The 55,229-nt window shown below is 67.6% G+C and carries 57 protein-coding genes and 1 riboswitch (2 of these 58 only partly in view); of the genes, 25 read left to right on the top strand and 32 right to left on the bottom strand.

Annotation, left to right across the window (positions count from 1 at the left end; translation table 11 throughout):
• The 5 genes from ACODRV_RS00235 to ACODRV_RS00255 form a co-directional block, all read right to left on the bottom strand.
• Positions 1-448, bottom strand: partial view of a TonB family protein gene (locus ACODRV_RS00235; RefSeq protein WP_168196769.1) — the 5' portion only. The gene continues 386 nt to the left of window position 1, outside the view; 448 of the gene's 834 nt are visible here — the first part of the coding sequence; its start codon is at positions 446-448; its stop codon lies beyond the left edge, outside the window.
• Positions 449-452: 4 nt separating this feature from the next.
• Positions 453-2,030 carry a carboxylesterase/lipase family protein gene (locus ACODRV_RS00240; RefSeq protein WP_488907031.1) on the bottom strand — a complete coding sequence of 526 codons (1,578 nt, stop codon included), beginning with the start codon at positions 2,028-2,030 and terminating at the stop codon, positions 453-455.
• A 26-nt stretch (positions 2,031-2,056) separates the two neighbouring features.
• On the bottom strand, positions 2,057-2,536 hold the full coding sequence (locus tag ACODRV_RS00245) for a hypothetical protein (RefSeq protein WP_141625694.1): 480 nt from the start codon (positions 2,534-2,536) through the stop codon (positions 2,057-2,059).
• Positions 2,537-2,635: 99 nt separating this feature from the next.
• Positions 2,636-4,096, bottom strand: a complete 1,461-nt coding sequence (locus ACODRV_RS00250) for a sensor histidine kinase (protein ID WP_141625695.1) — start codon at positions 4,094-4,096, stop codon at positions 2,636-2,638.
• Positions 4,097-4,136: 40 nt separating this feature from the next.
• A complete protein-coding gene (locus ACODRV_RS00255; RefSeq protein ID WP_488907032.1) occupies positions 4,137-4,859 on the bottom strand; it encodes a TVP38/TMEM64 family protein in 723 nt (240 codons plus the stop codon).
• Between the two features lie 132 nt (positions 4,860-4,991).
• Here ACODRV_RS00255 and rpmH point away from each other — a divergent pair, with 132 nt between their 5' ends.
• Genes rpmH through ACODRV_RS00280 form a run of 5 tightly spaced genes read left to right on the top strand, consistent with a single transcriptional unit; the run spans position 4,992 to position 9,027 of the window.
• Entirely contained in the window at positions 4,992-5,126 is a 135-nt protein-coding gene (gene rpmH, locus ACODRV_RS00260) for a 50S ribosomal protein L34 (protein ID WP_123288089.1), read from the top strand.
• A gap of 24 nt (positions 5,127-5,150) precedes the next feature.
• On the top strand, positions 5,151-5,552 hold the full coding sequence (rnpA, locus tag ACODRV_RS00265; RefSeq protein ID WP_488907033.1) for a ribonuclease P protein component: 402 nt from the start codon (positions 5,151-5,153) through the stop codon (positions 5,550-5,552).
• 5 nt (positions 5,553-5,557) lie between these two features.
• Positions 5,558-7,384: a membrane protein insertase YidC gene (yidC, locus tag ACODRV_RS00270; protein WP_141625698.1), complete on the top strand. Its 1,827-nt coding sequence runs from the start codon at positions 5,558-5,560 to the stop codon at positions 7,382-7,384.
• Complete coding sequence (yihA, locus tag ACODRV_RS00275; RefSeq protein WP_488907034.1) at positions 7,385-8,026, top strand: ribosome biogenesis GTP-binding protein YihA/YsxC; 642 nt, start codon at positions 7,385-7,387, stop codon at positions 8,024-8,026.
• 41 nt (positions 8,027-8,067) lie between these two features.
• Complete coding sequence (locus ACODRV_RS00280; protein ID WP_488907035.1) at positions 8,068-9,027, top strand: alpha/beta fold hydrolase; 960 nt, start codon at positions 8,068-8,070, stop codon at positions 9,025-9,027.
• Between the two features lie 200 nt (positions 9,028-9,227).
• On the opposite strand, the gene ACODRV_RS00285 is transcribed toward ACODRV_RS00280, so the two are convergent.
• On the bottom strand, positions 9,228-10,214 hold the full coding sequence (locus ACODRV_RS00285) for an LLM class flavin-dependent oxidoreductase (protein ID WP_488907036.1): 987 nt from the start codon (positions 10,212-10,214) through the stop codon (positions 9,228-9,230).
• Positions 10,215-10,444: 230 nt separating this feature from the next.
• On the opposite strand from ACODRV_RS00285, the gene ACODRV_RS00290 reads away from it, so the two are divergent.
• The gene (locus ACODRV_RS00290) at positions 10,445-11,794 is read left to right on the top strand and encodes an alpha/beta hydrolase family protein (protein WP_488907037.1); all 1,350 of its coding nucleotides are present in this window, start codon (positions 10,445-10,447) and stop codon (positions 11,792-11,794) included.
• Positions 11,795-11,800: 6 nt separating this feature from the next.
• Here ACODRV_RS00290 and ACODRV_RS00295 read toward each other — a convergent pair whose 3' ends face one another.
• Positions 11,801-12,733: a pirin family protein gene (locus ACODRV_RS00295; protein ID WP_488907038.1), complete on the bottom strand. Its 933-nt coding sequence runs from the start codon at positions 12,731-12,733 to the stop codon at positions 11,801-11,803.
• A gap of 37 nt (positions 12,734-12,770) precedes the next feature.
• Positions 12,771-13,259 carry an Lrp/AsnC family transcriptional regulator gene (locus ACODRV_RS00300; RefSeq protein WP_141625704.1) on the bottom strand — a complete coding sequence of 163 codons (489 nt, stop codon included), beginning with the start codon at positions 13,257-13,259 and terminating at the stop codon, positions 12,771-12,773.
• Positions 13,260-13,406: 147 nt separating this feature from the next.
• Between ACODRV_RS00300 and ACODRV_RS00305 the strand changes: the two genes are divergently transcribed.
• From ACODRV_RS00305 to ACODRV_RS00330, 6 genes are all read left to right on the top strand, one after another.
• Entirely contained in the window at positions 13,407-14,642 is a 1,236-nt protein-coding gene (locus ACODRV_RS00305) for a 3-methyl-2-oxobutanoate dehydrogenase (2-methylpropanoyl-transferring) subunit alpha (protein ID WP_141625705.1), read from the top strand.
• A gap of 2 nt (positions 14,643-14,644) precedes the next feature.
• Entirely contained in the window at positions 14,645-15,769 is a 1,125-nt protein-coding gene (locus ACODRV_RS00310) for an alpha-ketoacid dehydrogenase subunit beta (protein ID WP_488907039.1), read from the top strand.
• A 1-nt stretch (position 15,770) separates the two neighbouring features.
• Positions 15,771-17,519, top strand: coding sequence for a dihydrolipoyl dehydrogenase family protein (locus ACODRV_RS00315; protein WP_488907040.1), 1,749 nt, complete (start codon positions 15,771-15,773; stop codon positions 17,517-17,519).
• A gap of 157 nt (positions 17,520-17,676) precedes the next feature.
• Positions 17,677-18,318, top strand: coding sequence for a hypothetical protein (locus ACODRV_RS00320; protein WP_488907041.1), 642 nt, complete (start codon positions 17,677-17,679; stop codon positions 18,316-18,318).
• On the top strand, positions 18,315-19,712 hold the full coding sequence (lpdA, locus tag ACODRV_RS00325; RefSeq protein ID WP_488907042.1) for a dihydrolipoyl dehydrogenase: 1,398 nt from the start codon (positions 18,315-18,317) through the stop codon (positions 19,710-19,712). The genes ACODRV_RS00320 and lpdA overlap by 4 nt, the downstream gene beginning before the upstream one ends.
• Before the next feature lie 175 nt (positions 19,713-19,887).
• Complete coding sequence (locus tag ACODRV_RS00330) at positions 19,888-20,940, top strand: substrate-binding domain-containing protein (RefSeq protein ID WP_488907043.1); 1,053 nt, start codon at positions 19,888-19,890, stop codon at positions 20,938-20,940.
• Positions 20,941-21,032: 92 nt separating this feature from the next.
• On the opposite strand, the gene ACODRV_RS00335 is transcribed toward ACODRV_RS00330, so the two are convergent.
• Positions 21,033-22,118, bottom strand: coding sequence for a glycosyltransferase family 4 protein (locus ACODRV_RS00335; protein ID WP_141625711.1), 1,086 nt, complete (start codon positions 22,116-22,118; stop codon positions 21,033-21,035).
• 85 nt (positions 22,119-22,203) lie between these two features.
• Positions 22,204-22,665: an Lrp/AsnC ligand binding domain-containing protein gene (locus ACODRV_RS00340; protein WP_141625712.1), complete on the bottom strand. Its 462-nt coding sequence runs from the start codon at positions 22,663-22,665 to the stop codon at positions 22,204-22,206.
• Positions 22,666-22,774: 109 nt separating this feature from the next.
• Between ACODRV_RS00340 and putA the strand changes: the two genes are divergently transcribed.
• On the top strand, positions 22,775-25,900 hold the full coding sequence (gene putA, locus ACODRV_RS00345) for a bifunctional proline dehydrogenase/L-glutamate gamma-semialdehyde dehydrogenase PutA (protein WP_488907044.1): 3,126 nt from the start codon (positions 22,775-22,777) through the stop codon (positions 25,898-25,900).
• Positions 25,901-26,139: 239 nt separating this feature from the next.
• Here putA and map read toward each other — a convergent pair whose 3' ends face one another.
• Both map and ACODRV_RS00355 read right to left on the bottom strand, forming a co-directional pair.
• Positions 26,140-26,907 (bottom strand): type I methionyl aminopeptidase, encoded by a 768-nt coding sequence (gene map, locus ACODRV_RS00350; protein WP_488907045.1) that lies wholly within the window; start codon positions 26,905-26,907, stop codon positions 26,140-26,142.
• Positions 26,904-27,116 carry a ParD-like family protein gene (locus ACODRV_RS00355; protein WP_420471164.1) on the bottom strand — a complete coding sequence of 71 codons (213 nt, stop codon included), beginning with the start codon at positions 27,114-27,116 and terminating at the stop codon, positions 26,904-26,906. The genes map and ACODRV_RS00355 overlap by 4 nt, the downstream gene beginning before the upstream one ends.
• A 470-nt stretch (positions 27,117-27,586) precedes the next feature.
• Here ACODRV_RS00355 and ACODRV_RS00360 point away from each other — a divergent pair, with 470 nt between their 5' ends.
• Positions 27,587-28,462, top strand: coding sequence for a lysozyme inhibitor LprI family protein (locus ACODRV_RS00360; RefSeq protein ID WP_488907046.1), 876 nt, complete (start codon positions 27,587-27,589; stop codon positions 28,460-28,462).
• An 8-nt stretch (positions 28,463-28,470) separates the two neighbouring features.
• Here ACODRV_RS00360 and ACODRV_RS00365 read toward each other — a convergent pair whose 3' ends face one another.
• The 3 genes from ACODRV_RS00365 to ACODRV_RS00375 are packed head-to-tail and all read right to left on the bottom strand — an operon-like array spanning position 28,471 to position 31,351.
• Entirely contained in the window at positions 28,471-28,713 is a 243-nt protein-coding gene (locus tag ACODRV_RS00365; protein WP_488907047.1) for a hypothetical protein, read from the bottom strand.
• A gap of 47 nt (positions 28,714-28,760) precedes the next feature.
• Positions 28,761-29,678: a hydroxymethylglutaryl-CoA lyase gene (locus ACODRV_RS00370; protein ID WP_488907048.1), complete on the bottom strand. Its 918-nt coding sequence runs from the start codon at positions 29,676-29,678 to the stop codon at positions 28,761-28,763.
• Positions 29,675-31,351 (bottom strand): ArnT family glycosyltransferase, encoded by a 1,677-nt coding sequence (locus ACODRV_RS00375; RefSeq protein ID WP_141625718.1) that lies wholly within the window; start codon positions 31,349-31,351, stop codon positions 29,675-29,677. The genes ACODRV_RS00370 and ACODRV_RS00375 overlap by 4 nt, the downstream gene beginning before the upstream one ends.
• A 91-nt stretch (positions 31,352-31,442) precedes the next feature.
• Between ACODRV_RS00375 and ACODRV_RS00380 the strand changes: the two genes are divergently transcribed.
• Together ACODRV_RS00380 and ACODRV_RS00385 are read left to right on the top strand one after the other, a co-directional pair.
• Positions 31,443-32,171: a glycosyltransferase family 2 protein gene (locus ACODRV_RS00380; RefSeq protein ID WP_141625719.1), complete on the top strand. Its 729-nt coding sequence runs from the start codon at positions 31,443-31,445 to the stop codon at positions 32,169-32,171.
• Positions 32,172-32,275: 104 nt separating this feature from the next.
• The gene (locus ACODRV_RS00385; protein WP_141625720.1) at positions 32,276-32,716 is read left to right on the top strand and encodes a hypothetical protein; all 441 of its coding nucleotides are present in this window, start codon (positions 32,276-32,278) and stop codon (positions 32,714-32,716) included.
• Positions 32,717-33,022: 306 nt separating this feature from the next.
• On the opposite strand, the gene ACODRV_RS00390 is transcribed toward ACODRV_RS00385, so the two are convergent.
• From ACODRV_RS00390 to trhA, 3 genes are all read right to left on the bottom strand, one after another.
• Positions 33,023-33,370, bottom strand: coding sequence for a hypothetical protein (locus ACODRV_RS00390; RefSeq protein ID WP_488907049.1), 348 nt, complete (start codon positions 33,368-33,370; stop codon positions 33,023-33,025).
• Entirely contained in the window at positions 33,367-33,966 is a 600-nt protein-coding gene (phaR, locus tag ACODRV_RS00395; RefSeq protein WP_488907050.1) for a polyhydroxyalkanoate synthesis repressor PhaR, read from the bottom strand. The genes ACODRV_RS00390 and phaR overlap by 4 nt, the downstream gene beginning before the upstream one ends.
• A 168-nt stretch (positions 33,967-34,134) precedes the next feature.
• Entirely contained in the window at positions 34,135-34,851 is a 717-nt protein-coding gene (trhA, locus tag ACODRV_RS00400) for a PAQR family membrane homeostasis protein TrhA (RefSeq protein WP_141625723.1), read from the bottom strand.
• A gap of 148 nt (positions 34,852-34,999) precedes the next feature.
• On the opposite strand from trhA, the gene ACODRV_RS00405 reads away from it, so the two are divergent.
• On the top strand, positions 35,000-36,175 hold the full coding sequence (locus ACODRV_RS00405) for an acetyl-CoA C-acetyltransferase (protein ID WP_488907051.1): 1,176 nt from the start codon (positions 35,000-35,002) through the stop codon (positions 36,173-36,175).
• A gap of 139 nt (positions 36,176-36,314) precedes the next feature.
• Here ACODRV_RS00405 and ACODRV_RS00410 read toward each other — a convergent pair whose 3' ends face one another.
• Together ACODRV_RS00410 and ACODRV_RS00415 are read right to left on the bottom strand one after the other, a co-directional pair.
• Positions 36,315-36,506 (bottom strand): hypothetical protein, encoded by a 192-nt coding sequence (locus ACODRV_RS00410; RefSeq protein WP_141625725.1) that lies wholly within the window; start codon positions 36,504-36,506, stop codon positions 36,315-36,317.
• Between the two features lie 155 nt (positions 36,507-36,661).
• Positions 36,662-37,468, bottom strand: a complete 807-nt coding sequence (locus ACODRV_RS00415) for a DUF2461 domain-containing protein (RefSeq protein ID WP_488907052.1) — start codon at positions 37,466-37,468, stop codon at positions 36,662-36,664.
• Between the two features lie 80 nt (positions 37,469-37,548).
• On the opposite strand from ACODRV_RS00415, the gene ACODRV_RS00420 reads away from it, so the two are divergent.
• Positions 37,549-38,220, top strand: a complete 672-nt coding sequence (locus ACODRV_RS00420) for a DsbA family oxidoreductase (protein WP_488907053.1) — start codon at positions 37,549-37,551, stop codon at positions 38,218-38,220.
• A 215-nt stretch (positions 38,221-38,435) separates the two neighbouring features.
• Here ACODRV_RS00420 and ACODRV_RS00425 read toward each other — a convergent pair whose 3' ends face one another.
• The 9 genes from ACODRV_RS00425 to ACODRV_RS00465 all read right to left on the bottom strand — a co-directional run bounded on the left by ACODRV_RS00425 (position 38,436) and on the right by ACODRV_RS00465 (position 47,575).
• Positions 38,436-38,972: a hypothetical protein gene (locus ACODRV_RS00425; RefSeq protein WP_488907054.1), complete on the bottom strand. Its 537-nt coding sequence runs from the start codon at positions 38,970-38,972 to the stop codon at positions 38,436-38,438.
• A 178-nt stretch (positions 38,973-39,150) separates the two neighbouring features.
• Positions 39,151-39,393 carry a hypothetical protein gene (locus ACODRV_RS00430; protein WP_488907055.1) on the bottom strand — a complete coding sequence of 81 codons (243 nt, stop codon included), beginning with the start codon at positions 39,391-39,393 and terminating at the stop codon, positions 39,151-39,153.
• A gap of 59 nt (positions 39,394-39,452) precedes the next feature.
• Complete coding sequence (locus ACODRV_RS00435) at positions 39,453-40,199, bottom strand: DUF4272 domain-containing protein (RefSeq protein ID WP_488907056.1); 747 nt, start codon at positions 40,197-40,199, stop codon at positions 39,453-39,455.
• 173 nt (positions 40,200-40,372) lie between these two features.
• Positions 40,373-41,080, bottom strand: a complete 708-nt coding sequence (locus ACODRV_RS00440) for an ATPase (protein ID WP_488907440.1) — start codon at positions 41,078-41,080, stop codon at positions 40,373-40,375.
• A 505-nt stretch (positions 41,081-41,585) separates the two neighbouring features.
• Positions 41,586-43,280, bottom strand: a complete 1,695-nt coding sequence (locus ACODRV_RS00445) for an RNA-directed DNA polymerase (RefSeq protein WP_488907057.1) — start codon at positions 43,278-43,280, stop codon at positions 41,586-41,588.
• Positions 43,281-43,350: 70 nt separating this feature from the next.
• Positions 43,351-45,297, bottom strand: a complete 1,947-nt coding sequence (thiC, locus tag ACODRV_RS00450) for a phosphomethylpyrimidine synthase ThiC (protein ID WP_488907058.1) — start codon at positions 45,295-45,297, stop codon at positions 43,351-43,353.
• A gap of 166 nt (positions 45,298-45,463) precedes the next feature.
• Positions 45,464-45,572: riboswitch (TPP riboswitch) on the bottom strand.
• A gap of 36 nt (positions 45,573-45,608) precedes the next feature.
• Positions 45,609-46,157, bottom strand: a complete 549-nt coding sequence (locus ACODRV_RS00455; protein WP_141625732.1) for a phage tail protein — start codon at positions 46,155-46,157, stop codon at positions 45,609-45,611.
• Positions 46,158-46,187: 30 nt separating this feature from the next.
• Positions 46,188-46,736 carry a phage tail protein gene (locus ACODRV_RS00460; protein ID WP_141625733.1) on the bottom strand — a complete coding sequence of 183 codons (549 nt, stop codon included), beginning with the start codon at positions 46,734-46,736 and terminating at the stop codon, positions 46,188-46,190.
• A gap of 227 nt (positions 46,737-46,963) precedes the next feature.
• A complete protein-coding gene (locus ACODRV_RS00465; protein ID WP_141625734.1) occupies positions 46,964-47,575 on the bottom strand; it encodes a TetR/AcrR family transcriptional regulator in 612 nt (203 codons plus the stop codon).
• A 508-nt stretch (positions 47,576-48,083) separates the two neighbouring features.
• On the opposite strand from ACODRV_RS00465, the gene ACODRV_RS00470 reads away from it, so the two are divergent.
• The 6 genes from ACODRV_RS00470 to ACODRV_RS00495 are packed head-to-tail and all read left to right on the top strand — an operon-like array spanning position 48,084 to position 52,397.
• Entirely contained in the window at positions 48,084-48,488 is a 405-nt protein-coding gene (locus ACODRV_RS00470; protein ID WP_141625735.1) for a BLUF domain-containing protein, read from the top strand.
• 60 nt (positions 48,489-48,548) lie between these two features.
• On the top strand, positions 48,549-49,547 hold the full coding sequence (gene cuyA, locus ACODRV_RS00475; RefSeq protein ID WP_488907059.1) for a D-cysteate sulfo-lyase: 999 nt from the start codon (positions 48,549-48,551) through the stop codon (positions 49,545-49,547).
• Entirely contained in the window at positions 49,544-49,906 is a 363-nt protein-coding gene (locus tag ACODRV_RS00480; protein ID WP_141625737.1) for an energy transducer TonB, read from the top strand. The genes cuyA and ACODRV_RS00480 overlap by 4 nt, the downstream gene beginning before the upstream one ends.
• Before the next feature lie 10 nt (positions 49,907-49,916).
• Entirely contained in the window at positions 49,917-50,579 is a 663-nt protein-coding gene (gene cuyB / locus ACODRV_RS00485; protein ID WP_488907060.1) for a cysteate racemase, read from the top strand.
• Positions 50,580-50,619: 40 nt separating this feature from the next.
• Entirely contained in the window at positions 50,620-51,555 is a 936-nt protein-coding gene (locus tag ACODRV_RS00490) for a nucleoside hydrolase (protein ID WP_488907061.1), read from the top strand.
• Entirely contained in the window at positions 51,552-52,397 is an 846-nt protein-coding gene (locus tag ACODRV_RS00495; protein WP_488907062.1) for a ribokinase, read from the top strand. The genes ACODRV_RS00490 and ACODRV_RS00495 overlap by 4 nt, the downstream gene beginning before the upstream one ends.
• On the opposite strand, the gene ACODRV_RS00500 is transcribed toward ACODRV_RS00495, so the two are convergent.
• The 3 genes from ACODRV_RS00500 to ACODRV_RS00510 all read right to left on the bottom strand — a co-directional run bounded on the left by ACODRV_RS00500 (position 52,394) and on the right by ACODRV_RS00510 (position 54,181).
• Positions 52,394-53,092: a Crp/Fnr family transcriptional regulator gene (locus ACODRV_RS00500; RefSeq protein ID WP_141625741.1), complete on the bottom strand. Its 699-nt coding sequence runs from the start codon at positions 53,090-53,092 to the stop codon at positions 52,394-52,396. The genes ACODRV_RS00495 and ACODRV_RS00500 overlap by 4 nt on opposite strands.
• Positions 53,093-53,169: 77 nt before the next feature.
• A complete protein-coding gene (locus ACODRV_RS00505) occupies positions 53,170-53,862 on the bottom strand; it encodes a Crp/Fnr family transcriptional regulator (RefSeq protein ID WP_141625742.1) in 693 nt (230 codons plus the stop codon).
• An 88-nt stretch (positions 53,863-53,950) separates the two neighbouring features.
• Positions 53,951-54,181: a hypothetical protein gene (locus ACODRV_RS00510; RefSeq protein ID WP_141625743.1), complete on the bottom strand. Its 231-nt coding sequence runs from the start codon at positions 54,179-54,181 to the stop codon at positions 53,951-53,953.
• A gap of 138 nt (positions 54,182-54,319) precedes the next feature.
• Here ACODRV_RS00510 and ACODRV_RS00515 point away from each other — a divergent pair, with 138 nt between their 5' ends.
• Positions 54,320-55,229: the beginning of a M16 family metallopeptidase gene (locus tag ACODRV_RS00515; protein ID WP_488907063.1), read on the top strand. The gene runs 1,928 nt beyond the window's last position; 910 of the gene's 2,838 nt are visible here — the first part of the coding sequence; it begins with the start codon at positions 54,320-54,322; the stop codon falls past the right edge of the window.

Genomic DNA, 55,229 nt, shown 5'->3' on the forward strand with positions numbered 1-55,229 from the left:
CGGCGTTGCGGATGTGCTCGGCCGCGGGCTCCGCGCCGGTCCATGGCAGGATCGGTTTGGGCTCGGGCGGCAGGAAGCGGATATTGAACTGAACCCGGGCGCCGACCTCGGCGCCGTTCACCGTGCGGGGACTGATCCGGAACTCCGGGATCAGGGACAGGGCCGCCCGGTCAAATCCCACGCCGGCGGGAGCGGCCCGAAGGACCGTGCATCCGGTCAGGTTTCCATCGGATCGGGCCAGACAGCTCAGGGTCACGATCCCGGGCAGACCGGCCATGCTCGCAAAGGCCGGGTGCGCCTCGGCCATGGTTTCGGCGTCGGGGATGGAGGCCCAGCTGGGGTTGGTGATCATCGCCGGGCGTTGCGGGGCGTTCTGGGCCGAGGCGGCCCCGGCCAGCAAAAGCGCGCAAACGGTCAGAGCCGCCGTCCGGCTATGCGTCATCGTCATCCCCTCAGCTTCCCGGCTGGATATACGGGATTCGACCAAAGAAGCGCCGCTCATCCCCGCGCGGATCGTTCTCCATCCGGGAGGCGCGGTCCAGCACCATGGTTTCGCGATGGACCAGCGAATAGGGCGTCCAGCGCGGCAGTCCGGGATGGTTCGGGTCGCCTGTGCGGGCGAACGCCAGCAGGGCGTCGGCCATCCGGTCCGACATGGCCTGTCCGTCAGGGCCGGCGGCGCCCGACCCTTCGGCCTCGACATTGTCCAGCATCAGGGGGATGTCGGAGGTGTGGTAGGCGCCCGTTCGCCCGTTGGTCCGGCGGCTGGGGAAGTCCAGCTGGTAGACCCAGGCGGGCGAACCCTGCGCCGCGCGCATCTCCGCCTCGATCACCGCCGCCCGCCAGGACCGGGCCGCGGTGGTGGCGCGGATCAGGACCTGATCGGGGGTCAGTTCCGGATGCTCGGCGCGATACCAGGCGACTACCTCGTCCGGGGCGATGTCGATGCGCATCTGCGACGGGGTCAGTTTCGCGGGCAGGGTCTCCCACGTCAGACCGGCATTGGCCGGATCGTCGCCGAGGAAGGCCAGCGTCTCCTCACGGCAGTTGCCGATCATCATCGGGATGTGGGCCGATTGCGCCGGGGCGTCGGGGAAGAAGGGGTGGCGCGTCAGGCTGCGCCCATCCAGAACCGGCCCGAAATACAGAGAGCCGCCCAGGATGGGATCGGTCGCGCCGGCGGCCTCCAGCAGGCGGGCGACGGGCAGGGCGCGGACCTCGTCGGCGCGTTCCGCCGTCAGGCCAAGCGCCTCCAGCCAGACCTGTCCGCGCCGCGTGGCGTTCAACGGGCCGGAGGCGGTGACCTGCTGGCCGCTCATCGTCACGGCGCGGTGGAACAGGCCCGCGGCGGCGGGCATGGCCATCAGGGTGGCGATCTTGGCCCCGCCGCCCGACTGGCCGACGACGGTGACGCAGGCGGGGTCGCCGCCGAAGGCCGTGATGTTGTCCCGCACCCACTCCAGCGCCAGCACCAGATCAAGCTGACCGAGATTGCCGCTGTCCTCGAAGCCCGGCGCGATCCGGGCCAGCGGCGCATAGCCCAACGGCCCCAGCCGGTGGTTCACGGTGACGACGACCGCATCCCCTCGCGCCGCCAACCGCGCGCCATGGGTCAGAGGGCTGGAGCCCGAGCCGGTCGAATAGGCGCCGCCGTGGATGTAGACGATCACCGGACGGCGGGCCTGATCCAGCGCCGGCGTCCAGAGGTTCAGGCGCAGGCAATCCTCGGACTGGTTGGGCTCACGACCCCGCTGGGGCGAGGCGGGACCGAAGCGGGTGAAGTCAGGCCGACCGGTCCACGGCGCGGGCGGCCCGGGCCGCTCGAACCGGCGCGCCCGGCCATAGGGAACGCCCTTCGCCGACAGCACCCTCCCGTCCGGGGTGGTGCGGACTGATCCGTACCGGGTTTCGGCGACGACGCGCTGTCTGTCCCGCCCGAACGCCGGAGCGGCGCCCAGGGGCGTCGTCAGGGTCAGGGCCGCGCTCGCGGCCAGCCCCAGCCCTCGACGGGTCAGTCGGTGATCGTCCAATGCGTCCCCCGGCGCTTGAACCCGCCTCAGCGCGGCGAGGGCGGGGTGCAGCGGCGGCTGGCCACACAGGCGGCGACCTCGGCCTCATGGGCGGCGCGATCACGCTCGTACTGCTCCCGCGCGGCGTTGGCGGCGGCCACGTCGGACTCCCACTGAACGCGGGCGGTGTTGGCCCGCGAGGACTCTTCCTGCCAGCGCTGGTTCTCGGTGTTGAAGCGCGCCTGATCGGCGGCCTCTGTCGCCTCGGCCTCGGCGTTCCGGGCCGCGATGCCTTCGTTCAGCTTGGCGGTGGCCGAAACCTCGGCCGGGTCCTGCGCGGACTCCGGGGCTGAGTGATAGGTTTCACCCCGCTGGCGCAGCCATTCGTCGGAACCCGGCGTGGGCGCGGCCTGCTGCAGGGAGGCGGAGGGCGCCGTGGGCGTGGCGGTCGGCTTTGCCGTCTGGGCCAGGGCGGGCGTGGCGGCCAGCGTCAGGGCGGCGAGACAGCACAGGGTCATTCGGGTCATGTCGGGTCTCCTGAACAGAAGCGTCATTGACAAGCTGGACCGTTTCGAGGCGCTCCGCGAGCCTAAACGCCGGCCGGGCGATTTGGCTCACGCCTTGGCTCAGTGAGGGAAGCGCAGCTCGAAGGTGGTGCCGGTGGGGCCGGTCTCGATCAGGGTCAGGCTGCCGCCGTTGTTGACCGCCAGTTCGCGGGAGATGGTCAGGCCCAGCCCGCTGCCGCCCGAGGCCCGTCCGCTGACGAAGGCCTCGAACAGACGCTCCGAGATGCGCGGCGGAATGCCGGGGCCGTCGTCGGTGATCAGGATCACGCAGTCGCCGTCCTCAGTGGAGCCCGACACCCGCACGGAGCCCCGCCTGTCGGGGCGGGTGGCGTCGCTCTCGATGGCCTGCCGGGCGTTGCGCAGCAGGTTGACCAGAATGCGATACAGCTGATCCGGGTCGGCGTGGACGTTAAAGCGGGCGGGCAGGGCCTTCACCAGCTTCACGCCGTCGGGCGAGAGGCCCGCGTCCTCCGCCGCCAGCGTCAGGGTGGTCGACAGGGGCGCGCGCACCTTCTGCGGCGGCGGCTCCTCGCTGCGGCCGTACTCCAGCACATTGCGTGACAGGGCGGCGGCGCGGCTCAACGCCCGCTCCAGCCGGGGCAGGGCCTTCGCGACGGCGGGGTCCGGCGAATCGGCCAGCCGCTCCGACGCCATCTGGGCCGAGGTCAGCATGTTGCGCAGGTCGTGATTGATCTTGGCCACCGCCTCGCCCAGCGCCACCAGTCGGGCGCGCGAGCGCAGGGACTGGCGCACCTCCTCCTGCATCCGGGCCAGTTCGCGCTCGACGCGGCCGATCTCGTCCTGCCGCTTGCTGGGCGGATCGCCCTCGGCCTCGGGATCATGGGCGAAGCGCTCGATGGAGCGGGTCACGCGCCGCAGGGGCTGCAGCACCAGGAAGGCCAGGCCGGCGTAGAGCAGTCCCCCCGCGACCAGCGACACGAACAGGGAGGTCAGCAGGCTGTTGCGCAGGAAGGTCTTCAGCTCCGACTTCAGCGGCTGGGCGGGCGCCAGAATCTCGATGAAGTCGCCGGAGCGGTAACGGGGTCTCGCCTGCACCCGGATCGAGCGGTCGGGGTGGCCGAACAGGGTCTGCCACGGGTCCCACAGCCGGGCCAGCGGCCGCCGCTGACGCAGGTCGATCAGGTCCGGGGTGCGGGGTAGATTGGGCGCCTGTAGCAACAGGCGGCGCACGCCCTGATCGCCGACGACCACGGCCTGCACGCCCCCGATGGCCAGCAGTTGCTCGGCGGTGTCGTCCTCGACCGCCGAATAGGGCAGGGCCTCGACGCCGACAGAGGCCAGTTCGGCCGATTGCAGGCGATCCAGCAGCCAGCGCTCATGGAAGCTGGCCGCGCTGGGTGCGACGATCAGCACCTCGACCGAGGCCGCGAACAGGAAGGTCAGGCCGAGCAGGCGCCAGGACAGGGCGTCGGGCGCATGAAAACGCACGCGCTCGCGCCAGTCGGCGGGAATGCGCAGGCCCTTGCGGACTTCGCTCAGAAAGGCGCGCAGCGGCGTCATTCTCCCCCTAACGCAAGGCTGGCCGGAAGGGCTGCTTCTCTCACGTCGCGGCCTTTCGGCCCAGAGCCGCCTGTATGCCCTTCATCGCGAAGGGAAGCACCACCGCCAGAATGAAGACGCCCGTCATCGGGGCCCAGAACTGGCCGAACAGGGCCTGGAAGTCGGGATCGGGGTTCTCGGCCAACAGGGTGTTGAGCCGCGCGCCGATCCAGCAGTAGATCGTATGGGCCGGCAGCAGGCCGATCACCGTGGCGATGGTGTAGGGCGCCAGCCGCACGGTCATCATGCCTGCGGCGATATTGATCATGTGGAACGGCACCACGACCGCAAGGCGGCTGGCCAGCACGTACCAGAAGGTATCCCTGTCGATGGCGACGCAGACTTTCTGCATCAGGCCCTGATTCCGCTCGGCCCGCTCCCGCAGGCTGCGCCCCAGCGCCGAGGTCGCCACGCCATAGACGATCAGGGCCCCGATGGTGGCGGCAATGGAGGTCGAAATCCCGCCCACCCAAGGGCCGAACAGATAGCCCGCCGTGATGGTCACGAAGAAGACGCCGGGCACCACGCTGGCCGTCAGGATGGCGAAGACGGCCATCAGGATCAGCAGGCTCACTATATAGTGCTGGGCCGTGAAGGCGCGGAACCCGGCTCCGTGGTCGCGGATGGTGTCCAGCGACAGATAGCGGTTCCAGCCCATGCCGAAGATCAGGGCGATGACGGCCGCGAGGGCGATCAGGGGCAGAAAACGCTTCAGACGGGCCATATTCTCTCCGTACAGGGGGGATCAGAAGGGCGCTACGGCGTTGACTCCGTCGGATCGTCCCCGTATACGCCCGCCCTTCCTGCGGCGGACGCGTTTCGTCGTACTCGTATTCATTTATCTCAGGAGCCGACCGTGAAGCGGACCTATCAGCCGTCGCGACTCGTGCGCAAGCGCCGTCACGGCTTCCGTTCGCGGATGGCCACCAAGAACGGTCAGAAGATTGTTCAGCGCCGCCGCGCCAAGGGCCGCAAGCGCCTGACGGCCTAAGTCGTCAGCGCTCTGCGCGAGCGCATGGGCGATAGAATGAAAATTTGTCGCCTGACTTCGCGGCCCCAGTTTCTGGCGGCCGCGAAAGGCGTTTCAGAGGCCCGTGGCGCCGTGGTCGTCCAGCGACTGGATCGCGCGGACGGCGACGCCTCGATCCGCCTGGGCTTCACGGCCACGCGAAAGGTCGGCGGGGCCGTGATCCGCAACCGCGCCAAACGCCGTCTGCGCGAGGCCGCCCGCGCGCTTGCGCCGCAGTTCGGCGTGGCCGGCAGCGACTATGTGTTCATCGCCCGCATGGGCACGGTCGATCGTGACTGGGACCGTTTGCTTGACGATGTGAAATCGGCGCTTACAAGGCTGGCGACCCCGAGGTCGGCGCCCAAGTCCGCGCCCCCGACGCCCCCGCCAGCCGGCCAGGATTCCTGACTTCCATGCCCCCTCAGAACAACAGCCGCAACACGATCATCTTCTTCGTGCTCGCGGCGATCATGGTGACCCTCTATTCGGTCTTCGTCGTCGGTCCGCAGCGCAAGGCTGAAGAGACCAGGCGCGCCGCCGCGGTCGCCGAGAAGGCCGCCAACGCCGCGACCCCGGCGGGCGCCGCTGCGGGCTCGACCCCGGGCACGGTCTTCATCGCTGATCGCCGTCAGGCGCTGGCGACCTCGGTCCGCGTGCCGATCCGCACGCCGCAGCTGACGGGCTCGCTGTCGCTGACCGGCGGCCGCATCGACGACCTGTTCCTGACCAGCTACCGCGAGACCCTCGACAAGGACTCGCCCCCGGTCGAGCTGTTCCGTCCGCAGGGCATGCGCGACGCCTATCAGGCCCTGTTCTTCTGGAACGGCGCGAACGTTCGTGGCGGCGTGCCCGGCCCGAACACCGTCTGGCGTCTGACGCAGGGTTCGGTGCTGACCCCGACCACCCCGGTCACCCTGACCTGGGACAACAGCCAGGGCCTGCGCTTCACCCGCCGCATCTCGGTTGATGACCAGTATATGTTCCAGGTGACCGACACGGTCGCCAACTTCAGCGGCCAGCCGATCGTCATCGCCCCGGTCTCGCGCGTCGAGCGTCAGGGCGTGCCGCAGGTGGCCCGCAACCACATCGTCCACGAGGGCGCCTTGGGCGTGTTCGGCGGCGGTGACCAGAAATACGCCAGCCGTCCGCTGAAGTACGCCGACTGGGTCAAGAAGCCGGTCCAGACCTATCAGTCGACCGGCGGCTGGGCCGCGATCACCGACAAATTCTGGATGGCCGCCCTGATCCCGGATCAGGCCGAGCAGATCGAGGCCGAGTACCGCGTCCGCGACGTCAACGGCCTGAAGGTCCACGAGGTGAACGTCCAGGGCGCGCCGGTGACCATCGCCGCCAACGGCAACATCACCGAGACCCGCCGCCTGTTCGCCGGCGCCAAGCGCAATGAAATCCTGTCGGGCTACGAGAAGTCGCTGAACCTGCCGCGCTTCATCTACGCCATCGACTGGGGCTTCCTGTTCTTCCTGACCCGCCCGATCTTCCTGGTGATCGAGTTCTTCTACGGTGTCATCGGCAACTTCGGCCTGGCCATCCTGGCCCTGACCCTGACCGTGCGTCTCATCATGTTCCCGCTGGCGAACAAGAGCTACGAGAGCATGTCGAAGATGCGGACCCTCCAGCCCAAGATGGAGGAGATCAAGAAGAAGCACCCGGACGACGCGCCCAAGCAGCAACAGGAGCTGATGGCCCTGTACCAGAAGGAGAAGATCAATCCTCTGGCCGGCTGTCTGCCGCTGCTGCTCCAGATCCCGGTCTTCTACGCCGTGTACAAGATGCTGTCGGTCACCATCGAGATGCGGCACGCGCCCTTCTTCGGCTGGCTGCAGGACCTGTCGGCGACCGATCACACCACCATCTGGAACCTGTTCGGCCTGATCCCCTGGGATCCGTCGACCGCGCCCTTCATCGGCAACCTGCTGGTCAGCCACGTCGGCGGCGGCTTCAGCCTGGGCCTGAGCGTGCTGGCCATCATCTACGGCGCCACCATGTGGCTGCAGATGGCCATGAGCCCGCCCGCTCCGGACCCCGTCCAGCGCCGCATCTTCCAGTTCATGCCGGTGGTGTTCACCTTCATCATGGTCAACTTCCCGGCGGGTCTGCTGCTCTACTGGGGCTGGTCGAACGTGCTCACCATCCTGCAGCAGTACATCATCATGCACCGCCTGAAGGCCGAGAACCCGATCGACACCTTCCTGGCCCGGTTCAAGAAGGCGAAGGCCTAGGTGGACGATTTCTCGCCCGAGGAACTGGAGCAGGCGCGCATCCTGTTTGCGCGTCAGGCGACCTTCGTCATGGGCTGCGCCAAGATCGAGCAACTGCCCGATCCGGACCTGCCCGAGATCGCCTTCGCGGGTCGCTCGAACGTGGGCAAGTCCAGCCTGATCAACGGGCTGGTCGGCATGCACAAGCTGGCTCGCGCCTCGAACGAGCCGGGCCGGACGCGCGAGGTCAATTTCTTCGACCTCGACGGCAAGATGCGTCTGGTCGATCTGCCCGGTTACGGCTGGGCCAAGGCGTCCAAATCGACCGTCAAGAAGTTCCAGGATCTGGGCCGCGACTACCTGCGTGGCCGGGTGACGCTGAAGCGCGTCTATCTGCTGATCGACAGCCGTCACGGCCTGAAGTCGGTCGACAAGGAGGCGCTGGATGCGCTGGATCTGGCCGCCGTCAGCTACCAGATCGTCCTGACCAAGGCCGACAAGCTGAAGAAGGGCGAGGCCGAAAAGGTTCAGGCCGAAACCCTGAAAGCCATCGCCAAACGCCCCGCCGCCTTCCCGGCGGTCATCGTGACCTCGGCCGAGAAGGGCGACGGCATGCCCGAACTGCGCGCCGAGATCATGCGCACGACGGGCGTGGTGCTCTAGAACGGGTTGCACGAGATCGCGCCCAGTGATTCGGTGCGACCATGCAAACCCGCCACATCCAGACCGACTCCCTCCGCCAACAGGTTCTGGAGGCCGGCTCAGGCCCGCTCGTGCTGTTCATCCATGGCTTCCCCGAGCTGGGGATCAGCTGGCGCGCGCAGGTCGAGGCGCTGGGGCAGGCGGGCTATCACGCCGTCGCCCCGGACATGCGGGGCTATGGCGGGACGGACAAGCCTGAGCAGCGGGAGGCCTATTCGGTCCTGCATCTGGTCGGGGACATGGTCGATCTGGTGCGGGCGCTGGGGCATTCGACCTGCACCGTCGTCGGCCATGACTGGGGCGCGCCGGTCGCATGGCATTGCGCCCTGATGCGGCCGGACGTCTTCACCGCCGTGGCCTGCCTGTCGGTGCCGCTCCAGCCGCGCCGGGCCAAGGGACCGCCGACCGTAGCCATGGCCGCCATTTCGAAGCGGGCCGGGCTGGGCGAGCTCTACATCAACCAGTTCCAGGCTCCCGACGCCCATTCCGTGTTCGAGGTCGATGTCGAGGCGGGCTTGCGCAAGGGCTTCTGGGCCTATGACGGCGCCACCCCGCCCGAGCTCCAGTCCACCGGCTTCATCCAGCCGGGTGAGAATTTCATCTCCACCGTCCCCGAAGATGCGCCCCTGCCGCCGTGGATGAGCGCCGACCATTTCGCAGAGTATGTCGCGGCGTTCGAGGCGGGCGGCTTCCGCGCTCCGCTGGACTGGTATCGCTGCATCGACCTGAACTGGTCGCTGACGGCCTTCCTGCAGGATGCGCAGGTGCGCGTGCCGGGCGCCTTCATGGTCGGCGACCGCGATCCGGTGCGGCACTACTCCGGCCAGCACGAGGCGGGGCTGAAGGCGCTGGTTCCGGACCTCCGCTCACAGGTCGTCGTCCCCGGCGCAGGTCACTGGATCCAGCAGGAACGGCCCGAGGTGGTGAACGGCTGGCTGCTGAAGTTTCTGGACGGGCTGTGAGCCAGTCGACGGACCAATTTGCGACGCCCGTGGATCGGTACGTCCAATTTTGACGTACCGGCGTGCCACACTGTGCCCCGGTTTTTGAAATCGCGATCCGAACCGTTCGCTTCCGGTTGAGTGGAGGCCTCAAGCTTTGCCAAGCGCGAAAAAGTGCACCTTTGTGCACTCAAAAAATATTTGAGTGCACCCTCGTCGGATCACAGACCGGCGATGGCTTCCGCCGTCACCTCGAGGCTGTGCAGGCGTGCATCCAGATCGTGGATCATGCCGGTGACCATCACCTCGTTCACCCCGGTCGTGGCGATAAACTCGGCCAGCTTGGTCCGCACCGTGTCCACGCCGCCGATGGCGGCATAGGTCAGGCGGCTTTCGACCGCCGCGATCTGGCGGGCGTCGAGGACCGTGGCGATGTCGTCCACCGGCGGCTTCAGCTTGCCGGGCTTGCCCGTCACGACCGCCGCGAACGACTGCTGCATCGAGGTCGACAGGCGCTTCGCCTCCGCATCGCTGTCGGCGGCGAAGACGTTGATCGCGGCCATCGAATACGGCTCGGCCAGTTGCTTCGACGGACGGAAGCCGGCGCGATAGGTCTCCAGCGCCTGCAACAGAAGCTCCGGCGCGAAATGGCTGGCGAAGGCGAAGGGCAGGCCCAGATGGGCGGCCAGTTCGGCGCTGAAAAGGCTGGAGCCCAGCAGCCAGATCGGCACCTTCGATCCGGCGCCCGGCCAGGCGGTGACGCGCTGGCCCTCCACAGGATCGCCGAGGAAGTTCTGAAGCTCGAACACATCGCGCGGGAACTGGTCGGCGGCGTCGAAATAGCGGCGCAGGGCGCGCGCGGTCTCACCGTCCGTGCCGGGCGCGCGGCCCAGCCCCAGATCGATCCGGTCGGGATAGAGGGCCGCCAGCGTCCCGAACTGCTCAGCCACCACCAGCGGCGCATGGTTGGGCAGCATGATGCCGCCGGAACCGACGCGAATGGTCTGCGTCTGGCCCGCCACGAAGCCCAGCGCCACGGCCGTCGCGGCGCTGGCGATTCCGGGCATATTGTGGTGCTCGGCCAGCCAGAAGCGGTTGAAGCCGGTCCGTTCCGCCGTCTTCGCCAGTTCGGCGGTTTCCAGAAGGGCGCGGCGGGCGTCGCCGCCCTCGACGATGGGCGACAGGTCGAGCACGGAGAAAGCGGTCATGGCCGACAGATCGGGTCTCCCGCCGGTCATTCAAGTCCTGTCCGGTTACGGATTGCGACGAAACGGGGGTGAAGAGTGAGTGGTGAGTCGTGAGTAAGGGGGCACGCAGCAGGAAGCAGGAAGCGGCGGCTCACGGCGCGGCCAGCATCGCCCGCCTTCTCGACTCACCACTCACTCTTCACTCGCCACAAACGAGAGGCGCGCATAGGCTCTCCGGAATGGAGGGCTCCATGACCATTCTTTCGCCGATCCTCGCCGTCGCCGTGGCCGTCGCGCCCGCACAGGTCTCGCCCGACATCACAGGCGCCTGGGAGGGGCGGTTGTCGGTGGGCGGGCAGTCGATCCGCATCGTCTTCAACGTCGCCGCCGACGGCGCGACCACCATGGACAGCCCCGATCAGGGCGCGCGGGGCATTCCCGCGACCTCGGCGGTCGAAGGGCGCACGGTCCGCTTCACCGTCTCCGCCATCAACGGTCGTTTCGAGGGCTTGCTGGCCGAGGACGGGCGCAGTCTGTCCGGCACGCTGGCGCAGGGCGGCGTGAGCGCGCCCATGCAGTTCCAGCGGGGCGAGATCGCTGCCGGGCCGTCGCGTCCGCAAACGCCGCGGCCGCCGTTCGCCTATCGCAGCGAAGACGTGGCTTTCGACAACCCGGCCGCGCCGGGCGTGCGGCTGGCCGGAACCCTGACCCTGCCGCAGGGATCGGGGCCGTTCCCGGCGGCGGTGCTGGTCACCGGTTCGGGCGCGCAGGATCGGGACGAGACCATTCTGGATCACAAGCCCTTCGCCGTCTGGGCCGACGTCCTGACCAGGCGGGGCGTGGCCGTGCTGCGCTACGATGATCGGGGCGTGGCCGCCTCGACCGGCAGCTTCCTGGGCTCCACCGTCGCCGACTTCGCCGGCGACGCCCGCGCCGCCGTGGACTACCTGCTGACCCGGCAGGACATCGACCATGGCCGGATCGGGGTGATCGGTCACAGCGAGGGCGGGACCATCGCCCCGATGCTGGTGCAGGACGGCGCGCCGCTGGCGTGGATCGTGACGCTGGCGGGCCCGACCGTCTCCGGCGGTGCGATCATCGAGGAACAGGCCCACCTGATCCGCGTCGCCTCCGGCGCCACACCGGAACAGGATGCCGCTCTGGGCGCCCTGCAGGCGTCCCTGATGCGCGCCGTCGCGGACAACGCCGATGATCCGGCGGCGGTCGCGCGCGAGGTCGAGGCCATTCTGGTTGCGGCGGGCCAGCCACAGGCGCAGGCCGCGTCGACGGCCGCCCAGATGAGCTCGGCCTACTATCGTCAGATGATCGCGCACGACCCGTCGGACTCCCTGCGCGCCGTCCGCGTGCCCATGCTGGCCCTGTACGGGAGCAAGGACCTTCAGGTCTCGGCTGATCAGAACGGTCCGGCCCTGCGTGCGCTCAAGCCGGATGCCGACATCGTCGTCCTGCCCGGCCTGAACCACCTGCTCCAGCCCGCGACGACCGGTCTGATGGCGGAGTACGGGCAGATCGAGACCACCCTCGCGCCAGAGGCGATCTCGACCGTGGTCGACTGGGTCGCGGCGCGCAGCGGGCTGTGAGCCGCCTCAGACCGGGTGGGTCGGTTCCGGCTTGTCCGGCGCCGGTTCCGGCGTGGCGGGCACGTCGGGCAGGGGGATGAACTCCAGGTCGTCCTCGGCGGGCAGGGCCATGCGTCCGGCCTTCCAGTCCGCCTTGGCCTGATCGATCCGCTCCTGCGAGGACGAGACGAAGTTCCACCAGATCACGCGTGGCCCCACGGGCTCGCCGCCCAGCACCATGACCGACGACGGGCGGATCGCCTTCACGGTCGGTTCGGCGGTGGGCTCCAGCACGATCATCTGGCCTTCGTGGAAGGTGCGGTCGCCGACCTCGATCTCGCCCTTCACCACATAGAGGGCGCGTTCGGAATAGCCGCCAGCGCCCTTGCCCGGAGGCGGCGCGGTCCGCACGCCCTCGGCCAGTTCCCAGTGAACGTAGAACAGCGGCGACGACACGGGCGCCAAGGCCTTGGCGCCGTAGGCCTCGCCCGCGACCAGACGGGCGAACAGACCCGCGTTCTCATAGGCGGGCTGGCCGTCCTCGCCGAAGTGGTGGAAGGCGGGGGCGGTTTCTTCCAGTTCCTTGGGCAGGGCGACCCAGGCCTGCATTCCGTGCATCGCCCCGCCCTGGCTCTTCTTCAGCGGATCGGTGCGTTCGGAGTGGACGATCCCGCTGCCCGCGGTCATCCAGTTCACCTCGCCCGGGCGGATCGCCTCGGTGGCGCCGGTGTTGTCCCGGTGCATGATCTCGCCCTCGAACAGATAGGTCAGGGTCGACAGGCCGATATGCGGGTGAGGCCGCACATTGATCGCCTCGCTGCCCGGCGCGAACTCCGCCGGCCCCATCTGGTCCAGGAAGATGAACGGCCCCACCATCCGGCGCGAATGGAAGGGCAGCACGCGGCCGACCTCGAACCCGCCCAGGTCCTTGCGGCGCGCGTCGATCACCAGTTCGATCATGTCTGTGTCCCCCGGCCCGTCCCTGGGCCGACCGTCACTATCCGACGTGCGGGGTCACTATGCCAAGGGGGAGGGTGGTCACATTCTTCACGCCCCGGGTGACGATGTGGCTCTCGCAGTCCGACACGATGTTCAGGCTGAGCAGTTTCTCACGCAGGAACTTGTCGAAGGCGTGCATGTCGGAGGTGATGATCCGCAGCACATAGTCCTCGCGGCCGGTGATGGTGGCGCACTGCACCACCTCGGGCCAGTGAGCGACGGCGGCCTCGAAGGTGTCCAGATTCTCGCTTGAGGGCAGGCTCAGCTTGACGATGGCGTAGACCTCGAAGTCCAGGCCCAGTTTGTCGGCGTCCAGCAGCGTAACGCGCTTGCGGATGAAGCCGGTATCCTCCAGCCTCTTGATCCGTCGCCAGCAGGGCGAGGCGCTCAGACCGACACGGTCAGCGACCTCGGCAACCGACAATCCGGCGTCCTGTTGAAGGATGTCCAGAATTCGGGCGTCGACGGGATCCAGCTCTTCGGCCAATGCGTTTCTCCACTTATTATTATGGCGCAATAAAATACCCGCGATGTGCACAAGGCAAGGTCAAAATCGAGCGAGCCTTGGCGCCGACCTCGTGCTAGATCGCTGATTGAGGAAAACGCGCTCGGATCAACCGGACGGCAGGACGGAATGAAGAAGCCCAATACGCCCCAATTGTCATTGCGCGTGCCCGAGCCCTCGGGCCGGCCGGGCGACGCCCCGGATTTCAGCCACCTGCGGTTCGACGCCGCCGGGGCTGTGGATCGCCCGGACGTGGCGTCCACGCCGTATGAGATGCGCGATCACGCCTTCCAGCTGGTCCGCGTGCTGGACGATGACGGCAAGGCGGTCGGGCCCTGGAATCCGAATCTGGACCCGGAGACCCTGCGTCAGGGCCTGAAGGCCATGATCCTGACCCGCGCCTTCGACGACCGGATGCACCGCGCCCACCGTCAGGGGAAGACCAGCTTCTATATGAAGTGCACCGGCGAGGAGGCCATCGCGGTCGCGCAGGGGATGATCCTGCGCCGGGAGGACATGGGCTTCCCGACCTATCGCCAGCAGGGACTGCTGATCTCGCGCGGCTATCCGCTGGTCGAGATGATGAACCAGATCTATTCGAACGCTTCCGACCCGATCAAGGGCCGCCAGCTGCCGATCATGTACTCGTCCAAGGAGTACGGCTTCTTCACCATCTCGGGGAACCTCGGGACCCAGGTGCCGCAGGCCGTCGGCTGGGCCATGGCCAGCGCCTACAAGGGCGATGACAAGATCGCCATCAGCTGGATCGGCGACGGAGCCACGGCGGAAGGCGATTTCCACAACGCCCTGACCTTCGCCGCCGTCTACCGCGCGCCGGTGATCCTGAACGTCGTCAACAACCAGTGGGCCATCTCGTCCTTCATGGGCATCGCGGGCGGTCTGGAGACCACCTTCGCGTCCAAGGCCATCGGGTACGGCCTTCCGGCCCTGCGCGTGGACGGCAACGACTTCCTCGCCGTCTGGGCCGCCACCAAGTGGGCCGAGGAGCGGGCGCGCACCAATCAGGGCGCGACGGTCATCGAGCTGTTCACCTACCGGGGCGCGCCCCACTCCACCTCGGACGACCCCAGCCGCTACCGCCCGGGTGACGAGCACGAGAAGTGGCCGCTGGGCGATCCGGTGGACCGCCTGAAGCAGCACCTGATCGCGCTGGGCGAATGGTCCGAGGCGCAGCAGGAAGAAGCCGAGAAAGATGCGGTTGAACAGGTCCGCGCCGCCGGCAAGGAATCCGAAGCCATCGGCACGCTCGGCCAGTCGCGTCCCAGCGTGAAGACCATGTTCGAGGAAGTCTTCGCCACCGAGGACTGGCGCCTCGTGGAACAACGTCGCGAGGTCGGAGTCTGAGCATGGCCGAGCAAACCACCTTCACCGAGGCCGACCGCAACGACGGCGTCGAGCCCGACATGGTCAGCGCCTCCAACGCCCCGGCCTCGACGCCTGCGAGCGGCGACGTCGTGCCGATGAACATGATCCAGGCCCTGAACTCGGCCCTGGACGTCAAGATGGCCGAGGACGGCAACGTCCTGTCGTTCGGCGAGGACGCCGGGTATTTCGGCGGTGTCTTCCGCGTCACCGACCAACTGCAGCAGAAGCACGGCCTGACCCGCAGCTTCGACGCCCCGATTTCGGAATGCGGCATCGTCGCCGCGGCCATCGGCATGGGCGCCTATGGCCTGCGTCCGGTCGTGGAGATCCAGTTCGCCGACTACATCTATCCGGCCTACGACCAGATCGTCTCGGAAGCCGCCAAGCTGCGCTACCGCTCGGGCGGGCAGTTCACGTCTCCGATCACCGTCCGCAGCCCCTACGGCGGCGGCATCTTCGGCGGCCAGACGCACAGCCAGTCGCCGGAAAGCCTGTTCACCCACATCGCCGGCCTGAAGGTCGTGGTGCCGTCCAACCCCTATGACGCCAAGGGCCTGCTGACGGCCTGCATCGAGGACGACGACCCCACCATCTTCTTCGAGCCCAAGCGCCTCTACAACGGCCCGTTCGACGGCTGGCACGAGAAGCCGGTTTCGCCGTGGAAGACGCAGGAACTGGCCCAGGTTCCGACCGGCAAATACGTCGAGCCGATCGGCAAGGCCCGCGTCATGCGCGAGGGCAATGACGTCACCATCCTGGCCTGGGGCACCATGGTCTGGGTGTCGCTGGCGGGCGCCGAACATGCGGGCGTGGACGCCGAGGTCATCGACCTGCGCACCCTCGTGCCGCTCGACATCGAGACTATCGAGGCCTCGGTGAAGAAGACCGGCCGCTGCGTGATCGTGCACGAGGCGCCCAAGACCTCGGGCTACGGCGCCGAGCTGTCGGCCTTGGTGCAGGAGCGTTGCTTCTATCATCTGGAAGCGCCGATCGCCCGCGTCTGCGGCTGGGACACGCCCTATCCGCACGCCTTCGAGTGGGAATATTTCCCCGGCCCCCAACGCGTGGCCGACACCCTGAAAGCCACCATGAGCGGAGGTCGCTGACATGGGTCGTTTCGTCTTCAAACTGCCCGACGTGGGCGAAGGCACCGCCGAGGCCGAACTGGTCGGCTGGCACGTGAAGGTCGGCGACGTGGTCGCCGAGGACCAGATCGTCGCCGACGTCATGACCGACAAGGCCACCGTCGAAATCACCGCCCCGGTCTCGGGCAAGGTCATCGCCATCCACGGCGAACCCGGCCAGATGGTCCCCGTGCGCGGCCCGCTGGTGGAGTTCGAGGTCGAGGGCGCGGGTAATGCCGAGCCTTCTCCCTTCCCCCTCGAGGGGGGAAGGGCCGGGGATGGGGGTGGAGCCGTTGCGCCTCAGGATGTGGCGCGTGAGGCGGTGTCGAGCCCCTCTGCGGAAGCCGCCCAACAGCCTGCCACCACCCCCACCCAACCCTCCCCCCTCGATGGGGAGGGCTCGGCCGGTTCGGCCAACTACGTCTTCAAGCTCCCCGACGTGGGCGAAGGCACCGCCGAGGCGGAGCTGGTCGGCTGGCACGTCAAGGTCGGCGACACGGTGTCCGAGGACCAGATCCTCGCCGACATCATGACCGACAAGGCGACCGTCGAGATCACCTCGCCGGTGTCCGGCACGGTCGTCGCCCTGCATGGCGAAGCCGGTCAGCAGGTGCCCGTCGGCGGTCCGCTGGTCAGCTTCCAGGTCGAGGGCAAGGGCAATGTTTCGGCGGCTGCGCCTGCGGCCCAGAACCCCTCCGTCACGGCGCAAGAGCGCCGCGCCACCTCCCCATCCGCTCGCGCGGACAGGGAGGAGACGGCGACCAAGTCTCCTCCCCGTTCCGAAGGAATGGGGAGGGGGACCGCCGAAGGCGGTGGAGGGGCTCTTGCCCCGCGCACCCTCTCCACGCGCGGCGAACGCCCGCTGGCCTCGCCCGCCGTGCGCAACCGGGCTCGCGATCTGGGGGTCGAACTTCAGTTCGTGCCGGGCTCCGGCCCGGCCGGCCGCATCGAGCACGCCGACCTCGACGCCTTTGTCGCCGGCGGAGCGCGGACGTCCACGTCCGCTTCTTCCTCTTCGACCTATGCCAGGGCCGAGGGGGCGACCGAGGTCCGCATCATCGGCCTGCGCCGGAAGATCGCGGAGAAGATGGCCGAGAGCGTCCGTCGCATCCCGCACATCACCTATGTCGAGGAGATCGACGTCACGGCGCTGGAGGAGCTGCGCGCTCACCTGAACGCCGAGGCGAAGAAGACCGGCAAGGCCAAGCTGAACGTCCTGCCCTTCATCGCCCGCGCCATCGTGGTGGCGCTGCGTGACCAGCCGCAGATCAACGCCACCTACGACGACGAGGCGGGCATTCTGACCGAGCACGCCGCCGTGCATCTGGGCATCGCCGCCCAGACGCCGAACGGCCTGATGGTGCCGGTGGTCCGCCACGCCGAGGCTCGTGATCCCTACGACACGGCGGCCGAGATCGCCCGCGTCTCGGGCGCGGCCAAGGACGGTTCGGCCAAGCGCGAGGAGCTCTCGGGCTCGACCATCACCATCACCTCGCTGGGCACGCTGGGCGGGGTGGTTCACACCCCGATCATCAACCACCCGGAAGTCGCCATCGTCGGTCCGAACAAGATCATCGAGCGCGTCGTGGTGAAGGACGGCCAGATGGTCGTCCGCAAGATGATGAACCTGTCCTCGTCCTTCGATCACCGCATCGTTGACGGCCACGACGCGGCCGTCTTCGTCCAGCGCATCAAGGGCCTGCTGGAGCATCCCGCGACGTTGTGGATGTAATCCCTGTCCGCTCATTCCGGCAAAGCCGGGGCCCGGTGCTTTGGGTGATGGAGCGTAGAGGCGTGGGACGAAACGATGGTTCTGAGGCGCTGGCGTCAGGCTGGACAGAACTGGGGCCCCGCCTTCGCGGGGATGAGCGGAGAGAGGGAGGCTGTCGATGAAGATCAGGGTCCTGCTGACCGCCCTTGGTCTGGCCTCTGCGTTTGCCTTTCCGGCCGTGGCCTGCACACGGTCACCGGACAACGCCGTCTATCGCATGGCCTATTTTCACTCCGTGACCTCGGTCTATGTCGCGGTCGCGGAGGACTTCCGCCCGGCGGACCCTCGCTATCCGTCAGACGAGTTTATGGTTCGAATGAAGCCGGTGGAGACGGTCTGGGGCAACGCTCCCGGGCAGGCCCTGACGCTGAACTTCACACCGGGCGCCTGCACCGAGTGGTTCTTCGATGAGGACGAGCTCCAGGTCCAACGGATCAACGGCGGGCGCTATTTCGTGTTTGTGGCGCCGGACGGGGAGCGGGACCCGAGCCTGATCCATGTCGAGCCGGCGGGGGCGCGGACGGGTGCGGAGGCCATGGTCCGTCTCGGACATCTCCAGATGCGTGGCGATCTGGCCCCGCGCCCCGACAGCCCGGTTATGCCGGAGTGGCCCCCCGCGTCCGTGGCTAACCAGAACCACCGACCGACCTTGCCGCATTGGCTTCCATGGGTCAGCGGCGCTTCCATCATCTCCCTCTTCCTCGGCTTCCTGATCGGACGCGGTCGCACCGCGCGAACCAAGAAATCCAAGACCTCATGACCCAGACCCTCAAAACCAAAGTCCTCATCATCGGCGCCGGCACCGGCGGCTATGTCGCGGGCATTCGCTGCGGCCAGCTGGGCCTCGACACCGTGCTGGTGGACGGCGGGGATGGCCTCGGCGGGACCTGTCTGAACGTCGGCTGCATTCCGTCCAAGGCCATCATCCATGCGGCCAACAAGTTCGAGACGGTGGCCAAGGCCGCTGACGGCGGGACGTTGGGCATCACGGCGGCCAGGCCCGCCGTCGATCTGTCCAAGACGGTTGAGTGGAAGGACGGCATCGTCAAGAAGCTGAACAACGGCGTCGCGGCCCTGCTGAAGAAGGCCAAGGTCAAGGTCATCAACGGCTGGGCCACCTTCGCCGACGCCAAGACCTGCACGGTGAAGACCGCCGACGGCGACATCACCATCACCGCCGAGCACGTCATTCTGGCGACGGGCTCCGAGCCGGTCGAACTGCCCTTCCTGCCCTTCGGCGGCGACGTGATCTCGTCCACCGAGGCGCTGTCGTTGCCGGACGTTCCGAAGAAGCTGGTCGTCGTCGGCGGCGGCTATATCGGGCTGGAGCTGGGCATCGCCTTCCGCAAGCTGGGCGCGGAAGTCGCCATTGTCGAAATGGCCGACCGCCTGTTGCCGCTCTACGACAAGGCCCTGACAGAGCCGGTCGCCAAATGGCTGCTGAAGCACGGCGTCGAACTGCACCTCGGCGCCAAGGCGGGCTCCTTCGAGAACGGCGCGCTGAACGTCACCGGCGCCGATGGTCAGGCGCTGAAGATCAAGGCCGACAAGGTGCTGGTCACCGTCGGTCGCAAGCCGCGCACCAAGGGCTTCGGGCTGGAGAACATGGGCGTGGCCATGGCCGGGCCGTTCGTGAAGATCGACGACCGCTGCGCCACCTCGATGAAGAACGTCTGGGCGGTCGGCGACCTGACCGGCGAACCCATGCTGGCCCACAAGGGCTCGGCGCAGGGCGAGGTGGTCGCCGAGATCATTGCGGGCCATGACAAGCGCTTCGATCCCGTCACCATCGCCGCCGTCTGCTTCACCGAGCCGGAAATTGTCTCGGCGGGCCTCGGGCCGCACGATGTGGCGGGCCGCGACGATGTGATCCAGGCGGTCTTCCCGCTGATGGCCATCGGCCGGGCGCTGGCCATCGAAGCCGGCGAGGACGGTGGCTTCGTCCGTGTTCTGGCGTCGAAGACCGACCACCGTCTGCTGGGTGTTCAGGCCGTCGGCCAGCACGTCTCGGAACTCTCGAACAGCTTTGCCCAGATGCTGGAAATGGGCGCGGTGCTGGAGGACGTGGCCGGAACCATCCACGTCCACCCGACGCTGGGCGAGGCCTTCCATGAGGCGTCGCTGCGCGCGTTGGGTCACGCGATCCATATCTGAGTGGAGGGAGTAGGCAGTAGGGAATAGGCAGTAGGGGCGGCCGGAGGCTCTGGTCGACTGTCAGGCCTCCCTACTGCCTACTGCCTATTCCCTACTGCCTCGTCCTCCCCTTCGCCCAACCGTCACAATCCTCTGGTCTAAGCGGCGCACCTTACCCGTTGTCCGGAGACTGACGATGACCCGCGCCCTGCTCGCCGCCGCCTCGGCGGTCGCCCTGCTCGCCCTCGGCGCCTGCGGCGACAACAACACCGCCACCCGCTCCGGCATCTGGGCCGCCGGCTCCTCGACGGTCTTCCCCTTCGCCACCCGCGTGGCCGAGAATTTCCAGCGCACCCAGGGCGGCGCGGCGCCGCGCGTTGAGGCGCTGGGCACCGGCGGCGGCATTCAGGCCTTCTGTCAGGGTGTCGGCCCGACCACCCCGGACATCGCCAACGCCTCGCGCCCGATGAAGAAGTCGGAGTTCGAGCTTTGCCAGAAGAACGGCGTCACCGACATCGTCGAGATCAAGATCGGCTATGACGGCATCGTCATCGCCACCGCCCGCACCGGCAACAGCTTCAACTTCCGTCTGGAAGACATCTATCTGGGTCTGGCCAAGGACGTTCCGGGCGCCAACGGCGCCTTCGTGCCGAACCCGGCCACCACCTGGAATCAGGTGAACCCGGCCCTGCCGAACCAGCGCATCCAGGTCTACGGCCCGCCGCCGACCTCGGGCACCCGCGACGCCTTCCTGGAGCTGGGCATGGCGCCGGGCGCCAAGCTGATCCCGGCTCTGGCCGCCCTGGCTGATGCCGACAAGGAGCGCTTCGAGACCCTCGCCCACACGGTTCGCGAGGACCAGCAGTGGATCGACTCGGGCGAGAACGACAACGCCATCGTCCAGACCCTGACCCGCACGCCGGGTTCGCTGGGTGTGTTCGGCTTCTCGTTCCTCGAGCAGAACATGGACACGGTGAAGGCCGAGACCATCAACGGCGTGGCCCCCTCGGCCGACACCATCGCGGATGGCACCTATCCGCTGGCGCGCAGCCTCTACATCTATGTGAAGAAGCAGCACGTCGGCGTGACGCCGGGCCTTGAGCAGTTCGTCATGGAGTTCATGTCGGAAGCCTCCGCCGGTCGCGGCGGCTATCTGCAGGACCGGGGTCTGGTGCCGCTCCCGGAAGACCAGCTGGCCGCCCAGCGCGCCATCGCCCAGGCGCTGACGGTCATGACCGCGCCGAACTGAGTTCGGACGTCGCCTGAAAAAACAGAAGGCCCCGGAGCGATCCGGGGCCTTTTGCTTTCCTCTACCTTCTCCTCCAAGGGGAGAAGGATGATTCAGGCCGCCGCCCGTCTCCGCAGGCGGGCGATCCGGCGCAGGCGGCGCCAGAAGCGGCCGCGGTCCGGTTCGGGATAGGGCTGCAGGTTCTCGATGAACTGCTCGGCGGAGGCCCGCCAGCTGAACTTCTCGGCATAGGCGCGGACGGTGGCCCGGTCGCATTCCAGCGCCTTCAGACAGGCGGTGCGCAGGTCCTCGTCGATGGCCCCGGCGTCCGAGCCCGGAATGATGTCGATCGGGCCGTGGGCCGGATAGGCGGCGACCGGGGTGCCGGTGGCCATGGCCTCGAGGATCACCAGACCGAAGGTGTCGGTCCAGCTGGGGAAGACGAAGACGTCGGCGTCGCGGAAGCATCGCGCCAGTTCCTCGCCGAAGCGGGCGCCGAGGAATTTCGCTTCCGGATACTTGGCCTGCAGCTCCTCGCGCGCCGGACCGTCGCCGACCACGATCTTGGTGCCCGGCAGGTCCTGTTCGAGGAAGGATTCGATGTTCTTCTCGACCGCCACCCGGCCGACATTGAGGAAGAACGGGCGCGGCCAGTCCTTGCCGCCCAGCTCGTCATAGATGCGCGGCAGATCGGGGTTGAACTGCTCGGTGTCCACGCCCCGCGTCCACGGTGAGACGTTGCGGAAGCCGTGCGCCGTCAGCTCGTCACGCAGGGTCGGGGTGGCGACCATCAGCCGTCCCGACGGCTTGTGGAACCACTTCATATAGGCGTAGCCGACCTGCACCGGGATCGGGAACCGGGCCGAGACGTACTCGGGGAATTTGGTGTGGTAGCTGGTCGTGAACGGCAGCTTCCATTCCACGCAGATGCGGCGCGTGGCGATGCCGATCGGGCCTTCGGTGGCGATGTGAACAGCCTCGGGCTCAAAGGCGCGCAGGCGCTCGCGAATCTCTTCCTCCGCGCCCAGCGCCAGCCGGATCTCCGGATAGGTGGGGCAGGGGATGGTCTTGAATTGGCTCGGCTCAACGACCTCCACCTCATGACCCATGGCGCGGCATTCCGCCGTGATCCGGGACAGGGTGCGGACGACGCCGTTGACCTGGGGCTCCCAGGCGTCGGTGGCCAGAACGATGCGCATGTGGGCCGAAAGGCTCCGCCGTTGATCGGATGAATGGTCTAGCGCTTCGCGATGACGTTGGCGAGACGAAGCTACAGCGGCCCCATTAAAGAGGCAGGGCCGTCGTCGCCTTCACCTCTTCGAGAACGGCATAGGTTCGGGTCTCTCGGACCCCCGGCATCCGCACCAGAACGTCGCCCAGGAAGGCGCGATAGGCGTCCATGTCGCCGACGCGGGCCTTGATCAGGTAGTCGAAGCCGCCGGCGACCATATGACACTCCAGCACCTCGGGCTGGCGGCGCACGGCCTCGGCGAAGGCCTCGAACATGTCGCCGGTAGTGCGGTCCAGCAGGACCTCGACGAAGATCATCAGGCCCCGCCCCACCTTCGCCGGGTCGATCAGGGCGGCGTAGCCGGTGATGACCTTCTTCTCGCGCAGCCGCCGGACCCGTTCGAAGCAGGCGGCGGGCGACAGATTGCAGCGCCGCGCCAGTTCCGCGTTGGAGATACGGCCGTCCTCCTGCAGGGCCTTGAGCAGGCGGCGGTCGACGGGATCAAGCTTTTCCATCGGTTCAGACCCTGTGTGGCCGAACGATCTTCGACTCTGCGGTCCATCATACGATGCACATTCGGAGTTGTCCGCCATATATGGCCGATCACACAGGATATCCGCGCCCATGACCACCGTCGCCTTCACCCCCTCGAGCGTCGCCGGCTGGGATACGCTGGACCACGGCAAATTCGCCGATGAGACCGCGACCGTTCGCGGCCTGCTGGACCGCACGCCGCTTGACGCCGCCGAACGCGCCGCCGTGCTGGCCTCGGCCACCGATCTGGTCGAGCGCGCCCGCCGCAGCGTGAAGAAGCAGGGCGTGGTCGAAAGCTTCCTGCAGGAGTTCTCGCTGGGCACCCGCGAGGGTCTGGCCCTGATGTGCCTGGCCGAAGCCCTGCTGCGCACTCCGGACGAAGAGACCCGCGACCGCCTGATCGCAGAGAAGATCGGTTCGGCAGACTGGGCCTCGCACCTCGGCCAATCTGACAGCCTGTTCGTCAACGCCTCGACCTGGGGCCTGATGCTGACCGGCAAGCTGGTGGATGTCGACGAGGAGGCGAAGACGGACCTGCCCGGCTTCCTGAAGCGCATCGTCGGCCGTCTGGGCGAGCCGGTGATCCGCGAGGCGGTCGCCGCCGCCGTCCGCATCATGGGCGAGCAGTTCGTGGTCGGCCGCACCATCGAGGCGGCGCTGAAGCGCTCGAACAAGGAAGGCTGGCTGTGCTCGTTCGACATGCTGGGCGAGGGCGCCCGCACCGCCCATGACGCCGAACGCTATGAGAAGATCTATGCCGACGCCATCGAGGCCGTGGGCAAGACCGCCAAGGGTCAGGGGCCGGAAGTCGGCCACGGCGTCTCGGTCAAGCTGTCGGCCCTGTCGCCCCGCTATGAGGCGGTGCACGAGGATCGCGTCTGGTCCGAGCTGTATCCGCGCGTGAAGCGCCTCGCCCTGATCGCCGCGAAGTACGACATCAACTTCACCATGGACGCGGAGGAGGCCGACCGCCTCGCCCTGTCGCTGAAGCTGCTGGACCGGCTCGCCAACGAGGCGGAGCTGGGCGAATGGAGGGGCCTCGGTCTGGCCGTGCAGGCCTATCAGAAGCGCTGCCCGGAAGTGATCCGTCGCGTGGCCGAGCTGGCGAAGACCTCGGGCCGTCGCCTGATGGTCCGTCTGGTCAAGGGCGCCTACTGGGACACCGAGATCAAGCGCGCCCAGCAGTTCGGCCGCACCGACTATCCGGTCTTCACCACCAAGGCCGCGACCGATCTGAACTATCTGGTCTGCGCCCGACTGATGATCGAGGCCGCGCCGCATATCTACAGCCAGTTCGCGACCCACAACGCCCACTCGCTGGCCGCCGTTTACAAGATGGCGTCGGAGCGCGGTGTGAAGATCGAGTTCCAGCGGCTGCACGGCATGGGCGAGGCCCTGTACGACGCCGCCCGCGACGCCTTCGGGCCGGTGACCGTGCGCGCCTACGCCCCCGTCGGCGGGCATGAGGACCTGCTGCCCTATCTGGTGCGTCGCCTGCTGGAGAACGGCGCCAACTCCAGCTTCGTCCACGCCCTGCTGGACGAGCGCGTCCCCGCCGCGGCCGTCGCCGCTGACCCCATCACGACCGTCGAGGCTCATCCCGACCGTCACGCCAAGATCCCCGTTCCGAAGGATATGTACATGGACCGCCAGAACTCGCTCGGCCGCGACTACTCCCAGCTCGCCGACCGCGAGCGGCACGCCCTCGCCCTTCAGAAGGTGGACAGCGAGAAGCTGACCTCCGGCCCGATCATCGGCGGCAAGCTGAAGGCGGGAACGAACGCGCAGGACGTGACCAATCCGTTCGACACGACGCAGGTGCTGGGTCACGTCTCGGAAGCTTCGGCGGAAGACATTGATGCGGCCGTGGACGCCGCCGCCCGCGCCCAGATCGTCTGGGACCGCAAGGGCGGCGCGGGCCGCGCCCCGGTGCTGCGCGCCATGGCCGATGCGCTGGAAGCCGACATGGATCGTCTGGTCGCCCTGCTGTCGCGCGAAGCCGGCAAGACCCTGAACGACGGCGTCGCCGAGGTGCGCGAGGCGGCCGACTTCTGCCGCTACTACGCCATGCTGGCGGAGCGTGACTTCGGCGGCGCGCAGGAGCTGAAGGGCCCGGTGGGCGAGATCAACTCGCTGGTCCTGCACGGTCGCGGGATCTTCGCCTGCATCAGCCCGTGGAACTTCCCGCTGGCCATCTTCACCGGCCAGATCGCGGCCGCCCTGGCCGCCGGCAACGCCGTGCTGGCCAAGCCCGCCGAACAGACCCCGCTGATCGCCGCGGAGGCCGTGCGCCTGTATTACAAGGCCGGTCTGGATGCGAACCTGCTGGCCCTCGTTCCGGGGCGCGGCGAGACCGTCGGCGCGGCTCTGGTTTCGCACCCCGGCATCGACGGCGTCGCCTTCACCGGCGGCACCGACACCGCCGGCGCCATCAACCGCGCGCTGGCGGCCCGTCCGGGCGCCATCATCCCCTTCATCGCCGAGACCGGCGGCCTGAACGGCATGTTCGTGGACACCACGGCGCTGAAGGAGCAGGTGATCGACGACGTTATCCTGTCGGCCTTCGGTTCGTCGGGTCAGCGCTGCTCGGCGCTGCGTCTGCTCTATGTGCCGAACGAGGCGGCGGACGCCCTGATCGAAGGCCTGAAGGGCGCGCTGGCGGCCCAGGTCGTCGGCGACCCGACCGATCCGTCCACCGACATCGGCCCGGTCATCGACGCCGACGCCAAGGCCATGCTGGAGGCCCACCTGAACCGTCTGGGCGGCGACGCGAAGATCATCGCCCGCGCCGAACTGCCCGCCGGTTCGGACAAGGGCCACGTCTTCGCCCCGACCATCGCCGAGATCCCGACCCCCGACTATCTGGAGCGCGAGGTCTTCGGCCCGATCCTGCACATCTGCCGCTACGAGCCGTCGAAGCTGAAGGAGACGGCGTCGAAGCTGGCGCAGCGCGGCTACGGCCTGACGCTGGGCGTGCACAGCCGTATCGAGGCCTTCGCCGAAGAGGTCACCCGTCTGGTTCCGGCGGGCAATGTCTACATCAACCGCTCGATCATCGGCGCGGTGGTCGGGGTCCAGCCCTTCGGCGGCGAGGGCCTGTCGGGCACCGGCCCCAAGGCGGGCGGCCCCTACAGCCTGATCCGCTATGCGTCCGAAAAGGCCATCAGCAACAACATCTCCGCCCAGGGCGGCGACCCGGCGCTGCTGAATCTGTAGGCCTGATCTCACCGGCTCACCTCCCCGTCGCCCCTTCAAGGCGATGGGGAGGACAGATCGGCGACTTCGCCGATCAGGTGGGGGCGGCGCAGGAGGTCGACGGTTAGCCGCCGACACCGGTGTTCGAGGCGTCTGCTGCCCTGACGGAGCCGCCCTCTCCTGATCGCCGCTGACGCGTCGATCTGTCCTCTCCATTCGCCTTCGCGAACGGAGAGGTGAGCGCCAGCTGCAATCTCAGCCTACGCCGCCGCCTTTTCCTCGGCCCGGAGCGTCAGCACCCGCACGCCGTCCTTCGTGACCGCGACGGTATGCTCGAACTGGGCGGACAGCTTCCCGTCGACGGTTGTGACGGTCCAGCCGTCGTCGCCGGTCTCGACGCCCGCGCGGCCCTGATTCAGCATCGGCTCGATGGTGAAGGTCATGCCCTCGCGCAGGGTCAGACCCTTGCCCGGCTTGCCGAAATGCAGGACCTGCGGGTCTTCGTGCATCTCGCGTCCGATGCCGTGCCCGCAGTAGTCGCGCACAACCGAATAGCCGGCCTTTTTCGCATGACTTTCGATGGCGAAACCGATGTCGCCCAGCGTCGCGCCCGGCTTCACCGCCCGTATGCCCTTCCACATCGCTTCATAGGTGGTCCGCACCAGCCGCTTCGCCGGCGCCGCCACTTCCCCGATGAGATAGGTCTTGGAGGAGTCGGCGATGAAGCCGTTCTTCTCCAGCGTGATGTCCAGATTGACGATGTCGCCGTTTTTCAGAATCTCCTCCGTCGACGGCACGCCGTGGCAGACCACCTCATTGATCGAGCAGTTCAGCACGAAGCCGTAGCCGTACTGGCCCTTGGACGCGGGCCGCGACTTCAGGTCGTTGACGATGAAGGCCTCGACCCGGTCGTTGACCTCCATGGTGCTCATGCCGGCCAGCGGCAGGGTGTCGATGTGGGCGAATACGGACGCCAGCAGGCGCCCGGACTCGGCCATCAGTTCGATCTCTTCCGGCGTCTTGGTCATGCCGCTGCTCCCGTCGCCGGGGATGCGTCCACGCCCGCCGCCTTCAGCTCGCGCGCCGCCAGTTCCTGGAACGTCAGGCCGGGGTTCAACTCGCCCAGCATGCCGATCCGCATCCAGAAGGCCGCCTGTCCGTTGATCGACCGGCACGACGCCTTGCTGGCCCGGCGCAACTGCTCGTGCAGCTCATCCTCGATGTTGACGATGCCCATGGGGCGAACTCCGAATATACGTTTCGTATATGCGGCATATAGGTCTGACCGGGTGGTTTCAAGGCGGGGTCAGCGCCGTGTCACCCACGCAGGCGATGGCCGATCCTCCTCTCGCCGTGATGACGACGGGCATATCGAACCGTCCGCTACCGGTCTTGAGGGTCACGCTATCGTCCTCCGCCGGGGTCATCCGCAGGGGGCAGTTTCCAAGAACCTACCGCGTTGCAGGGCCTGTGTGTTCGCCTCGCGTGCGGCGAGGCAGGTCGCGAAGGGAGTTACGATGACCAGATCAACCCTCCCATGAAATCCCCCTCCTCCCATGACGGAGTGGCGTGAAAGGGGAGTGAACTCTTGGGCGGGGGCGGCGCCGTTGATACCGCTGGTTGATCCGTGAGTTCCGGCCCGCTAGGGCTAACGAGCTTGGCTTTTGAACTTCCGGGGGGAATATGTCGTATCTTCAAAAGGCTGCCTTGGCCGTCACCTTGGCTGTTAGCCTTATGGTCTCAGGTTGCGGGCTCGGTGGTCCTGCTGCCGGAACTTGCCTGAGCGAAGATTCTCAAGCCGTGATCATAGATCTCGTGCGAGAAGAAGTTGAGAAGCGAGCCGCCCGCGACTTGCGTGACGGTGATCGCCAGATCGCGTCGATGGCCAATCTGCGCGCCAGTCTGGCCCTCATCCAACTCGCCATCGAGGACGTCCGGACCTCGAAAGAAGACCCTGACAGCAGTCGCAAATTTTGCGCGGGGTCGTTTAAGGCCGTGTTCCCGGCAGCGATGATTGCGGACGCGGAGAAGAGCTATGAATTGATCGGCGCGGGCACGATTGAAACCCTTGCGGATCAGTACGGGGTTGAGCGGTCAGCCGATACCTTCACCTACGATCTCGATTTCTCGGTCCAGCCCACCGATGACGGTAAGAAAATCTACGGAGAGATCGAGCAGCCGGATTCGCTGGTGAACTTCCTCGCTGAAATGGTCGTCGCGCACTTGGCGAGTGGAGAAATCCAGAGGGTCAAGACAGCGGAGGCGCAGGCTGCGGCGGAACAGGACCGGTTGAACCTCGAAGCCCAGACCGCCCAGCGGCAGGCCGTGCTCTCCGAGGCTCGCACCGAGTATGACCTGTCCCGCCAGACCCTGACCGCGATGTGGGATGCCATGCCCAAGGATGCCCAGGATCAGCTTGCCGCGAACCAGACCGCCTGGAACCAGCGCAAGCGCGCCGACTGCAATCTGGAGGCCGCCCAGTACTCGACCGAGCCCACCGAGCGCGAGGCCGCGCGGATGCGTTGCGATGCGCGAATGACGCGCGAGCGGGTAAGCGCCTTGAGGAGTTGGGCCGGCTACTGACGACCGCTCTAGCGAGTTGACTCAAAGCTCTTCTCTTCGGTCAGCGGTGCGATGAACAGCCGGTCACAGCGGTCATGCTCGTCCTTCAGGGGGATGACCTCGAAGCCGTCGGCGGCGGCCTCGACCTGCTCGGCGAGGGCGCTGAACGCCGCCTCCTGGCCTTCACGACCGTACAGCAGATAGCCGTCCCGGGCGTCGATGACGCCATAGGACGGACCGCCTTCGAGGAGGGTGTCGATGTCCATGGTCATAGGAAGGGAAAGCCGAAGCCCCGATCCGGTTTCAAACGGCCAAGGTCTCAGCCCTTCGGCCATCCGCCCGCGCGGCTGAGCGCGCTCGGAGCCGGACGGCCTATCTTCTCGCCGATCCAGCGGGCCGTTCCGATCAACTGGTCGAGGTCGTAGCCGGTCTCGAACCCGGCCCGTTCGAGCATGTAGACCAGGTCCTCGGTGGCGATATTACCGGTCGCGCCGGGGGCGAAGGGGCAGCCGCCGATGCCGCCGACAGAGGCGTCAAGGATGTCCACGCCCGCTTCCACGCCCGCATAGGCGTTGGCCAGACCGGTGTTGCGGGTGTCGTGGAAATGCAGGCGCAGGATCGCCTCCGGCGCGGCCTTGCGGGCGGCCTCGACCTTGCGGGTGACGGCCCAAGGGTCACCGACGCCGATGGTGTCGGCCAGGGCGATCTCCGCCACGCCCAAGGCCGCGATCCGGCCGACCAGACCGGCCACCTGATCGACCCCGACCTCGCCGTCGAAGGGGCAGCCCCAGACGCAGGACAGGGTGGCCGACAGGGACGGTGCGTCGCCGGTCGCGGAGCCCGCATTGGCCCGACCGGCGATGATCCCGGCCAGCATCTCGACCTGCTGGTCCACGGTCAGACCCTGATTCCTGAGCCCGAAGCCGTCGGTGGCGGACATGGCGACGTTCACCTCATCCACCGCCGTGCCGAGGGCCCGGTCATAGCCCTTGCCGTTCAGGACCAGACCGATGCGGCTGCGGCCCTCCTGGTGCGGCAGGGCGGCCATGACCTCTTCAGCCCCGGCCATCTGCGGGACGTACTTCGGATGGACGAAGCTGACGGCCTCGATCCGACGCGCGCCGGCGGCCTCGAGCCGTTGGACGAAGTCGGCGCGGACGGCGGGCTCGAGCACCGCCTTCTCGTTCTGCAGGCCGTCGCGGGGGCCGACCTCGACGATGGTGATGCGGCGGCTCATTGGCCCGGCGCCGTCGTCAGGGCCGCGCCGGTGGGGGCGTAGAGGAACAGGTCCACGTCATCCCCCTGCGAGTAGTTGTGGCCGCGCACTTCGCGCACCACCCGGCCGGTGACGCCGATCCGGGCCGTGGCCGCGCGGAAGGCTTCGGCCTCACGCTCCTCGACGATGACCGGGCGGCCCTCGGCCAGAGCCTTGGCGGCGCCCTCGGCGTCGGTCAGCTCGGTGTCCCGCCCGGTCAGGAAGACGAAGCTGGGCTCGTGATAGCCGGCGATGGCGACAGGGCCGGGGCGACCCTGACGTGGGTGCAGGTCATTGTCGTACAGCGCCTTGTCGAGCTGGGGCGAGACCGACAGCGGGCGCAACTGGCGCAGGGTGCCCGCCAGCGCGCCGTGTGCGACGACACCCAGGGTGATGCTGACCAGCACGGCGGTGACCGCCGCCCGGTGCATCAGCAGGAAGGCCCCGATCAGGCCCGCCAGAACGGCGAAGACGATGGTGATGGTGGCCCAGGTCTGGGCGGTCGACTTGCCGAACTCGGTCAGGCCATAGACCACGCCCGCCGCCAGCAGGACGCCGACGAAGACGGACAGCCCGGCCCCGGTCCAGCGCGAGACCTTGCCGATGGGCCGGGTCAGGGCCGCGGCCGCCAGCAGGGCCAGGGCGCCGAAGGTGGGCAGGTTGTAGTGGATCAGCTTGGTCGGGGTCAGCTCGAAGATGATCCACGCCGGGACCAGCCAGCAGACGAGGAAGCGGATCGTCGGCTCGGCCCGACGATGCCAGCCGGTCGAGACCGCGGCAGGCAGCAGCAGGGTGGCCGGGAAGAAGGTGATCAGCGAGGCGATCAGGTAGTAGCCCGGAGGGGCGCCGTGGCTCTCGTGGCCGCCCGCGATCTTGGGCGCCAGATCGCCCGCGATGGCCTCCCGCCAGAAGCCGCCGTCGGTGGCGATGGTGATGGCGATGGCCCATGGCCCCACGAGCAGCGCCACCAGCGGCAGTCCCCAGCCCCAGCCGAGCCGCTTCAGCCAGCGGAAGTCGCGGTCCCAGGCCGAGACCAGCAGCATGGCCGGTGCGATGACGATCAGGCCGATCGGGCCCTTGATCAGGATCGACAGCCCCAGCCCGAACCAGAACATCAGCTTGTGAGGTCGTTGTGGAGCCTCTCCGGCCTTCGAGGCCAGATAGATGCGCGCCAGCCCGGCCATGGCGAGGGTGACGGCTCCGCACAGCATGGCGTCCGTCTTGGCGATGCCGGCCTCGGTGGAGAGCAGGAAGGAGGCGCCCATGATGGCGCCCGCCAGGAAGCCCGCCCGGTTGCCGAACATGGCCTGCCCCACCCAGGCGATGGCGGCGGCGGCCATCATGGCGCCGAGGATGGAGGGGATGCGGTAGGGCTGGATGTCCCGGTTCTCGACCCTGGACGTGGCGGCCACGGCGGCGGCCTGCATCCAGTAGATGCCGACCGGCTTTTTCCAGCGCGGATCGTCCTGGAAGCGGATGTCGACGTAGTCGCCGCTCTCCAGCATCTGGGACGTCGCCTGGGCGTAGCGGCTCTCGTCCCGATCCAGCGGCGGCAACAGCGCCAGCACGGGCAGTCCAGCGAACAGGGCGATCAGCGCCGCCAGCAAGGGGCCGCGCCATCCGGCGATGTATTTGTCGAGGTCGGGACGGATCATGGATGCAGTCCTACCACGCCGGTTCCGGCGCCGTCATGCGGTGTGCGGAGCATGGCTCCCGTCCGGGCGCGAAACCGGCTAGAGAGCGATTATGACCGAAGCCGCTCCCGACATCTCCGTCGTCGTTCCCGTCCATGACGAGGAGGGCGCCGCTGGCCCGCTGGCCCGCGAGATCGCCGCCGCCTTCGCCGGGCGCTCGTTCGAGATGGTGTTCGTCAACGACGCCTCGAAGGACCGGACGCTGGATGAGCTGCGCGCCCTGCAGGGCGAGCTGCCGCAGCTGCGGGTGCTGAGCCATGGCTCCAACGCGGGCCAGAGCCGCGCCGTGCGGACCGGGGTGCTGGCCGCGCGGGGCGCCATCGTCGTCACGCTGGACGGCGATGGGCAGAACCCGCCCGCCGACGCGCCCAAGCTGGCCGACCTGCTGGCCGCCTCGCCGCCGAACGTGGCGCTGGTGGGCGGCGTGCGCGCCAGGCGGCAGGACTCGGAAGCCAAGCGCTGGGCCTCGCGCTGGGCCAACCGCATCCGCAAGAACCTGCTGTCGGACGATGCCGACGACACCGGCTGCGGGCTGAAGGCCTTCCGTCGGGACGTCTTCCTGCGCCTTCCGTACTTCGACCACATCCATCGCTATCTGCCCGCCCTGATGATCCGCGAGGGGTATGAGAACCGCTACCTCGACGTCGACCACCGCCATCGCGAGACCGGGCGATCGAAGTATACGAACTGGGGGCGGCTGATGGCCTCCTTCTCGGACCTGCTGGGCGTGATGTGGCTCAAGTCCCGGTCGCGCAAGCCGGGCGCGATCAGCGAGTTCTGAGCCCGGTTCGCCTGCCGGGGGAGCGGGCGTAGCGGTATGGAGCGATCCGGGGTATCTATCGTTAACAAGCGCGGCCGTGAGCGGCCGGGAATGGAGCCTCGCCGATGCTGGTCGCCTTGCCGCTGCTGCTGATCCCGGTGGTCCTGTACAACATCGTGGTGCTGTCGAACGTCATGTCGGGCGGGGATGTGAACCTGGCCGCGGGCGGCGCCGACGCCATTCTGCGCGACCCGATGTTCTCGATCCCGATGGCTTCGGGGACCAGCTGGAACGTGGGGGTGGGCGACCTGATCCTGCTGCTGTCGCTGATCCTGCTGTTCTTCGAGCTGCTGAAGTCGACCTCCAGCCAGAAAGTCGCGATCGTCAATCACGCCCTGTCGATGGTGCTGTTCATCATCGTGCTGGTCGAGTTCCTGCTGATGAAGGGCTTCGCCACCTCGACCTTCTTCCTGATCGTGGTGATGGTCATGCTGGACGTGCTGGCCGGTTTCATCGTGACGATCATCTCGGCCCGGAAGGATCTGGACTTCGGCGGCGGCGCGTAGGGGCTCCTTTTTGGGGCCTAACGCTCGCGACGCGGTCGCTCGCTGCTTGAGGCCCGTTGTTTGACGGCGCTTGTGTCGGGCGCCCCTCCACCACGTTTCGCGCGGTCCCCCTCCCCTGAAGGGGGAGGAACTTGTTCCGGCCTCAAGGAGCGAGGCTCCGCGAGCCGAGCGTTAGGCCACTCAGGTAAATGCCACGAAGATCAGGGTCACGACGGTGATGTCAAAGGCGCGGGTCAGGAAGCGGGGCATGACGGGTTCCGGAACGGGTCGATCTGACCTGTCGCCAGCAAGGACCGTGCCGGGCGTCTAGATGTCGGTGTCTTCCGTGCGGCCCGGTTTGGGGCGGCGGTCGACAGTTCCGGAATACTCGGTTCCCAGATAGGCGCTGCGGGCCGCGTCCAGCACGGGCTGACCGCCCTTGAGCCCGCGCTTCTGGCCGGTCTGCCCCATCATCTGGGCGGTGAAGATGGCCGCCGAGCCGTCGGGGGGCGGGGTCGCGGCAGCTCTTGCCGGGGGCTGGGCCTCTTCTGCCGCAGTCTCGACCGGCACCAGGGCGCGCGAGGTCGAGCCGGCCCGGCGCTGTCGCTCCCGGCGTTCGGACGCGCGCCGCTCCGGAGCCTCGACCGGGCCGATGCCGTCGACCGGCCGGGTCATCCCTTAGACAGCTTGTCCAGCTGGGCGCGCATCTCGTCCATCTGGCGGCGCATGTCCTCCAGCGGATCGGGCGCGCCGGGCTCGTCAGCGGCGGGAGCCGGGGTCTGGGCCGGTGTGGCCTGGCGGGCGACGCCGCCGAAGCCGGGCCACATCTTCATGGCTTCCGCGAACATGGCCATGTTCCGCTTCACCGCCTCGTCCATCAAACCGGCGCCGGGGGCGCCGCCGAAAGCCTTGGAGAACTGGCCGCGAATCTGCTCCTGCTGGCGGGTGAAGTTGTCGAGCGACATCTCCAGATAGGAGGGCAGGACCCCCTGCATATGGCCGCCGTAGTAGCCGATCAGCTGGCGCAGGAACTGGACGGGCAGCAGGGCCTCGCCGCGGCTTTCTTCCTCGAAGATGATCTGGGTCAGGATCTGACGGGTCAGGTCCTCATTGGTCTTCGCATCGAAGACCACGAATTCGGTCCCCTCGCGGACCATCCGCGCGAGGTCTTCCAGTGTGACGTAGGCCGAAGTCGCCGTGTTGTAGAGCCGCCGGTTGGCGTACTTCTTGATGACGACGTTGTCTCCCGCACCGGACTTCTTGTCAGCCACGCGCTGTCCCCGTTCCTGTTGCAACGCCACAGTGTCCGCGTTGCGAGTGCGAAAGTCTAGACCATTATCGGTTCGGACCGAAACGGTTCGAAATCAGATAATGGTTCAGAATCAACATCTTGAGCGAAATCTGAATTCAAATTCGGCTGCATTCGAACCGATTTCGCTCTAGCCAGCCATTGCCGCGGGCGCGAGGACGACGCCGACCAGCACGGCGGCCCAGTGGACCGTGGCGCCGGTGACGACGAAGCCGTGCCAGATGGCGCGCCGGAACTTCACCTTGGGGCTGATGAAGACGAAGACGCCGGCGGTGTAGATCAGTCCGCCGATGACCAGCAGAGTCAGGGCGGCCGGGTGGACTGTCTCGATCATCGGCTTGAGGGCGATGACCACCAGCCAGCCGAAGGCCACGTAGATGGCGCTCCAGAAGGCGTCGGAGAGGCGCGGCAGCAGCACCTTGGCGAAGGCCCCGGACAGGCCGACGACCCAGACCAGCAGGGTGAAGCCGATGGCCCACCACCCCTCGAACCGCTGCGTGGTGAAGGGGGTGTAGCTGCCCGCGATCATCAGGAAGATGGCCGCCTCGTCCAGTCGTCGCAGGACCGGACGGGCCGCGCAGGGGCGTATCTGGTTGTAGAGGGTCGAGGCGCTGAGCATGCCGACCAGACACAGGGCATAGATGGCCGTGGCCACCGCCGCGCCGACCCCGGCGTAGACCATCGCCAGCACCGCCAGCAGGCCGCCGCCCACCACGGCGAGGGTCAGTCCGACGACGTGTACGACCAGATCCGCCGTCTTTTCGGCGGGTGACACGTAGTGCTCGATCATGTCGAGCTCGTCTGGGGTGCAGACGTGACGGAGGAGCCGTTTCAGACGCATCAGCATGGTCCCTTCAAGACCGGACTGCGTACTTCGTTCCTGCGAATATGGCGGGAAGCCGGTGACTATCCGGTGAATCCGCCGCGGGGGGCTGACGAACGTGCTGCGATGCGGCAAAAGCGCCACAAGATTATTCCCCGTGGAGTGAATTTAAATGACGGACGTTGTCATCGTCTCGGCCGCCCGCACCCCGGTCGGTAGTTTTCTGGGCGCCCTGTCCAGCCTGAGCGCCGCGCAGTTGGGTTCGGTCGCCATCAAGGCCGCGCTGGAACGCGCGGGTGTCGCGCCCGAAGAGGTGGACGAGGTGGTGCTGGGCCATGTCCTGCAGGCGGCGAACGGACAGGGGCCTGGCCGCCAGGCGTCCATCGGCGCGGGGCTGCCGAAGGAGACCCCGGCCTGGACCCTGAACCAGATCTGCGGCTCGGGCCTGCGCGCGGTGGCCGTGGGCGCCCAGCAGATCGCGACGGGCGACGCGAGGATCGTCGTCGCCGGCGGACAGGAGAGCATGAGCCAGGCGGTGCACGCCCAGCAGCTGCGCGGCGGCCAGAAGATGGGCGACGTCACCCTGATCGACACCATGATCAAGGACGGCCTGTGGGACGCCTTCAACGGCTATCACATGGGCCAGACGGCAGAGAACATCGCGGCGAAGTTCGACATCGCCCGCGAGGCGCAGGACCGGTTCGCCCTGGCCAGTCAGCACAAGGCCGAGGCGGCGCAGCTGGCGGGCCGTTTCGATGACGAGATTACTCCGGTGGTCATCGCCTCGAAGAAGGGCGACACGGTTGTCGAGAAGGATGAGTACATCCGCCACGGCGCGACCCTCGAGGCGATGGAGAAACTGCGTCCGGCCTTCAACAAGGAGGGCAGCGTCACCGCCGCCAACGCCTCGGGCCTGAACGACGGCGCGGCGGCTCTGGTGCTGATGAGCGCGGACGAGGCGAAGGCCCGGGGCCTGACCCCGCTGGCGCGCATCGCGTCGTCGGCCACGGCGGGCGTCGATCCGGCGGTGATGGGCACGGGCCCGATCCCGGCGTCGAAAAAAGCGCTGGAGAAGGCCGGCTGGACCGTCGCCGATCTGGACCTGATCGAGTCCAACGAAGCCTTCGCCGCCCAGTCGCTGTGCGTGGTCAAGGAACTGGGCCTCGACCCGGACAAGGTGAACGTCAACGGCGGCGCCATCGCTATCGGTCACCCGATCGGCGCCTCGGGCGCGCGCATCCTGACGACCCTGCTGTTTGAAATGCAGCGCCGGGACGCGAAGAAGGGGCTGGCGACCCTGTGCATCGGCGGCGGCATGGGCGTCGCCATGTGCGTCGAGCGGGCCTAGCGAAATCGGTCGTGCCGGATGTTGTCCGGTACGGCCCGGATTTCGCGTCTGTGTTCCGGGTTCAGAATGTCAAAGATCGGGTCCGGAGACGGACCCGGTCATTGAAGCACGCCCATGCGTCAAAAACGGACGTACCGGCTCAGCCGGGGTCGCGGGCGAAGACGTGCAGGGGCTCGCCGGCGCGGTGCAGCTCCACATGGCTGTAGTCGCGGGTGAGCAGCAGGCGGACGCGAGCCAGCTCGCGGGCTTCGCTCTCGTCGATGGCGTCGAGGGTCTCTTCAGTCGGGTCGCCGCCCGAGATGTAATGCAGGCGAAGGCTGAAGGCGGACATGGCTTTATCCCGTGTCTGGATGGAGCGGGAGTGTTCGAACGGCCCCATTATTCAGGCGGGGCGGGCCAATGTCTCTCAGTCGCGACGCGCTCAGGGGTACACCCGGCTCGCGATAACGGAACTATGCGCCATCTACCGAAGGAAAGCCAGATAAATCAAATGTGTACGCTACCGGACGGACTTTCGCGATCCAGCGCCGACCAGCCGAAATCGAGCAGGGGTCTGGAGGACGCCGCGAAGCTCGCCAGCGTGGCCGGAAGGTCCGCAGAGGCGATTTCGGCGCCCGTGAGAGGGCGGGAGACCAGCCAGCGGGTGCGCTTCAGCGCCGTTTCCAGATCGGTCCCGGCCTGATCCTCGAACCCCTTGGGCATGCGTTTGACCGGGGCGCCGGGATCGAGCGTCAGCCCGGCCTTGGCCAGGGCGGCCTCGACGGCGGCCCAGCGGGCGGGTTGGGCGACGATGAAGCGGCGGACCGCGTCGATGTGGGGCCGCTCGTCCAGATAGAAGCCGCAGGCGACAAAGGGACCGTTGCCGAAGGGCCCGTCGTCAGCGCCTTGCGCCTGCGCCGAGGGATGGGTGGACGGGTCCAGCGGGTCGATGCTGTCCGGATCGAAGCCGGGGCGCGAGCCGCCCTCGGGCTCGATGTGGATGTACATCATGCCGGGGCTCATCTTCCGGCCGTCGCGGGTCAGGGTGCAGGAGACGTGGGTCTTGTAGGGCCGCTTGTCCTTGGCGAAGCGGGTGTCGCGGTGGATGCGGAAGACGCTGCGCTTCGGATCGCCCGACAGGGGCAGGTCCAGCGCCGCGCAGGCGGTCGAGGTCTCGGCGATCAGGGCCGCCAGCGCGGGCTTGAGCCCCTGATCGTAGGCGGCGCGGTGGGCCGCGAACCAGTCGCGGTCATTGTTGGCGGCGAGACCGGTCAGGAAGGCCAGGTCGGCGGAGGCGAAGCCGGAAAAGGTCATGGCGTCAGCAATATCCGGGACGGCGTTGCGGGTGAAGCGGGGCTTCCCATATGCGCCTGAACCTGTTGCGGATGGCGAAGATGACCAAACCCCTGAAGATCGATTTCGTGTCGGACGTCGTCTGTCCGTGGTGCGTGGTGGGCCTGGGCGGCCTGGAGACCGCGCTGGACAAGCTGAAGTCCGAAGGCATCGAGGCGGAAGTCGCCTTCCGCCCGTTCGAGCTGAACCCGCAGATGGCGCCCGAGGGCGAGAACATCGTCGAGCACATCGGCCGGAAGTACGGCTCCACCCCTGAACAGTCGGCGGCCAACCGGGCCATGATCACCGAGCGCGCCGGCGCGGTCGGCTTCGACATGCGGATGACGGCCGAGAGCCGGATCTGGAACACCTTCGACGCCCACCGCCTGCTGTACTGGGCGGGCGAGACGGCGCCGGACAAACAGCCGGACCTGAAGAAGGCCCTGTTCCGCATCCACTTCACCGAGGGCCGCAACCTGACCGACGCGGGCGAACTGACCGCCGCTGCCGAGGCCGTGGGCCTGAACCGCGCCGAGGCGGCGGAGGTGCTGGCGTCTGACCGCTATGTGCAGGCGGTGCGCGCCGAAGAGGCCCTGTGGCAGTCGCGCGGCATCAGCTCGGTCCCCGCCGTGGTGGTCGAGGGCAAATACCTGATCTCGGGCGGCCAGCCGCCGGAGGTGTTCGAACAGGCCCTGCGGAACATTGCGAAGGAAGAGGCGGCGAGCGCCTCCTAGCTCTTCCGCTGCTACCGTCATCCCGGGGGCGCGAAGCGAACCCCGGGACCCAGCGGCGCGCGTGAGCGCGAAGGTGTCGGGAGCGTCGGTGTTTCCGCGTCTTTGTCCGGTGTTTCGCCGCCGTCGCGGCGCCGCTGGGTCCCGGATCGCGCGCCCGCTTCGCGAGCGCTTGTCCGGGATGACGATAGCAGGCGAGGCGGGCTTCGGCGGCGGCTTCACGCGGTCGCGCCTGAATCTGCACCCCTCTGCGGAAAAACACCGTCCACTTCGTCCACTTCGTCCACATTGTGCAGTTCGCACGCGGCGGCTTCGGCGGCGGCGGCGCGCTCCGGGTAGTCGCGTCGGAAGATGTAGATCTTGCGCATCATTTCCTCGTCCTCGTCCTCCATCGCGATGCGGACGCGGCGCCAGCGGAGGGCCTCGGCGGCGTTACCTTTCAGGACCGCGCGCATCATCCGCCGGATCGCCACCCAGGCCAGTTCTCTCAGCGCGATCTCGTCCAGATCGCCGTCCACGTCGGCGGCCAGAGCCGCGCCCTCGTCATCCGGATCCAGCGCCGGGGGCGAGGTCCATGTCTGATCCACCCTGCGCCAGCCCTGCTCGGCCGCGCGCCGCCGGATGTTGGTGACCCCGACGCCGTGGCGCCGGCTGCACTCCCGCGCGGAATATCCGGCCAGATAGTCCTCGCGCACCTGATCCCAGACATGGTCCGGGGCGCGTCGATAGCGGGGAAGGGGAGGGGTGTCGTCCATGAGAGCCTCCGGGTCTGGAGGCATGATAGAACGCTGGTACGTCGTTTTTGGTCGTATGGGGGAAGGGAGGGATTAGGGACCAGGGATTAGGGATTAGAAGGGGTGAGGGGCCGTGGTTGGGAGCGGGGCAGCGTGGGTTGCGGCAGCGACCTAATCCCTAGTCCCTAGTCCCTGGTCCCTAGTCCCTAATCCCTCTCTGGATCCGCCCGATCCTCAGCACCCCCACGCTCAGCTCGTCGACATGCAGCCGCCGCACGCGGGCGCGGCCGATCTTCAGCGCGCCGATGGCCAGGGCGCCGATGGCCAGAGCCCCGATCGCCAGCATCCCGGCGCCGAGCGTCCCCACCGTCGCCGCGCCGACGGCGGCCGCTCCGGTGGCGGAGGCCTTGCGGGCGGTGGCGGGCAGGAGGCGCTGGGTCATGGCAGGAGGATGCGCGCGAGCGCTCTCCTCGTCGAGCCCTCCCCTGGGGACCGCCGGGATCAGGTGTCTGTGGTGACGTCGTCCCAGTCGGCGTTGTCGGCATAGCCGATCAGCCAGTTGAGCGCGTGATGGCGCTCCATGACCACGCCGGGGTGAAGGTCGGCGGGCGGCTCGCGGCCGTCGAGACCGGCCTGACGGACGGCCCAGTGGCGGCGGTAGATCAGGTCCGCCTCGTTCAGGATGTCGTTGGCGCGACGCAGACCCGGACGATCCAACGCCTCGGTGTGGATGACCGTGCCGGTCAGCCGGTCCACATCACAGGGCGCGTTCGGTCGATCGAGCGGGCCATCCACATGCTGCAGCGCCCAGAGCAGCACCCAGGCCGCCTCATAGCGCCACGAGAACTGGATGCGGTTGCGCTCCGAGGGGGCGTCATCAGCCATGAAGGCGCGCTCGGCCGGGCTCAGGTGCTGGGCCAGCCCTCGCTCGGTGATGAAGTGGCGAGCCTGATCAGTCTCGAGGCCGGAGGCCCGGGCCGCGACGACGCTCAGGGCGCTGAGGCGTCCGGCGACCTCGGCGGCGGTGCGCAGGGTGATTTGCGCCTCGCTCTCGATCATCGGCAGATGCGGATTGATCGGCACGCCCTCGGCCCGGAGCACGTCTTCCGCCCACTGTTTGCGCAGAGGCTGATCGCCGTAAACGGTGGCGTCAGGGTCCGGCTCGGGCAGGGGGATGCTCAGGCGCCCAGCAGGATCGGGGCGAGACGGACCGGCGCCCTTGCCGAACAACTTGTCCCACCAGCCCATGTCAGCCTCCCCGGTTTGATGCGGGGCGAGGTAAGGCGGAAGCGGAGTGGAGGGCAAGTGGGGCTCTCCTGATGGGAGAGGGCTTCAGGCGCGCAGAGCGAAGCAGTGCGCCAGCCGACCCTCATCCGGCCCTCCGGGTCCCCTTCTCCCGTCGGGAGAAGGGATTTTGTAGGTCAGGCGGCCTTGCCCTTGGCGGGCTTGGGCTTGAGGTCGTCCAGCTCGCCGGGGGCGCCGGTGATCAGGCGACCCTTCCAGCCGGGCGGCGGCAGGAATTTGCCGGACTGTTCCTCGCGCGTGCCGTTCCTGGCCATATCCGCCGCGCGGCGGAGGGCCTTCAGGACGGTTTCGTGATCGAAGATCGACTTGTTCATCGCGGTCCCCAAATCCAGCAGTTCGGGCATCGGGCCGCCACTGGCGTAGATTTCCCAGCTGTCCGCGAGCGGTTTGTAGGTGCTCTCCAGATATTCGCCGCTGACGACGAAGCGGCGGCGCAGGGTGTCCTCCGGAATGCCGTGACCGCCCTGCGCGACACGGTTCGCGACACGGGCGATGGAGTGTTCCGCGCTGGGCAGACGCAGATAGACCAGCTCGAACCGGTATCCGGCCGCCTTCCAGTCGCGGATGCGGACGGCGTGCGAGCGGGTGGCCAGGGTCGTCTCCAGCACGAAGTCCGCCCGCGCGGCGACCAGTTGGTCCAGACGCTCCAGCACCCGGCGTCCAGCGGCCAGATCACGGGCTCTGCCCGCGCCGGTCAGGTCCCGCGCGACTTCGTCCGGATTGACGAACTGGAACGCCTCCGCGCGCTCGCGCAGGAAGCTGTTGATGAAGGTGGTCTTCCCGGCGCCGTTCGGCCCGGCGAGGAGGACGAGGGTGGCATTCAGATCCTCCGCCGAGTTGGGTCATCACCCGCGAGCTTCGAAGCCTCACTTCATGAAGTCAAAAACGTACTGGTGGGGGTATGAGCGGAAGTGTGCGCATACCTTCTCCAATCGCCGGAAACGGATGCGCTCGTAAGCACGAACCGCGACCAACTTCACTCGTTCGACGGTGTTATCCGCCATGGCAGTCTCTCCCTTTGCTGCTGACGGAAAATCCGTCGTCCCGTCCGCCGAATGCGGACCCGCCGTGCGGGGATGGCTGAAGCCGCAGCAAAAGTGTGGGTGATGACCCGACTCAAGTCGTACCAGAACAAACCGGGATCGAATTGATCTAGCCGATCACGAGTTCGCGAAAACTGGTGATATCCCTCTCCCGGCGGGAGAGGGAGGCCGCGTCTGGATTGACGAACCGGAACGCCCCCGCGGGGTGGCGCAGGAAGCGGTGATGAAGGTGGTATTCGCCGGTCCCGTCAGGTCTGGCGAGGAGGACAAGGGGGGGGCGAACAGTTCAGTAGTAGTCTTCCTCGGGAGCATGCACGCCTCGGACTTCCGTGATGAAGCGATGGATATCCTTCATGTTTCGGCTACGAGTTTGGGCTCGCAGTTTCACCACCTTCGACGTGGGTCGAACGTTTCGCTTGGGATCGTAAAACACGACGTCTCGCGCAGACATTGGGGCAAAAAATCCATCACCCATCACGCCACGAGTGTCCTTTAGCCAGCCCTTCCGAAAGCCTTCATAAGCAAGCAACCAAATCCAATCGCATCGCACCCGTTCTTTGGTGATGCCAGCTTCCCAAGTGGTCTTGGGGAGCTGACGAACCCACTGCCCCCGGCTGTCTAAGTCGAGGAGAACGAGGGCAAGCGAGCTAGATGGCGTGACTTCTGACAATTCTGAAATAAGCGATGAGTTAACCCCAATTTTCAGCCCTCTGAGGGTGTACAGTTGCCAGATGGTCTCGAACAAGTTTCCGTTCGTCAGGTTGCGCTCTGCCAATTCCGTGAAGCGCGGTCCAACTCGTTTTCTGGAAACCGATTTGGTTCGGTGTTCGATGTTTAGAAGCAGTTCGCAAATTCGTGACATCGAGCCTGGGGATACAACTGCAGCCTTGAGTAGAAACGATTCAAGTATTTCTACATCTTCCAAATTGGTGCTGTGGTTCTCTAGAACGGTTAGAGCGTAATTCGTGACAGCACTTTTTTCGTGTTGAGCTTGAAGCCTCAGAGTGAGGGTCAAGAATTCCCGCAGGCGAGTCCCGGACAATACGCCCGATCGATGGGAGAGAAACGCGCCTAGTTCTGAAATCCAAGCTTCTTCCGTATGGGCGACCATACGTGCCACTGACGTTTTGCTGCCATTAATGTCCAGACCGTAGGTTCGGTACACGCCAACGATCGAAGCCAAGGCGCTCTCCGCTGCTTCAAGAGACTTGAGACCGAGAAACCAGTCGTCCTGGAGGCGATCGACCGCATCAGCAGGCAGTTTAGGGCAGGCGGCTTGGAACTCGGAGTCGATGCGAGACGAAATGACCTCCGCGAGAATGCGCGACGTCTCTGGGCCGATGGGAATGCCTACGGTCTGGTTACGATTGCACGCTCTGACCAATGCATCGAAACGGTCTGCTACAGAGCCTTTGTAGGAGCTCAACGAGGACTTTACCCGCTCCTTTCCATACGCTCCCCAAGGAATGGAGTGCGTATAAATCGATGGGTAGAAACGAGTAATGTCTGTTTTTACTAACCAGTCTGCGCTGGCCTCTATGTAGGATTTCTTGACGCGATGAAGTGAAAAATTGATGCCTTTTATGGCTCTCGGATACTGAGATGAGACCCGTATTTCGTCCATAGAGTAATGTTGTCGCGCCAGCCATTTTTGCACCGAGCGCCAATTCTGCGCCATTTCAAGCGTCAGTAGGGCTTGGGGGATGGGGTGGGTGACATGGACGTCGCGGCGCTCGTATCCCCTCTTCGGCGTCGAGATGACCTCTATCTCGGCGCTGGGCAACGCATACGAATAGCAGTTTCTCTTGTTCTTCTTCTTTGATGCCTTGAGTTGATCTTTCTTGTATAGCTTAGATGCAGACCAGTCATTGATGATTTCTTCGGCGTGTCGTCCAAAATCATCAGTGGTAAACGCAGAGGGAAGTTCCTTCGGGAAGTACCCTTTTCTTAGGAGCGCCTCTAACACTTCCTTTTTAGGCATCCAGATCCCCAGCGGTGGCGACAACTTTTGGTTATCGCCACCTAGCAGCCAAATGGACGGGGTGTCGACGTTAGACCTTCACCTCCACCACCCCGCCCCCGGCGCGGAACTTCGCGCTCATCTCCGCCATCCCGGCCTCAGCCTCGGCGGCGGACGCCTGCGTTCCCAGCCCCAGTGACGCCCCCGCATCATTCTGCCCGCGCGCCGCATCCCGGATGTCCTGGCTGATCTTCATCGAGCAGAATTTCGGGCCGCACATGGAGCAGAAGTGGGCGGTCTTGTGCGCCTCCTTCGGCAGGGTCTCGTCGTGGTATTTGCGGGCCGTTTCGGGGTCGAGGCCGAGGTTGAACTGGTCTTCCCAGCGGAACTCGAACCGGGCGCGCGACAGGGCGTCGTCGTGGAGGCGGGCGGCCGGGTGGCCCTTGGCCAGGTCGGCGGCGTGGGCGGCGATCTTGTAGGTGATGACGCCGTCCTTGACGTCCTGACGGTCGGGCAGGCCGAGGTGCTCCTTGGGCGTGACGTAGCAGAGCATGGCCGTGCCGAACCAGCCGATCATGGCCGCCCCGATGGCGCTGGTGATGTGGTCATAGCCCGGCGCGATGTCGGTGGTCAGCGGCCCGAGGGTGTAGAAGGGCGCCTCGTGGCAGTGCTTGAGCTGCTCATCCATGTTGGCCTTGATCTTGTGCATCGGCACGTGGCCGGGGCCTTCGATCATGACCTGACAGCCCTTGGCCCAGGCGATCTTCGTCAGCTCGCCCAGGGTGCGCAGCTCGGCGAACTGGGCCTCATCATTGGCGTCGGCGATGGAGCCGGGGCGCAGGCCGTCGCCGAGGCTGAACGACACGTCGTAGGCCCGCATGATGTCGCAGATGTCCTCGAAATGCTCGTAGAGGAAGGACTCCTTGTGGTGGGCCAGGCACCACTTGGCCATGATCGAGCCGCCGCGCGAGACGATGCCGGTGACGCGTTTGGCGGTCAGGGGCACGAAGGGCAGGCGGACGCCCGCGTGGATGGTGAAGTAGTCCACGCCCTGTTCGGCCTGTTCGATCAGGGTGTCGCGGAACACCTCCCAGGTCAGGTCCTCGGCGACGCCGTTCACCTTCTCCAGCGCCTGATAGATGGGCACGGTGCCGATGGGGACGCTGGAGTTGCGGATGATCCAGTCACGGATGTTGTGGATGTTGCGGCCGGTCGACAGGTCCATGACGTTGTCGGCGCCCCAGCGGGTGGCCCAGACCAGTTTGTCGACCTCGTCGTCGACGCTGGAGAGGACCGCCGAGTTGCCGATGTTGGCGTTGATCTTCACCAGGAAGTTGCGGCCGATGATCATCGGCTCGACTTCGGGGTGGTTGATGTTGTGCGGGATGATGGCGCGGCCGCGGGCGATTTCGGAGCGGACGAATTCCGGGGTCACATAGTCGGGAATCTCGGCGCCGAAGGACTCGCCGTCCCGGGTGTGGGGTGTGGGGTGTGGGGTGTCGGGGAGGGCGACGGTGGAGCCGTCGGCGAGGGTGATGTGCCGGCTGCCCCCCACACCCGACGCCCCATCCCCGACGCCCGGCGCAGCCCGCCGCATGTTCTCGCGGATGGCGACGTATTCCATCTCGGGCGTGATGATGCCCGCGCGGGCGTATTCGTACTGGGTGACGGGGCGGCCCTCGACGCCCTTGAAGACCTGATGGTTCGAGACGTCGAAGCGCGGGGCGAGGTGTTTGCCGCTGGCGTGGCCGTTGTCCTCGGGCTTGACCTCGCGCGGGTGCTCGACGCGGGCGATGTCGCCGCGGTCCAGCTGCCAGCTCGACTTCACCTTCGGCAGGCCGCGCTTGATGTCGATGGTGACGGAGGGGTCGGTGTAGGGGCCCGAGGAGTCATACATCGTCACCGGCGGCTCATTGGCGCTGGGGTGGACGGCGACCTCGCGGAAGGGGACGCGAATATCCGGATACAGCTCGCCCGCCACATAGACCTTCACGCCGCCGGCGCGGGGGCCGGTGGGGATGCGGCCGGTCTCGCGCATGACTTCGTCACGCGCGTCCTTAAGCGGGAGGCTACCGCTCGCGACGCGGTCGCTCGCTGCTTGAGCCTCGGATGCCTTGGGTGGGGTAACCTGGATATTCATTGGCGGCCTCAAAGCGTTTGAGGTCCGCCGACGTCGGGCGTGCGGGTTCTGTGGCGAGAGGCCGTGACCCGAAGCGTACTCATCCCTTCGCCGGCATGACCCGGATCAGGTTCGACGGGTCAGAGGGCTACCTCAATCTCAGCGGCTCGAATGCCGCCCCCCGGAGAACGGAAGCAGCCTTACGCCTCCGGGGGGATCGGTTCAACGGATCAGTTGCGGCTGGGGAAGATGCCGTAGACGGCGATGCAGTAGTTGTTGACGAGGAAGGGCTGGTCGATCCCGACGGGCTGGCTGCCCCCGGCGGGCGTCAGATCGTTCATGGCGTTCATCGTGCCGCCCGCGGGGGCGTAGATGTGAACCGTCACGGCGTCGCCCGCGGTGGGGTCGCTGCCGTTCGCGCCGCTGAGCCACTCGCCCGCGCCGGGGGCGGGCAGGGTGGCTGACTGGAAGCTGGCCATCATCATATGGGTGTGCATGGGCAGGTTCTGCGACGTCAGGGTGACCGTCTCGAAACCGCCGGTCTGGCCCATGCTGTAGCTGTGCCCGAAGTAGGTCGCCCCCTGGCCGAGAAGCGTGCGGCCGCGGGTGTCGGGGATGGCGAAGGTGGTGACGCCGTCGCCGCCGTAGGTGGTGCCGATGAGGGCGAAGAGCGCATCGTACTGGGCGATGGACAGGAGCCTGCCGTTGCAGATCATCCAGCCGCGTGGGGCGAAATCGAAGCCGAAAGGCTGGATCGAGCCGATGAAGACCTCACTCATGAGGGATTCTCCCTGAAAAGATGAATGAAGTCAGTTGCGCGACGGGAAGATGCCCGTGGTCGCGATGCAGTAGTTCACCACCAGGAAGGGCTGCATGATGTTGAACGGCTGCGATCCGCCCGCGATGCCGATCGCGTTGGGCGCCAGGGTCGTGCTGGCCGGGCCGGGGCCGTAGACATGGACATTGACGGCGTCGCCGCTGGTCGGATCCGAACCGTTGGCGGACGCCAGGACGACGGTGGAGCCGGGCTCGTTGGTGGTGGCGGCGTTGGTCGTACCCATCAGGCCGTGGGTGTGCTGGGGCATCTGGGTCTGGATCAGGGTGGTGGTCTCCACCCCGGCCATCTCGCCCATGGAATAGGTCGTGCCGGTAGTGCTGGGGCCCTGACCCAGGATGGTGCGGCCGTTCAGGTTGGGCAGGGCGAAGGTGTTCTGGCCATTGCCGCCGTAGGTCGTGCCCAACAGCGAGAACAGGGCGGTATTGCTGGCGATCGCCAGAATCTGGCCGCTGCAGAACATCCAGCCGCGCGGCGCCCACTGGAACGCGAACGGCTGGATCGTGCCGATGTAGATATCCATGAAAACCTCCCCGACGAGGGCTTTTGCCGCCCCCGACCTGTGCCCCGCGCCCCCAATGACGTCAGGTTGCTTGTTGGCCTATCAATGCACGAATTTCGGGAATGGCAATGGCTCAGGGTTGTGTCGCGGGGAGAATTCGCACGACTGTCGTATTGGCGGCGGGGGTTGTCGCCAGCGATGGATCGGCGACGGCGTGCGCCATCAAGCACAGGCGGGCCGCCGCCCCTTCAGTCCGGGAAGGCGACCAGCAGGCGGTCCAGCGCGGTTTCGATGCGGGTCCAGCCCGCGTCGTCCAGGGCCACGCCGCCGACGCCGGGGCGGGCGTCCGCCGACAGGGCCAGATGCTGGACGGCGGCCAGAAGCACGGCGTTGAGCGCGGCGGGATCGCCCTCGGGCGGGACGCGCAGGCGGGGACGACGCTCCCGCATCCACGCCTGAAGCAGGGCCGCGCGCTCGTCCTCGATGCGGGTCAGCAGGGGCGAGGTCTCGACCAGCGCCCAGGCCATCAGCCGCAGGGTCAGGGGGCTGGAGCGCAGCGCGGCGACCCAGGCCGAGAGGCTGAGCCGGGCGAAGGCGCGCAGGGACTCGGTCTCGACGGCGGGCGTCCGGTTCAGGCTGTCGGCCAGACTGGCGTGGGCGCGGGCGGCGATGCGGCCGACGACGCCGTCGGCGCCCTCGAAATAGCGATAGACCAGTTTGCGATCACAGCCCGCCTCGGAGGCCAGGGTCTGGACGTTCAGGCCCGGAAAGCCGTCACGCAGCAGGATACGTTCGCCCGCCTCGACGATGGCGGCTTCGGTCGCGCTTCGGTCGCGCAGGCGGAGAGGCGATTCGGCCATGCCGCCACTCTCGGGCCGGGCGGGTGAGTCGGGCAAGGGGAATGGGGCGCCTTGGGGTGTGGGGTGTGGGGTGTGGGGCGTCACCCCTCCACCATGCTTCGCAGGCTGTGCGGCTGCGACCCCTCCGTCACGCCGCGAAGTCGCGGCGCGCCACCTCCCCACTGCGTGGAGAGGTGATCGGAAGCCTCACCTCTCCGCCGGAGGCGGGGAGGGGGGGCGCGCGAAGCGTGGTGGAGGGGTAAGGGTAAGCCAGACAAGGCGCGGCCCCGGTCTGCGTCGGGGGGCGTGGCAGGGACCGGGGCCGCTTTATGCGGACTTTGTCGAGCGCGCATCGCCGCAAGGTCCGATGCGATAACAGCGAATGACGAGTTCGGTTCCGGACACAGGCGCGGCTTTTGCGTCTTTTTGTCAGGCCCTGTGTCGGCTTCCGTACAGAGGCTTGATTTTTCAATGTCTTGTTGGAGCGGGCGGCGCGGGTTGCTATTGCAGAGGTCAAGCTGGAGCGCGCATGCCGAACCCACTGGACCGCCTGATCTATCGCAGCGTCTCGACGCGGCCGACCCATGTGCTGGCCAATCTGGCCGAGTTGCTGGGGGAGGCGCAGCGCAACAATGCGCGCGCGGGCCTGACCGGGGCGCTGGCCGTGCACGGCGATGAGTTCCTGCAGGTGATCGAGGGCGATCCCGGCATGCTGGATACGCTGTTGCGACGGCTGGAGCGGGACAAGCGGCATCGGGACATCGTGTTGCTGGAGCGTCGACGCATCGACGAGCGCCGGTTCGAGGGCTGGAGCATGGCCAGCGCACGGATCACGCCCGATCTGGCGCCCGAACTGGCCACCCTGATGAACGACCGGTCGCCGGCGCCCGAGAGGCTGGTGATGTTGATGCAGAAGGCGGTCGGGCGCGCCTGAACCCCTTGGGGACCGGCGCTGATCGGAGTACCGGAGGATGTCGCAAACGGAGCCCCGATCATGCACCTCGCCCGCTTTCCCCGTGTCCGACTGGCGCATCTGCCGACGCCGCTGGAGCCGCTGCCGCGACTGGGCGAGGCGCTGGGCGTCGAGCTGTGGATCAAGCGCGATGACTGCACCGGGCTGGCCGGGGGCGGCAACAAGACCCGCAAGCTTGAGTTCCTGCTGGGCGAGGCGTTCGAGCAGGATGCCGATACGCTGGTGACGCAGGGGGCGGTGCAGTCGAACCATGTGCGCCAGACGGCGGCGGCCGCCGCCGCGCACGGGCTGAAGTGCGAGATCATTCTGGAGGAGCGCACCGGCTCGACCGCGACCGACTATGTCGAGAACGGCAATGTGCTGCTGGACCGGCTGTTCGGGGCGGGCATCCGGCGCGTGCCGGGCGGGACGGACATGGTCGCCGAGCTTGAGAAGACGGCGGCGGATGTACGGGCGCGGGGCGGCAAGCCCTATGTGATCCCGGGCGGCGGCTCGAACGCCGTGGGCGCGCTGGGCTATGTCGACTGCGCGCGCGAGATCGTGGTCGGGGCCGATGAGCTGGACATGCGGATCGACCGGATCGTGACGGCCACGGGCAGCGCGGGGACCCACGCGGGTCTGGTGGCCGGGCTGGCGGTGATGGGGGCGGACATTCCGGTGCTGGGCATCGGGGTGCGGGCGCCGAAGCCGAAGCAGGAGGAGAACGTCCTGAAGCTGGCCCGCGAGACGGCGGCCTTGCTGGGACGGCCCGATGCGGTGACGCCGGAGATGGTCGTGGCCGACTGCGACCATGTCGGGGGCGGTTATGGCATCGTCGATAGCGCGGTGATCGAGGCCCTGACGCTGGCGGCGCGGACGGACGGGATCGTGCTGGACCCGGTCTATACGGGCAAGGCGATGAAGGGGCTGATCGCCCTGGCGAAGGCGGGCCGGTTAGAGGGGGAGACGGTGGTCTTCCTGCACACCGGCGGGGCGCAGGGGCTGTTCGGGTATGAGAGTGAGATCGGGGGATCGCTGTGAAGCGTGCGCTGGGCGGGATGATCGGGCTGGCGCTGGTTCTGGCGACGCCGGCGATGGTCCTCGGGCAGGAAACGGCCTCTCCGCCGCACCCGATCCAAACGCCTGCGCCGCCCAGCCAGCCGCCCTCGTTGTCGTCCGCCCTCGAGCCGGGCGAGGGGCGGGTGGTGCTGAACTGCGGGGTGCAGCAGGACGGCAGCGTCACGGACTGCCGGGTCGAGTCGGAGGAGCCGGCGGGGCAAGGGTTCGGACCCGCGGCGCTGCGGGTGGCGGCTCAGACCCGGCTGTCCGAAGAGCAGGCTCGCAGAGCCGGGATCGGGGCCCGGGTCCGCTGGACCACGCGCTTCCGGCTGGACGATTGAGGGGCGTGGGGTGACCCGAACCCTCGGCATTCTCGGCGGCATGGGCCCTGTCGCGACGACGGCCTTCATGGCGCGGGTGCAGGCGCTGACGCCGGCGACGCGGGATGAGGATCACATCCGCATGCTGGTGGACCTGAATCCGCATGTGCCGAACCGGCATACGCAGCCGGAGGCGGCAGGGGTGACGCTGGGCGAGATGGCGGTGAGGCTGCGCGAGGCGGGGGCGCAGGTGCTGGCCATGCCGTGCAATACGGCCCACGCCCATGCCGACGCGATCCGGGCGGCGGGGCTTCCGTTCATCGACATGATCGGCGCGACGGTGGAGGCCGCGGCGGCGACCGGCGCGACGCGGATCGGGGTGCTGGCCACGCCGGGCGGGGAGGCGCTGTACGCCGGTGCGCTGGCGAAAGCGGGGCTTCAGATCGTGCGGCTGGAGGGCGCGGACCGGGAAGCCTTCATGACGGCGGTGTTCGCGGTGAAGGCGGGCGACGACGGCGAGGGGCCGCGCGGCGAGATGCGGCGGTTGGCGGCGGCGCTGGTCAGCGCGGGGGCCGGGGCGGTGATCGCGGGCTGTACGGAGGTGCCGCTGCTGCTGCGGGCGGGAGGGGTGAGCGCGCCGCTGGTGGACTCGGCGGAGGTGCTGGCGGCGGCCTGTGTGGAGGCGTGCGGCTGAAGGGCTTGCCCCCGCACGCGACCCGCTGCACATCCGTGCGGTGACCAAACTTTCGCTGATTATCGACTGCGACCCCGGCGTGGATGACGCCGTGGCGCTGATGCTGGCCTTCGGGGCTGATGCGTTCGAGCTGCTGGCCGTGACCACGGTGGGCGGCAATGTGCCGGTGGTGAAGACCGCGCGGAATGCGCGGATGCTGAGGCAGATCGCGGGCCGTCCGGACGTGCCGGTGTTCATGGGCGCGGAGCAGCCGCTGGCGCGGACCCTGGGCACGGCGACCGACTTTCACGGGCCGGAAGGGACGGGTGATCTGGCGCCGTTTGAGCCCGATCTTCCGTGCGCGGACGGTCATGCGGCGGACGCCATCGTCGAACTGGTGATGAGCCGCCCGGCGAAGTCGGTGGCGATGGCCGTGCTGGGGCCGATGACCAATCTGGCGCTGGCGATCCGCAAGGAGCCGACGCTGGCCGAACGGCTGGGGCCGGTGGCGGTCATGGGCGGCGCGCGCAGCGAGGGCGGCAACATCACCGCCTCGGCCGAGTTCAACATCTGGGCTGACCCCGAGGCGGCGGCGGAGGTGCTGGCGACCGGGGCGGAGGTGGTGCTGTTCGGGCTGGACGCGACCCATCAGGTGCGGGCGACCGAGGCGCGGATCGCGGCGGTGGAGGCCATTGGTACTCCGATGGCGGAGACGGCGGCGAGCATGCTGCGCTTCTCGCAGCGGGTGGAGCGGACGATCGTCGGCTGGGACGCCTCGCCCCTGCATGACCCGTGTCCGGTGGCCTGGCTGCTGAAGCCGGAGCTGTTTGAGCTGAAGGACTGTCTGGTGCGGGTGGAGACGCAGAGCGATCTGACGCGCGGCCATACGGCGGTGGAGTTCCGCGAAGCGGTGGCGGGCGAGCCGCTGAAGCATCGCTGGGCGGTGCGGGCCGACGCGGACGGGGTGTTCGCGCTGATCGGGGAGAAGGTCGCATGAGGATCACGGTCGTCGGGTCGATCAATCTGGATTTCGTGGCGACGGCGCCGAAGCTGCCGCGCGCGGGCGAGACGGTGACGGGGGGCGTGCTGGCCCGGCATCCGGGCGGCAAGGGCGCCAATCAGGCGCTGGCGGCGCAGCGGCTGGGGGCGGACGTCTGCCTGATCGGGCGCGTCGGGCGGGACTCCATGGCCGAGGAGGCGCTGGCCCTGTTGCTGGCGGACGACGTGGACATCGGCGGGGTGCTGGCGGATGCGGAGCAGCCGACCGGCGTGGCCCTGATCGCGGTGGACCCGGACGGCGAGAACCAGATCGTGGTCGCGGCGGGGGCCAACCACAGCGCCTTCCCCGAGCAGCTTCCTGCCCGGATCGAGGGGCCGCTGATCCTGCAACTGGAGCTGCCGATCGAGACGGTCGAGGCGGCGGTCGGCCGGGCGACGGACTTCGTTTGCGTGAACCTGGCGCCGGCGCAGCCGGTGTCGGACCAGCTGCTGCGACGGGCCGATCTGATCGTGGTCAATGAGACCGAGGCGGCCTTCTATGGTGATCTGCTGCATCACGGCGGCGGACGGGTGGTGGTGACGCAGGGCGCGGCGGGGGCGACCCTGTTCCAGCGCGGAGTCGAACTGGCCCGCGCCACGCCGCCCAAGGTGCGGGCGGTGGATGCGACGGGGGCGGGCGATTGTTTCGTCGGGGCGATCTGCGTGGCGCTGCTGGAAGGCCTGGAGCCGGAGGCGGCGCTGAGCTTCGCCTGCGCGGCGGGGGCCATCGCGGCGACCCGCCCGGGCGCCCAGCCGTCCATGCCGACCCGCGAGGAGGTCGAGGCGATCCTTGAAGGCTAGGCCGCTTCGCCCGTTTCGGCGTGGTGGACGGTGATCTTGCGGTAGCATTCGCAGGCGGAGGCCTCGAGCGCCGAGCGGCTGAGGACCTGGATTTTGCCGCGCGCATAGCGGACGGCGCCGTTGGCCTGGAGGGTCTGGGCGGCCTCGTTCACCGTGGTCCGCTGGGAGCCCAGCATGGCGGCCATGTACTCCTGCGTCAGCTGGATGGTGTCGCTGTCTGCGCGGTCGTGGCAGCGGAGCAGCCATTTCGCCAGACGGCGCTCGGCCTGATGCAGGGCGTGGCAGGCGGCGGTCTGTTCCAGCTCGCGCTGGATGCCGGCGTGATAGAGGGCCAGCATCCGGCGGATGGCCGGGCGCTCGTTGGCCAGGGCGCGAACGCGGCCCGCGTCGATGCGCATGGCCTCGCCCGTCAACTGGATGGTCTGACGCGAGCCGGAGCGCATGGGGATGGTGGTGGCTTCGATTCCGGCGACGCCCTCACGCCCGACCATGAAGGCCTCGACCGAGCGACCGTCGGCCATCTCGTTCACCGTCGAGATGATGCCGGACAGGGGGAAGTGGACGGCCTCGATCATCTGGCCCGGCGTGATCAGATCCTCGCCGAGCTGGAAGCGGATGCGGGTGGCGGAGGTCAGCAGGGCCGCCCGGTCCGGCGGCGGGAGACTGTCCAGCAGGAGATTGGCGGGTTCGGTCACAGGAGCGTCCTTTCGTCAGGAAAGAAGGCGGCGGCTGAACCCGACATAACCGCCAGAGGGGGCGCCGGTTCCGACGGTCAGAGCGTCAGGTGGAAGACGTCGGCGGCGCGGTAGCACTCACAGGCCGCCCGTTCGAGCGCGGCCCGATCCGTCACGGTGATGCGGCCGCGCGAATAGGTGATGGCGCCGAGCTTCAGCAGGTTCTGGGCGGCCTCGTTCATCGTGGTGCGCTGGGAGCCGAGCATGGAAGCCATATACTCCTGCGTCAGGTTGAAGGCGGCGCCGTCGACACGGTCGTGGCAACGCAGCAGCCATTTGGCCAGCCGCTGCTCGGCCCGGTGCAGGGCGTTGCAGGCGGCGGATTGTTCCAGCTCGGCCTGAAGCGCGGCCAGATAGACCGACAGGACTTCGCGAATGGCCGGACGTTCCGCGACCAGGGCGCGCAGGCGGGCGGCGTCAATGCGACGGGCGGCGCCGGCCATCTGGGCGACATTGCGGGTGAAGGCCGGCTGTGGAACGGCGGCGGCCAGACCGCCCGCCACGCCCTCGAAACCGACCATGACGGTTTCGACCGTTCGACCGTCGTGCAGAACCGCCACGGCGGAGACGATCCCCTGATCGATGAAATAGACGTGGTCGATCGGGTCGCCCGGCTCGTGGAAAATCTGGCCGGGCGGAAACTCGACCGGAACAGTGTGCGCGAGCAGCGCCGCGCGGTCCGCCGGTCCGAGCGCTGCGATGAGTCGGTTGCCCGCCTGAATCCCGTTCATGTCCGGCGGATAGGATGATCCGACGCCCTGCGTCTGTCGGAAGTCGACTTAAGCGTGACTTTGGAGGCAAGCGCGCGTGGACAAGGGCTCAGCGCAGTCCGTGAAGGCCGGAACGGGCGTTCAGGAAAGCCTCGTCAGGGCGTTCCATGCGCGTGATCAGCCGGGTGTCGGCGAAGACTTCGACGGCGGTCACGGCGGGCGTGTCACGCAGGACGGAGAGGGCGGTCTGAACCGCGGCGCCGTCGTCGGCGGATTCGACCTCGCGGACCGACGGATCGGAGCCCCTGTCGGCGTGGAAGAGCAGTCGGTACAGCGCCATTCCCCTGCCTTAGGGCTTTGCGGGGGGAGGGGTCTGCCCGGCAGCCGACTTTCATTACGAAGTTGCAATCCGATGATCGCCGGGCCGCTGTTAGGGTCGCGACCGATCTGTTCCGTTCAGTCCTTGGGGGACCTCATGATGATCCGCACCGCCGCCCTGCTGGGCGCCTCGCTGCTGGCGCTGACCGCGCCGGCCTTCCCGGTTCTGGCGCAGGAGGCCGCGACCATCAGCGTGCCGCCTTTGCAGTACACGCACCGGACGCTGGCCAACGGACTGAACGTCTATTCCATGCCCGACGCGAGCGCCGGCACGGTGACGGTGCAGGTCTGGTACGACGTGGGCGGCAAGGACGATCCGGAGGGCCGCAGCGGCTTCGCCCACCTGTTTGAACACATCCTGAGCCGCAAGACGGTGAACCTTCCCTACGGCCAGATCTCGACCATCGTCGAGAACGCGGGCGGGACGCGCAACGCCTCCACCGGTCAGGACATGACCAACTACTACGAGACGGTGCCGCCCCAGTATCTGGAGACGATGCTGTGGACCCACGCCGAGCGGATGGCCCGGCCGGTGGTGGACGAGGCGGTGTTCAACGCCGAGCGCGACATCGTGAAGGAAGAGCTGCGCCAGCGGGTCTATGCGCCGCCTTACGGTCGTCTGGGCACCTTCGTGATCGGGGACAATGAGTTCGACCAGTCGATCTATCGCCGCAGCGTGATCGGCTCGATCGAGCAGCTGAATTCGGCGACCATCGAGGACGCCCGCGCCTTCCACGAGGCCTATTACCGCCCGTCGACCGCGACCCTGATCGTGTCGGGCAATTTCGATCAGGCGCAGCTGGACGCCTGGGTCGACCAGTATTTCGCGGGCATCCGGAATCCGGATCGTCCGGTGCCGGTGTTCGAACGTCCGGTCTCGGCGCCGCGCACCGAGCCGCGTCTGGTCGAGGCCTATGCGCCGAACGTGCCGCTGCCGGCCATCGCGGCCATCTATCCGGGCGTGGCGGCGAGCCATCCGGATGCGGCGGCGCTGGACGTGCTGGCCGGGA

Source organism: Brevundimonas sp. FG8, from assembly GCF_057808845.1.

Excerpts from the sequence above, each read along its gene's own strand:
- ACODRV_RS00245 (WP_141625694.1), bottom strand. The coding sequence starts at position 2,536 with ATGACCCGAATGACCCTGTGCTGTCTCGCCGCCCTGACGCTGGCCGCC.
- ACODRV_RS00250 (WP_141625695.1), bottom strand. The coding sequence starts at position 4,096 with ATGACGCCGCTGCGCGCCTTTCTGAGCGAAGTCCGCAAGGGCCTGCGC.
- ACODRV_RS00255 (WP_488907032.1), bottom strand. The coding sequence starts at position 4,859 with ATGGCCCGTCTGAAGCGTTTTCTGCCCCTGATCGCCCTCGCGGCCGTC.
- rnpA (WP_488907033.1), top strand. The coding sequence starts at position 5,151 with ATGGGCGATAGAATGAAAATTTGTCGCCTGACTTCGCGGCCCCAGTTT.
- yidC (WP_141625698.1), top strand. The coding sequence starts at position 5,558 with ATGCCCCCTCAGAACAACAGCCGCAACACGATCATCTTCTTCGTGCTC.
- ACODRV_RS00280 (WP_488907035.1), top strand. The coding sequence starts at position 8,068 with ATGCAAACCCGCCACATCCAGACCGACTCCCTCCGCCAACAGGTTCTG.
- ACODRV_RS00285 (WP_488907036.1), bottom strand. The coding sequence starts at position 10,214 with ATGACCGCTTTCTCCGTGCTCGACCTGTCGCCCATCGTCGAGGGCGGC.
- ACODRV_RS00290 (WP_488907037.1), top strand. The coding sequence starts at position 10,445 with ATGACCATTCTTTCGCCGATCCTCGCCGTCGCCGTGGCCGTCGCGCCC.
- ACODRV_RS00295 (WP_488907038.1), bottom strand. The coding sequence starts at position 12,733 with ATGATCGAACTGGTGATCGACGCGCGCCGCAAGGACCTGGGCGGGTTC.
- ACODRV_RS00305 (WP_141625705.1), top strand. The coding sequence starts at position 13,407 with ATGAAGAAGCCCAATACGCCCCAATTGTCATTGCGCGTGCCCGAGCCC.
- ACODRV_RS00310 (WP_488907039.1), top strand. The coding sequence starts at position 14,645 with ATGGCCGAGCAAACCACCTTCACCGAGGCCGACCGCAACGACGGCGTC.
- ACODRV_RS00315 (WP_488907040.1), top strand. The coding sequence starts at position 15,771 with ATGGGTCGTTTCGTCTTCAAACTGCCCGACGTGGGCGAAGGCACCGCC.
- ACODRV_RS00320 (WP_488907041.1), top strand. The coding sequence starts at position 17,677 with ATGAAGATCAGGGTCCTGCTGACCGCCCTTGGTCTGGCCTCTGCGTTT.
- lpdA (WP_488907042.1), top strand. The coding sequence starts at position 18,315 with ATGACCCAGACCCTCAAAACCAAAGTCCTCATCATCGGCGCCGGCACC.
- ACODRV_RS00330 (WP_488907043.1), top strand. The coding sequence starts at position 19,888 with ATGACCCGCGCCCTGCTCGCCGCCGCCTCGGCGGTCGCCCTGCTCGCC.
- ACODRV_RS00335 (WP_141625711.1), bottom strand. The coding sequence starts at position 22,118 with ATGCGCATCGTTCTGGCCACCGACGCCTGGGAGCCCCAGGTCAACGGC.
- ACODRV_RS00340 (WP_141625712.1), bottom strand. The coding sequence starts at position 22,665 with ATGGAAAAGCTTGATCCCGTCGACCGCCGCCTGCTCAAGGCCCTGCAG.
- putA (WP_488907044.1), top strand. The coding sequence starts at position 22,775 with ATGACCACCGTCGCCTTCACCCCCTCGAGCGTCGCCGGCTGGGATACG.
- map (WP_488907045.1), bottom strand. The coding sequence starts at position 26,907 with ATGACCAAGACGCCGGAAGAGATCGAACTGATGGCCGAGTCCGGGCGC.
- ACODRV_RS00355 (WP_420471164.1), bottom strand. The coding sequence starts at position 27,116 with ATGGGCATCGTCAACATCGAGGATGAGCTGCACGAGCAGTTGCGCCGG.
- ACODRV_RS00365 (WP_488907047.1), bottom strand. The coding sequence starts at position 28,713 with ATGACCATGGACATCGACACCCTCCTCGAAGGCGGTCCGTCCTATGGC.
- ACODRV_RS00370 (WP_488907048.1), bottom strand. The coding sequence starts at position 29,678 with ATGAGCCGCCGCATCACCATCGTCGAGGTCGGCCCCCGCGACGGCCTG.
- ACODRV_RS00375 (WP_141625718.1), bottom strand. The coding sequence starts at position 31,351 with ATGATCCGTCCCGACCTCGACAAATACATCGCCGGATGGCGCGGCCCC.
- ACODRV_RS00380 (WP_141625719.1), top strand. The coding sequence starts at position 31,443 with ATGACCGAAGCCGCTCCCGACATCTCCGTCGTCGTTCCCGTCCATGAC.
- ACODRV_RS00385 (WP_141625720.1), top strand. The coding sequence starts at position 32,276 with ATGCTGGTCGCCTTGCCGCTGCTGCTGATCCCGGTGGTCCTGTACAAC.
- ACODRV_RS00390 (WP_488907049.1), bottom strand. The coding sequence starts at position 33,370 with ATGACCCGGCCGGTCGACGGCATCGGCCCGGTCGAGGCTCCGGAGCGG.
- trhA (WP_141625723.1), bottom strand. The coding sequence starts at position 34,851 with ATGCTGATGCGTCTGAAACGGCTCCTCCGTCACGTCTGCACCCCAGAC.
- ACODRV_RS00405 (WP_488907051.1), top strand. The coding sequence starts at position 35,000 with ATGACGGACGTTGTCATCGTCTCGGCCGCCCGCACCCCGGTCGGTAGT.
- ACODRV_RS00410 (WP_141625725.1), bottom strand. The coding sequence starts at position 36,506 with ATGTCCGCCTTCAGCCTTCGCCTGCATTACATCTCGGGCGGCGACCCG.
- ACODRV_RS00415 (WP_488907052.1), bottom strand. The coding sequence starts at position 37,468 with ATGACCTTTTCCGGCTTCGCCTCCGCCGACCTGGCCTTCCTGACCGGT.
- ACODRV_RS00420 (WP_488907053.1), top strand. The coding sequence starts at position 37,549 with ATGACCAAACCCCTGAAGATCGATTTCGTGTCGGACGTCGTCTGTCCG.
- ACODRV_RS00425 (WP_488907054.1), bottom strand. The coding sequence starts at position 38,972 with ATGGACGACACCCCTCCCCTTCCCCGCTATCGACGCGCCCCGGACCAT.
- ACODRV_RS00430 (WP_488907055.1), bottom strand. The coding sequence starts at position 39,393 with ATGACCCAGCGCCTCCTGCCCGCCACCGCCCGCAAGGCCTCCGCCACC.
- ACODRV_RS00435 (WP_488907056.1), bottom strand. The coding sequence starts at position 40,199 with ATGGGCTGGTGGGACAAGTTGTTCGGCAAGGGCGCCGGTCCGTCTCGC.
- ACODRV_RS00445 (WP_488907057.1), bottom strand. The coding sequence starts at position 43,280 with ATGCCTAAAAAGGAAGTGTTAGAGGCGCTCCTAAGAAAAGGGTACTTC.
- thiC (WP_488907058.1), bottom strand. The coding sequence starts at position 45,297 with ATGCGCGAGACCGGCCGCATCCCCACCGGCCCCCGCGCCGGCGGCGTG.
- ACODRV_RS00455 (WP_141625732.1), bottom strand. The coding sequence starts at position 46,157 with ATGAGTGAGGTCTTCATCGGCTCGATCCAGCCTTTCGGCTTCGATTTC.
- ACODRV_RS00460 (WP_141625733.1), bottom strand. The coding sequence starts at position 46,736 with ATGGATATCTACATCGGCACGATCCAGCCGTTCGCGTTCCAGTGGGCG.
- ACODRV_RS00465 (WP_141625734.1), bottom strand. The coding sequence starts at position 47,575 with ATGGCCGAATCGCCTCTCCGCCTGCGCGACCGAAGCGCGACCGAAGCC.
- ACODRV_RS00470 (WP_141625735.1), top strand. The coding sequence starts at position 48,084 with ATGCCGAACCCACTGGACCGCCTGATCTATCGCAGCGTCTCGACGCGG.
- cuyA (WP_488907059.1), top strand. The coding sequence starts at position 48,549 with ATGCACCTCGCCCGCTTTCCCCGTGTCCGACTGGCGCATCTGCCGACG.
- ACODRV_RS00495 (WP_488907062.1), top strand. The coding sequence starts at position 51,552 with ATGAGGATCACGGTCGTCGGGTCGATCAATCTGGATTTCGTGGCGACG.
- ACODRV_RS00505 (WP_141625742.1), bottom strand. The coding sequence starts at position 53,862 with ATGAACGGGATTCAGGCGGGCAACCGACTCATCGCAGCGCTCGGACCG.
- ACODRV_RS00510 (WP_141625743.1), bottom strand. The coding sequence starts at position 54,181 with ATGGCGCTGTACCGACTGCTCTTCCACGCCGACAGGGGCTCCGATCCG.